This is a genomic window from Marinifilum caeruleilacunae, assembly GCF_013141825.1.
Taxonomy (GTDB): domain Bacteria; phylum Bacteroidota; class Bacteroidia; order Bacteroidales; family Marinifilaceae; genus Marinifilum; species Marinifilum caeruleilacunae.
In genome coordinates this window covers 1-57,671 of the sequence record NZ_RZNH01000027.1, presented here as the reverse complement: position 1 = coordinate 57,671, position 57,671 = coordinate 1, and the positions used below count along the sequence as shown (strand labels likewise).

The window sequence follows — 57,671 nt, the reverse complement described above, 5'->3', positions numbered from 1 at the left end:
GTTTACCATCTTTTTTCGTGGCAATTTCCATTCCCATATCATTGATATGCTGAGAGAAAAATGCCTCATCAACCTCTTTCCAATCTGTCTTTTTCTCAAGAACGGTATCAGGTTTTTGAATCAATACCTGGTATTGATGCCTGTAGTCACTTCCCGATTCATTGGCATCCATATCGAATAAAATAATCGAGAAATTCTGCTCTCCATTTAGTTCTTTGATCAATTCATCAACCGGAGATTTTTTCCATGTTTTTGCAACCTGAGAGCTCGATGTTTGTTGACGTGAGGTAGAAGAATCGCAGCTTCCACAAGTTTTCACAATAAAAAACATCACTAAAATCCCAAGTACAACTTTTGCTGTGCTATTCATAAAATCTAATTTTGAATTATCAATTATGAGTTATGAATTAAACGACCGATTTGATCATTTTTAATTCATAACCCACAATTCCTTTTTCTATTTTGGTAAGATATTAGAGATTTCGAATTCTTTGATTCGTTTTCCTGCAGAGGCTTCAAACTCCTGTTCGTCCCATTGCTCGATACACACAATATACTCGCCCGATTCATCTTCGTAATCCCATGAAATGAACTCAACCCATTCATCTCCCTTGGCTACATCGTTATAAAAGCCTGGCGATTCTTTGTCCATAAAGTATTTTCTACCATCGTATTCGAAAGATGCAGGAGCTTTTTGTTTATCAAGCAAAGATTCATGAACTTCCTGACCCAATTGACGGGTTTTTATTTTTTCCGAAACAGATAAATACAGCTCATCATCATCTTCTACAGACAGAAACCTGGTTTTTGTTCCGTTAAAAATTTTAAACTCCTGTGTGAAAAAATTATCTCCCCAGTCGTACTCAAAACAAGCCTGAACTTCCCAGGATTCAAGGTCGTATTCAAAAACAAAACCAACATCCAGGTCGGTTACCCGGATATTGGTGCTGTCATACGTGGGCTGTTTTTTCTTTCTAAAAAAATCGGCTAATCCCATTTTTAATTTCGTTCAATTTGTAAAACAGCTATTCCTTATTCTTCATCTTTGCCTTTAATTCTTCCAAGGCATTCGAAGCTTTCACATTTGTTTCGTTTAGTGTTGCATCAATCTCATCATCTAAACTTTTGTTCTCAACAGAAATTTCCCCGTAAGCTTCGGCCATTGCTTCTTGCTGTGCTACCTTATCTTTCATTTTTTCTAACATCGAAACGGTTCCCGAACTATCGATACCAGAAAGTTGCTTGTTAATTTTTTGTGTTGCCGAGCTTACGCGAGCACGAGCTTTTAAGGTACGCAATTCGTTTTCATAACGCGAAATTGTTGATTTCAACTTCTTCACGTTGGCATCAAGCTGACTGATATTCTGATCGAATCGATTTACTTCTTCCTGTGCACGAGCTGCATTGGCAATCGCTTCTTCTTTTCTGGCCAGTGCTTCTGTTGCCAAACGTTCTGCTTCAGCAACATCTAAATCACCTTTTTCGGCCTTTTGCAATAGGAGAATGGCTTTTTGCTCATAATTCTGTCCCATCGACTTTTGCTCGTTCAATTCTCTTTTACTTCTAATGGCTAAAGCTTTTACTTCAGCCAAAGCTTGTAAGCTTTTATCCAGGTCTTTTTTAAGATCTCTGATGCCTTGTTCGGTCATCTTAATAGGATCTTCCAATTTATCTATAGCTGCGTGAGCTTCTGCTTTACCCACATTAAATAATCTGCTAAAAATTCCCATATCTTTTTTAATCTTTTAGTCGTTTACAATTTTGAAAATGAAATAATTTCCTCGGAGTACTCGCTAAGTAGCAATTCTAACGAATTTAAAGTAGCTTCCAATTCATTCTGATCAAGGTTCTCAAGTTGAAGAGTATCGCGGAACAATACTTTTGTTCCCGTTTCGTCAAGAGTAAAAGCACCATGTACTATTTCCCTGTTTTTCATTAATAGCGATTTAAATATATCATCCTTATCACCACTAATTTCGAATAACAATCCTTCAATAATCAGAATCGGATCTTCACAATCAACAACCAGGTTTGCAATTCCTCCATCAGGATTTTCAACTACAAATAGTTCTTCTGCTAAATCTTCCTGTACAATGTTGTATTCTAAGTTCAATAGGTAATCTTTTACCTTGCTAAAATATGCGCTCATTTTTTTATCAGTTTTAAAATTGAATTAATTAAAATTAGAACAATTTATTGGCTCTGAGAAATAATCCAGAATGGTATTTAAGGCTTCTGGATTAAAAATTATCATCTATGGCCACTAAATGATAATGTTTGGTTCTCGTTTTCTTCGTTTGAGTTTGAAATTACAAAATACAAAGCGTTCAACAGACATTTAATCGGGAGAATCTTCAAAAAAATCGATAAATGGGAGTTTTTACATGTTTTCCTTGTTTTTGATCTATAATGCTGGTAAAAAAAGAAAAGTTCACCCGATGAGTGAACTTTTCTAAACTGTATTTATTAGGATTTAGTCGGTATGACTTTTACTTGCAGCTGTTCTTTTTTACGGGCTTTTAAGCCAAAAACAATTCGCATACAATTAAATGGCCTTATCAGGAATACATAAATACCTATGCTTGCAACCAAAGATAAAGAGGTAAGGTAAAAGGCCTTAAGTGCAATGCTCATTTCTAAATCTTTCATATAAAAACCTATTAAAAGAATAATGGGCTGATGCAAAAGGTAGAATGGATAAATTGCTTCGTTGGCATATTTTCTGAATTTAGAGTTGAAGTTTAGGTATTTGAAACTAAAACCCAGAGCTGCCAGTCCAACAAACCAGGCCACCAAAATGGATGTTAGCAGGTATGAGTAGTTTTGCCACATATCATTTTCACTGATATAATTTCTGCTAAAAAGAAGAACAGTTGCCACAATGGCTGCAATTAGATTGATATATCGTTGTTTGATCAGATTCTGCGCAAACATCTTACTTTTTGCAAAAATAAATCCATAAATAAAGAAGATGAAATAAAGCGCCATATATGCCCAATCGTCAACAAAACCATGTGTACTATTGGGGAAATGTGGTCTTAGTATCAGTTGTGAAATTAGGATAGGAATGACCAAAAGTAATAAGCCACCTTTTTTACTAACCAGTTTATCAACAAAAGTGAAAAAAGATGCAGCATTGGTACTTCTTAGCCAACTGATTACAGGAATGGCCACCATAGAAATAAAAAACAGGTATAAAATAAACCATAAATGGTGCCAGCTCATATTCCCTTCAGGATAGGTTCCTTCAAACATGTGGGTGTAAAAATCAAGTAATGAAGAGTATTGATCCACCTTTTCGAGATACACTTGTATGGGAACCAAGGTAAAAATTCCAAACAAGAATGGAATCATAAGTCTTCTGTTGCGTTCCGAAGCATATCTCCCAAGCGATTTATTGCCCAAAGCAAAACAGGTTCCTGCACCTGAGATAAAAAATAGGAGTGGCATTCTCCAAATATGCAGGAAAGACATTAATGCATTTAAATCTGTTGTCTGCACATTGTTTTTTACATGCCAGCCAAATGTATTAAAGAACATTCCGATGTGAAAAATAAATACACTTAATATTAGTAAGATTCGTAACCAATCTACCTCGTATCTTCTATCTGTTCGTTCCATGATTCTATTTATTTAGTTTGCGACTTTTATTTGAATCAAAGTACGTTCAGATTCAGGAAAATTGTAAACTCTCCCTATTGGCGCACCGTGTTTGTTTATAGGCGGGCACACCACACACTTTTTCTACATTCTGATTTACTGGCAGTTAAGTGTTATTGCGGAATTGACTTGGTGTAAGGCCAGTTTGTTTTTTAAATGCCTTATTAAATGACGATTTTGAATTGTATCCAACCACCTCGGCCAATTCTTCGATGGTAATTTTTGCCGTTTCCGGATTAGATAAGATACTTTTCGATTTTTCGATTCTTTGTTCGGCAAGCCACTCAAAAAAACTTTTGTGTAAGCGTTCGTTAATTACCTGCGATACATGGTGCGGAACCGATGAGACTTTTTTAGACAACTCAGGTAAAGAAGCCATATTACTGGCAAAATATTCTTCTTCATTCATTACCTGTTTTAGTTTTTGAAGAATTTCATCTTTTTGCTCTTCGCTAAGGGATGATTTGGAATATTTTCCGGCAATTTCAGAACTTGCCGATTTTCTAAAGAATTGAGATTCGCGAAATACTTGTATACTAATATGGTACATGATAATCGCAGTATAGGCACCTATGAGGTGATCGCCCAAATCGCGGCCAAAGAAAGATTTGGCAAATATAAAAATGACAATGATTGCAGAAAAATGCAAAACCAAATTTCTCAACCAACTCAATTGTGCATCTTTCAGCTTCCAAAATTGTAAATTCCTCTTTTTTATCTCTTTAATCACCAATCTTAAAGACAGGCCGGTATACACCAGAAAACTTAGCAGAGTCAAATCGTTCACAATGCTTCGCAATCCAAGAATATCCGATTTAAAAATTTCTTCAGCCTCAATTCTAGGTAGTTCTGGATGATTGACCCAAAGGAAAGAGTTGAATTTGAATTCGTTGGTCTGTAAAAAATATCCGAAAGAGTAAATCAAATAAAAAGCAAAAAATGCCAGGTGCCATAAATCTCGCCTATTAAATTCTGAACGAATGCATACCTTCACATAGATGAAGGCCATAGGAGCAATAAAAAAATTAAGCGGCTCAGAAAAGTTATCAATCTCTATTACTTTTGGCAGATAACCGGTATAGTTTAACCAATGCTCCAATATCATTAATGAGAGTGCGGCAATAAAAAATCCGTATAGCTTATTCGCCAATATTTTCCGGTTCTCTTTACTAAAAAAGAAGAAAGTGAGGAAGAATCCCTGGCAGATTCCTAACAAAATTAATAAGGAAAAGATATTTAAGCGTAATTCTATCGGATACATAAAATCATATTTTGCTATGAAGTTAAGTCTTTCTGATGAAATATTCTCATATCCGTAGTGAGTGAACTGATTGTCGAAATCTATCAAGGCATCGAAAAAGAATAACAGCACACCTACACGGTGCAAATCAATCACTTACATCTATCAGTCAATTAAAGATGCGAAAATCCTTAAATTTCATTGGAATCATCTTTTTATTCCATGCAGATATTTATATATTTAAGTTCATCTAAAAATTAACATTTGTATCATTATTAATCGACTTGCCTAAATCTGTTCAAAATCAAGTAAAAACAATACCAGCAGAACTTTTGCAGGTCATTCCAAGCCTAACAAAAATTTTTATAGAATGAAGATTCACGAATATCAAGCAAAGGAAATTTTACGCTCGTTTGGCGTTCCTGTGCCAGAAAGCAAAATTGCCTTTTCGGTAAAGGAAGCTGAAGAAGCTGCAGCCGAACTTGGCCTACCCGTAGTAGTAAAAGCCCAAATTCACGCTGGTGGACGAGGAAAAGGTGGTGGTGTTAAATTTGCACCTACTGCTCAAGATGTTACCCAATATGCGAACGACATTTTGGGAATGACACTGGTTACTCATCAAACTGGCCCAGAAGGAAAATTAGTAAAGAAAGTTTTAATTGAAGCCGCTTCGAATATCGATCGCGAATTGTACGCAGGTATTGTGATGGACCGTGCAACTTCTGCTGTGACCTTTATGGTATCGACAGAAGGAGGTATGGAAATTGAGAAAGTAGCTGAAGAAACTCCTGAGAAAATTGTTAAAGTTGTAGTAGACACAGCTGTTGGCCTTCAGCCATTTCAGGCCAGACAGATGGCTTTTGCCCTAAATCTAACTGGCGATGCTTTTAAAAATGGCGTGAAGTTTCTTATGGCACTATATAAAGCTTATATGGGAACCGATGCTTCTATTTTCGAAATCAATCCATTGGTAGTTACCAAAGAGGGTGATGTAATTGCTCTTGATGCCAAAGCAAATTTCGATGAGAATGCATTGTATCGTCATAAGGATATTGTTGCGCTTCGTGATTTGGATGAAGAAGAGCCACTGGAAATCGAAGCCGGACGCTCAGGTTTGAACTACATTAAACTAGAAGGTAATATTGGCTGTATGGTAAACGGAGCCGGTTTGGCAATGGGAACCATGGATATCATTAAACTTACAGGTGGCGAGCCTGCCAACTTCCTTGATGTTGGTGGTGGAGCATCTGCCGAAACCGTTGAAAAAGGCTTTAGAATCATTCTTTCGGATGAAAATGTAAAAGCAGTTTTGATTAATATTTTTGGAGGTATTGTACGTTGCGATCGTGTAGCCAAAGGGGTGATCGAGGCAATTAAAAATATCGATACTAAAGTACCAATTGTGGTTCGATTACAAGGAACCAATGCCGAAGAAGGGAAGAAACTTCTGGAAGCATCAGGAATGAATATTATTGCAGCTACTGAATTGAAAGATGCAGCTGAAAAAGTAGTAGGAACTCTTAAAACAATTGAAGCGTAATGAGTGTATTAGTAGATAAAAATACAAAACTAGTGGTTCAGGGAATCACTGGTTCCGAAGGGGCTTTCCATACCCAGCAAATGATTGAATATGGAACAAATGTAGTTGCCGGTGTTACCCCAGGTAAAGGTGGTCAACTATTCATGGATAAAATTCCAATTTACAATACCATGAAAGGTGCTGTAGAAAAAACCGGGGCTAATGCTTCCGTAATTTTTGTTCCACCTCCATTTGCAGGCGATGCCATTATGGAAGCTGCCGAAGCAGGTGTTGAACTGGTAATTTGTATTACTGAGGGAATTCCAACTTTTGATATGCTTAAGGTTCATGAATTCTTGAAGAAATATCCGAAAACCACCTTAGTTGGTCCTAACTGTCCGGGTGTAATTACGCCGGGAGAAGCCAAAATTGGTATCATGCCAGGCTTTATTCATAAGCCAGGAACCATTGGTATTGTTTCTCGATCGGGTACTTTAACTTACGAGGCGGTTCACCAATTGGGCGAAGCAGGTTTTGGACAATCAACAGCAATTGGAATTGGTGGTGATCCAATTATTGGAACCAAACATATCGATGCAGTGAAATTACTAAGCGAAGATCCTAAAACAGAAGCCATTGTATTAATTGGTGAAATTGGAGGTTCTGATGAAGAAACAGCTGCAGAATACATTGCCAATAATGTTGACAAACCTGTAGTTGCATTTATTGCTGGTCAGACCGCTCCTCCTGGAAAACGTATGGGACATGCCGGTGCGATTATTGCAGGTGGAAAAGGAACTGCCGAGGAAAAAATGAAAGCTCTTGCGGCAGCTGGAATTCACGTTGTAAAATCGCCAGCTGATATTGGAAAGAAAATGAAAGAAGTTTTGGGTTAGAAACCTAATAAATAATGAAAAAGCCGATTCTAAATGAATCGGCTTTTTTTATTTATAGTTCAAATAATTGCAAATATTCCCAAAGGTAAAATATCCTGTTTCGTCTGGCTCCAACCAACTCTTTAACCAAGCCAACATTTTCGAATTCCTTAATCAATTGATTGGCCGATTGGAAACTTAAGCCCAATTTCTCTTTCACTTCGTTCACAGATAAAAATGGCTTGGAGTAAAACTCAGTAACCAATTGTTTGGCTGATTGGTGTCTCTTTTTCCCCATTTTATCCTCGATCAACTTTTCGTTACGATCCGATAATAACTTAATCTGCCCTAAGATTTCTTTGCTATACCTTGCCGATTCCTTGATCCCGGTAAGGAAAAAACGAATCCACTGTTCAATGTCGTTCTTCGATCGAATTAAATTCAAGCGATGATAATATTCCAACCTGTTACGCTCAAAAAATACAGACAGACAAAAAACAGGTTTGTGCACAAAATTCAGCTCCATCATTTCAAATAAAATAAGGGTTCGGGCCGTTCTTCCATTACCATCCAAAAAAGGAAGAATATTTTCGAACTGATATAGTGAAATGGCCATTTTGATCAATAAAGGCAACTCCAGGTTATCATTTCTCCAGAATTTCTTGGCGTCGTTAATTAAGATCTTAAGCTCATGCTTATTGGGTGGAGTATATTCAAAACTCGAATCGAATTTGTTGTCTTTTGAATTGAAGAAAGGGCGAATTTTACCTCCAAAGTCTTCCATTTGAGGCAAGTCCGAACAAATAATTTTATGGGCTTCTTTCACCAAACGTATGGATAAAGGAAAACGTTTCAGTTCTTTTACTCCCCATTTAATTGCATCAATATGGTTGGTAATTTCCTTTTGTTCGTAGATTCTCTTAAAACTTCTTGAGTTTTCGGGAACAAATGCCTGGGGTAAGCTACATTTACTTCCCTCTATCATATTAGAGGCTACAGCTTCCTGGGCAACAAAAAGAGGAATGTACCTGCTTATGTTTGGAAAGAATTTCGAAAATGCGTTCAACTCTCCAAGTTCAAGCATGGCCTGTTCCAGCAGGATATTTATTTGTTTATCCTTCCACTCAAAGGAGCGGTTAATTAAAGATGGCGTAACACTTTTGTATCCCTCTTTAAAACTTTGATAGGTGTAATTTCCTGAGATTTTATTATTCAAGTTTGTAATCTTTTAGTTGAATAAAGATATCTTATTCAAGATAAAAGTATTAAAATTTAATAAAACACTGCTTATAAAATGACTTGCTTTTTCTTATCGACAAATCTAAATACTTGCATTATTTTGATTTTCTGAGACTTAACAGAAGCGTTCTTCTTAACCTAATGGTTTATAACTTGCTTGACAAAGATTTTGCTTTATATTCAGACCGAATTTTAAAACATCAACTTATGATTAAAAGAATTTGTTTAGCCATAGCCATTATTGCAATGGCATACAATGTAAAAGCTGAAGGTTATGCAGTTAATCTTCAAGGTGTCAAACAAACCGGTATGGGACACGTAGGTACTGCATTGAATTTTGACGCAAGTAGTATGCAATGGAATCCAGGTGCACTTGCGACCTTAGACAGCAAATATAGTTTCTCTTTAGGAGGATTTGCAACTTTAACAAAAGCTGAATACACAGGTATTGGAGGTGAATTCGAAACAGATAATGATGTAAGACCTCCATTTTATTTTTATGGAGCAATGAAAGTTAACGACAAGTTAGCAATTGGTTTAGGAGCTTACACACCATTCGGAAATACCATGAAATGGGGAGATGATTGGTCAGGAAGATATCTAATTCAAGATATCAGTGTTAAAGCGATTTACTTCCAACCAACAGTATCTTATAAATTTAATGATTGGTTAAGCGTTGGTGCTGGTTTAAACATTGTTTATGGTGATGTTGATTTAAACAGAGCTGTTCCTTTGAGAAACCCAGCTGATGGATCACTTCTTCCTGACGGAAAAGTAAATATTAGCGGAAGTAAAATTCAATACGGTTACAACCTTGGTGTATTTTTACAACCAACTGAAAAATTAAATATTGGTCTTTCCTACAGATCTCAAGTAGATGTAGAATTAGATTATAGCGATGCAGATGTAGATTTTACTGTACCTGCTGCTTTCGATTCATTTTTACCTGATGGCAATGTAGCTGCTGCTTTACCTCTTCCAGCAAGTTTTAATTTAGGTGTTGCATACCAGATTAATGAAAAGTGGTTGGTTTCTGCCGATGTTAACTTTATCCAATGGAGTGAATACGAATCATTAAATTTTGATTTTGAAACAAACACTCCTGCTTTAGATGATTCTAATAGCACCAGAGACTGGGACAATACAATGACCTGGAGATTTGGTACAAGATATACAGCTAACGAAAAATTAGATTTGTATGCTGGTTTATATTTTGACAAAACACCAACAAATAAAATGTACTATTCTCCGGAAACTCCTGGAGCAGATAAGGTAGGTATTTCCTTAGGTTTCTCATATAAACTTACTGATAAGCTTAGCCTGGATGCAACTGTTCTTTACAATGAAGGAGAAAAAGTTACTGCAACTGAATCGAATCCAACTTCACAAGCAATTTATGGTCCTGCAGGATTTGCGGGAGAATACAAATACAGAGCCTGGTTACCAGGTGTTGGAATTACTTACAACTTCTAATTTCAACTGAAAATACCTAAAAAAGCCTGGTCTTGTACCGGGCTTTTTTTTATTAGCATAAATTTATTTTTTGGTCAATAGGGCTTTATTTTCATCGAATATTCATATTTTGCAATGATTTTCTAATAACACTTGCCCAATATGAAATACTTCGCTTTACTCGTTCTAATCGTATCCATTTCAATCGGTACAAATGCAGGAATCTTACTAAACGACACCCCTAAAAATCAGGCGGAAGCACAAATTGATGAGCTTTTAAAAAAAGCCAAACTTTTAAGAGATTCTTCTTACGATGCAAGTGCAGAAGTTGGAAGAAGAGCCATTGAGCTGGCCGGTAAAACAGAAAAAGCAGATGTAATCGCATTTGCACACAAGTCGCAAGGAATCACTTTTTTCTACCAGGGATTATTTGATTCGTCTTACCAACATTACATCAAAGCAAGAGAAGAATTTGAATCGATAAATGATAGCTTAAATGTTGCCATTTTGGATTCGAATATTGGTATTGTTTACCGAAGAACCAATCAATACGATAAAGCACTTCAACAATACCTTAAGGCGCTTGATATTTACGAAGAATTAGAAAATCAGAAAGGAATAGCAGGAGCCTACACCAATATTGGCGGCCTGTATCAAACCTTAAACGATATTGACAAAGCCTTGAAATTCTACATTAAGGCAAAAAACATTTATGCAAAAATTGGAGAAACCCAAAGGTATTCAAGAGTGCTGACCAATATTGGTGTGATTAAGTTTGAAAAAGAATTGTACAACGAATCGTTGGAGTATCAGCTTGAAGCTTTAAGATTAAATAAAATGGATGGAATGTTGCAACACAAAGCGATTATTCAATTGAATATCGGGGAGTGTTACCAGGCATTGGAAAAACCATTAAAAGCTCTTGAATACTTTAACAAATGTGAAGATATCAGGCTACAGCTAAATGACATCTGGGGACTAGGGAAGCTGTACATTAAAAAAGCCATTGTATTGCAGAAGCTCGAGCAGTATAAAAATGCGGAAGCTTACTTTCAAAAAGCTGAAATTTTCTGCCAGGAACAAGGTCTTTCCGAGGATTTGGCTACCACATATCATCATTATTCCAAACTGCTCGAATCGATTGACAAGCCAAAGGAATCTATTGCCTATTTCAAAAAGTTCTACATTCTGAAAGATTCATTAAATGCAATTATCAATGAAAATTTACTTGCCGAGGTAACTGCGAAATTTGAAACGGAGCAGAAAAAGAAAGAATTTGAATTGCTGCAACAACGCACTCAAATTCAAAATCTTGAACTGGGACAAAAGAATGCCTGGATCATCGTATTAGTGGTTGTAATGATTCTTGGTATTGTAGCTGTGATGGTTTCTCTCAGAATTAATCGCCTAAGGGCAGATCATAAAATTATGGACTTGCGACAGAAAGTTTTGCTCACCCAAATGAACCCTCATTTCCTGTTCAATTCACTAACTGCCATTCAAAGTTTTATTCTGGACGAAAAAAACGATGATGCCAATAATTATCTGTCCAGGTTAGCAAGTCTTGTGCGAGGAATTCTGGAAAATTCGAGGGAAGAGTTTGTTTCTTTGCGTACCGAATTGCGAACTCTTGAAGACTATATCGGGCTGCAGAAATTAAGATTTGAGAATGATATTGCATACCAATTTGAAGTGGATGCAAGTCTGGATCAGGATGAAATCATGGTGCCACCTATGTTGGCTCAACCTTTCGTAGAAAATGCGCTGATTCATGGTAAACTTAGGAGTAACCCCAATGCTTGTATCAATATCAAAGTGACTAAAACTGAGGATGAAAAGTCGATAAAATTTAGTATTATTGATAATGGAATTGGGATTGATAAAGCCAAAAGTCAGCCTAACCAAAAACAGCATAAATCATTGGCTACATCCATTGCTTTGGATAGAGTGAAGATTTATAATTTTAAATCATCCAAAAAGATGAATTTTGAAATTATCGATTTATTTAAGCTGGATCAGAAACTAAAAGGTACAAAAGTAAGTTATTCTATACCAATTATTACTTAAGGGGGCGTAATACATGATTAGAACATTATATACCATTTCTTTTTTGTTGGTTTTTTGCAATGCCATTGCTCAATCGAATAAAAAAGTAAGCAGTTCCGAGCTGCAGAAACAAGTTACAGCTTACCTCGATTCTTCATCGGTTTTATTAAGGAATAATTCGCTTATTAAAAGTATTGAGATCTGCCAAAAGGCAATTTATTTGGCTGAAGAAACCGAAGATCCGGTATATTTGTCAAAAGCCTACAAAAGACAAGGAATCAATTATTTCTATTCGGGCAATGTTGATTCTTCCTTCCTGTATTATAACAAAGCCATTCCTCAGTTTGAAGCACTGGGTTCAAAAATCGACGTTGGTAAGGTAATAGGTAATATCGGACTGTTATATAAAAGTCAGGCACAGTATGACAAAGCCTTGGAATTTTACCTCGAAAATTTAGAGATCTACGAAGAAGCCAACTACGTTAAAGGTTTGGGCAGTGTTTATAACAACCTGGGGAATCTGCATCAGATTATAAACAACCTTGAATACGCTAAAAAATATTACATGCTTGCTTTGCAAAATTTCCAGAAGCACGAAAATTCGTTGGAAACGGCGAAAGCCTATTGCAATTTGGGAGCCGTTTGCGAAAAGCAAAAGGAATTTTCGAAAGGTATGGAGTATTACGAACTTGCCTTAGAGGAAAATTCTAAAATTGGCAGCAAACTTCTTGATTCCAAGTTGTTTTTTAATATTGGATATTTATACCAGTCGAACAAACAGTTTGATTCGGCTATTGTTTACCTTAACAAGGCCGAAAAGCTTAGAATTGAATTAGAGAACCATCACGGACTGATCAATGTAAAATTACGTCTTGGGACAACCTATTTAGAGTTAAAAAATTACGGACAAAGTGAAAAATACTTACTAGAGGCATTAGAACTTGCTAAACAATTGGAGCATGATCTTGTTCTGCCTGATATTTTATTTGGCCTGGCCTCCTTGTATGATGATCAGAAGCAATTTGAAAAGGCATACAAATATCAATCTGGTGGAATACAGGTTAAAGATTCGCTGAACACGATCAGCATAGAAAATAAGTTTGCAGAAATGGCTGCGACTTACGAAAATGAAAAAAAGAAACAGGAGTTTGAACTTTTACAGCAAAGAACCCAAATTCAAAATCTTGAAATCGGTCAAAAAAATGCATGGATTATTGTTCTCCTGGTAGTTATTATTTTGGGCGTGGTGGCTGTATTGGTTTCGCTTAGAATTAACCGATTAAGGGCCGATCATAAAATTATGGACCTGCGCCAGAAAGTTTTGCTCACCCAAATGAATCCTCATTTCCTTTTCAACTCATTAACTGCCATTCAAAGTTTTATACTTGATGAAAAAAACAGTGAAGCCAATAATTACTTATCGAGACTGGCGAGTTTGGTAAGAGGGATTTTAGAGAATTCGAGGGAAGAGTTTGTGTCACTCGAAACCGAATTAAGAACTTTAGAAGATTATATCGGACTTCAAAAACTCCGATTCGATAATGACATTTCCTACCAGTTTGAAGTAGATGCAAGTTTGGATCAAACCGAAGTACTGGTTCCCCCGATGCTGGCCCAACCTTTTATCGAAAATGCTTTGATTCATGGGAAGTTGAGAAATAATCCAGAGGCACATATCGAGCTAAAGATTTCAAAATCGGAAAATGGTGACCTGCTTCGTTTTAGTATTCGGGATAATGGCATTGGAATTGATGAAGCCAAAAAACAAGCAAGTAAAAAGCAGCATAAATCATTGGCCACTAAAATTGCACTTGACCGAGTAAAAATCTACAATTTTAAATCATCAAAAAAAATGTACTTTGAAATTGTGGATATGAAAACCATCGACCAGAATAAGAGTGGAACCATGGTTACTTATACCATCCCCATCTTGAATTCTAAAAATTAAGAGCAAGTCTTTGGTGTGAATATCCCATTTTACTGAGAAACAATTCCGTTTCTGAGGCGTTTCTGGTGAAACACAATAAAAAGCCTCCACCTCCAGATCCACAAAGTTTTAAATGAAATTGTTGGGAATCGATACCGGTTTTCCATAACTCTTTAAAACCAATTGGAATTTTGTCGGCAAAATGATTGTACTGAAATCCTGATAAGGCTTGAATCGACTGAAAGAACAAGTCTGAATCATGATTACAAAAACTGCTGATGCATTTATTGGTAATCGGGATCAGTTCATTTCTTATCAACTTGTTGTATTTTTCATTATTACAACGATTAAGAAAACTTGTTACCAAAGGAGCTGTATCCCCTTTTTGTTGGGTATCTATTAAAATCAGGGCATTTTCGCCAGCCATTTCATCCACCTGAATATCAACAATATTGATTTGATTTTTGGAAGAAAGAATGACAGCTTGGTTTAAGTAAGATATTAAAGGGTCCAAACCAGAACTTTTGCCATGAAATCCTCCCTCCATCATAGCCAATATTTCTTTTAAGGATGATAAATCATGATTATCTACCTGTTGGGAATTTCCATATCGTTGATAAAGGGCTGCACACAATGCTCCAGAACTTCCCACTCCATAACTAATCGGAATGCTCGAATCGAAGTACATTCCAGAACGTATGTCTCTTTCCAGATTTGATAAATCGAGAATGGATTGAAAAGAATCCGAATGTGACAGCAAATACTTCAAATAAATCTGCAATTGATCGTTTGAGTTTCTGCTAATCTCACTCTCTTTATAGGGCTCAAAACGAAGTCGTGCCTTAAACTGATGACAAGGAATGCTAAGTGCCATTGAGTCCATAAGCACAGAATATTCCCCAAAAAGGAGAAGTTTTCCATATACCCAATTGTCTGCCTTATTTACCATTAGCAATCGTTAATAATTTGGGTCCCGAACCTGTTTCGTCTTTCAGGTATCTGCCTCCCTCTAACAAGGATTTCAGTTCCGCCTCAACAAAGTTTGTTACTTGTTCTTTTTCATTTTTTGGGAACATTAAATGAATGTTTGGGCCAGCATCAAGTGTGAATCCCAGTGGTATTTTTGTTGATTCCCTGAAATCTCTGATCAATTCGATTGCTTGCAAAGTATTTGGACGTAAAAGCGTAAATGATGGATTTGAATTCATCATTAAGCCGTGTAAGCTTAAAGCTTCGTTTTCCAGAACTTCAATAAAACTCTCCAGATCACCACTACGCAAAATCCCTAACATTCTTTCAAAGTTTGCATTGGCCTGCTCATATCTTGCCTGTGCAAACGGATGGTCGTTCATTAATGCGTGCCCTGCAGTACTTGACACCTTTTTCTTTTCGCCACTTACAATAAGGATAAAATCCTGGTAATCTTTAAATATGGGATGGATGTATTTTGAAAAGGGTGTTGCATAATCGTTAGATGCTTTTGAAAAAGCCACACTTTCGCCCCAGGTTGCATAAGAATTGTAAATTGATCGAGAAGCACTACCCGAACCCAAACGGGCAATATAACTGGCTTTTCGCATGAATTCATTTGCTTCCAGCTTTTTGCCGGTAACTTGTTCCTCCATACTGCACAAGCACATGGCCAGCGCACTCATTGCCGAAGCCGAACTTGCAATTCCTGTAGAATGTGGAAATGTATTTTCCGACTTTATATGAAATGTATAGTCATTGATAAAAGGAAGATCTTCACTTATTCCTTCCAGAAATTTTTCAATTCTTTTGGCAAATGCCGGAACATTTTTGCCTTCAAATTCGAAAGTGAGCCATTCTTTATTTCTTTCCGAGTATGACAGCCAGGTTTTGCTAACAGCATTTTTTAAGGTCATACTCACCGAAGGATTGCGAGGAATTTGTCTTCCTTTTTTTCCCCAGTATTTAATCAAAGCAATATTTGAAGGGCTTTCCCAAGCCACAGTTCCTTTATTCATTAACTTGTTTTTTAACTTAAAATGATTTCGTCCCAGGAGAATATTGTGCTTAATCCTTTTTCGTAAAAATAGCGATGAACTTCTCGCTTACCATCATCAGATCGTACCAGGATAAAATCGCCACCCCAGGCACCTAATGATTTTATAGAACCCTTAAAATCGGAGAACCTTTCAGACTTAATTGGATCACAATTCAAAACCTCTGAAATAAATCTTTCATGTTCCGAAATGAGTGCATCAAATTCAAATGCATTTTCCGATTGCAAGAGTTTTTTACTCAAAAGTGATATGCTTTCAACCTGTGTTTTGGTAACAGGATTGCCATTCAAAAACTTTGCAACACTCTCTTCGCTATTTTGCTTATTTCCCAGGTAAACAAAGTAAAGTTGCTCAGAAAATTTAGGTTGAAATTTAATTGGATAGATCATGGGATGTGATCCATTTCTTCGAAATAAAATAGGCAAACAGTAGTTTGCACAGGCAATATCATAACCAGATCCCTTAGAAACCATTGCATGCAACTCGTAAGGGTTTACATCTGCCCATTGAGCAACATTATTAATCAGACTCGAACTAGATCCCAATCCCCATTTTCTATCGAAGTTAATTTCCGATTTTACCCTCCACGAAAAATTCTTCAAAAATTCAGGATTCAATTGTTTTGCCTGCTTCAGAAGAAAACAAACAAAATCTTTCTCAGTTTTTCCTTTCTGATCTGCTTGTAAAACCTCATCCTCCGATATTGAAAAATGCAACCATTCCTGGGCTCGATCCAAAGCAATCCACTCCAAATCTTTCGAATCAGATTCATAAATTTCCATGAATTGACCAAATCTTAGCGGAATAGCTAATGATAATGAGCCATGCAAAACCAAATACTCTCCAGTGATTAGGAATTTGGCATTCGAGTAATATTTCTTAACAGGTAACAATTTAGCGTAACTTGGTTCTAATGGATTTAATAAATGATTCTACCTCGCTATAAGATACAGTTTTGTGAGCAAAGTACTCTAAGGCCTGTTTCTTTTCTTCGTAATCGGCTTTTAAGGCATTCAACAAATTAGATAGGTGCATTTTCATATGACCATATTGAATTCCGGTAGTCACCAATGATCTTAAAGCTCCAAAATTATTGGCCAAACCCGCTGTAGCAGTAATCATCATTAATTCTTTAGCCGATGGTTTCCCTAAGAGTTCAAGGCCAAATTTTGCCAAAGGGTGAAGGCTTGTTAATCCACCAACAGTTCCTAATGAAAGAGGAATTGTAAGTTTATATTTAAAGCGATTACGAGAAATCGAGGCTTGTGTAAGACTCTTATATTTACCACTTTTCGACGCCCAAACATGACCATTTGCTTCGATTGCTCTAAAGTCGTTTCCGGTGGCAAGTGCCACGGCATCTATTCCATTAAAGATTCCCTTATTGTGAGTTGCCGCTCTAAATACATCAATCTCTGCAATTTTTGAAGCCTTGGAAAATTTCTCAGCAAATTCTTTTCCACTCATGCCTGGCTCAATATTATCCAATTCTGCAATATCGCACTCCACCCAACATTCTACCAAACAATCTGGTGTGTAATTCGATAGAATTGACATGATGATCTCGCAATCGCGTTCAATCTCTTTCAATTCTTTGTAATACCTAAAGAACTTCTTCATGGTTTGCGCCATCTGCTCAAGACAGGAATTGATAAAGTTGGCACCCATAGAATCTACTGTATCAAAATCGACATGAAGCTGATAGTAGTGATCCATTTCATTCGAGAGGTCGACCAAACGAATATTCTGGATACCGCCTCCGCGTTGTCGCATGTTCCTGGTCAGCTCTTTGGTTGCTCTATACAGTTCATATTTAAGCTCAGGCAATAAATCGATCAGTCGATCTTTCTCCCCTTTCCATAAAAAATGAACTTGTCCTGATTTTACCACAGAAACCACTCTTGCCTGAAATCCGCCATGATTTGCCCAAAACTTTGCCGAACGCGATGCAGCAGCAATCACAGAGCTTTCTTCAATTACCATTGGAATATGGTACAATTGCTTGTTGATCACAAAATTTGGTGCAACACCAAATGGCAAGTAAAAATTTGAAAGGGTATTCTCACTGATCTCATCGAGCAAGTCTTGTTGCTCTTTATCCTGCAGTCGGAAACTATCCAGCTGCGACTTTATTTTATCGGCACTGCCAGTAAGTGCGGCAAGCTTTTCTTCTCGAGATAATTTGGAAAAACCTGATATTATCGATTTTCGCTTCATAAATCAAAATTTAATTCCCGTGTTAGAGAAAAATCCGTAAATAATAAAATACTTACAGGTCCTAAATTACATTTTTTATTCAGCGAACCCAAATCAGGAAAGGATTTTTAACAATTCCGGTCTACTTCACTTTTAAATAAGTTTTCGATATTTTCAGTCCTTCTACCTGAGTGTGAAGATATTTTTGCAGATCTTCGTAGGATTCCCTGGCATATTTTAACAGTTGTGAAGCTTGCCCATAAATCGCCGGAAGTTTACTCTTTTCGGTCAAATAGTAGCCATCAATAAAACTGTGGATTCCGCCAGAAATAATAATTTCCTTGCATTTGATATGTTTATTGCTCTCAACAATTTCGTTGGTCCAATTCAACATCTGCTCTGCCGAATGACCAATTTTAGCCAAAGGCTCAAAGAGCTGGACCTGGGCATCAGGATTTCTAAGCATCTCAATTTTTGCGAAGTTGGTACCTCCAAAAGCGGCAAATTCTATCGCCTGTAGGGGCAATCTCAACAATTGTTTTAAACTTTCGGGTCCGAAACCTTGCCCAACCTCTTTCACAATAATCGGAAAATCGACGCTTCTAAGAAGTTCTTTAATCGATTCTATTGGCGAGCGCAATATGCGGTCTCCTTCGGGCTGAAGCCATTCCTGCATTGGATTTACGTGAATAATTAAACCATCGGCCTCAAGTTTACCTACCATATCGATAAGCTTTTGCAATTCCTTGCTTGCAATCAATTCCTCTAACTGGCAAATTCCCAGGTTGGCATATAAAGGAAGGTCAGCTCCAATTATGTGCCTCACATCGAAATCCTTCAGGTGCTCATCGCTATCCAATAAAGATCGGCACGAACCTAATCCCATACCCATACCAAATTCGGCACAAGCCTTAGCCAGATTTTTATTGATCTTGCCAGCAAGTTGTGTTCCTCCTGTCATGCTGGAAACCCAAATTGGTGTTCTCAATTCTTTCCCTAAAAAAGTGAATGGCTTCAATTCATCTTGAGGATGAGAGTCAATAAATGGCTCATAATAAAACCTATCATCTAATAAAGTTTGCTCTATTTGAGAACGAAAAGCCAGGTCGATATGATCTTTTTTTCTATCGGTCATTCTGATATGGATATTTAATTTTTGACAGCAACTTATTTTTTGCCAAACCAGTCAAAATAAATTTTCTAGTGTTTACTAAGATAACACAATAATCGAAACGCAAATCTAAGCAATCTTAAGTTGAACTCTAAATTTATTTTGAACGATTCTTAATAAGGATGGAGTTTAAAAACTTCTTACTTGCTGATAATGTGTCTATTTAGATAGATTTCATGAACTTGACATTTTTGACACTAGGATCAAGAACAAACTTGCCATAATTTTACTTTTCGATGCAAAACAAATTGTAATTATGGAGCTGGAAATTTGGCATTTATGGATGTTACTATCGATCGGATTATTTATTGTTGAGATCATTACATCAACATTCTCTTCCTTGTGCTTTGGAGTGGGAGCTTTAAGTGCAGGTATTCTTTCTTATGCCAATTATTCAATCTCTGTCCAGCTCGTTGTATTCATTACAATAGCATTACTGGGAATATTTTTACTCAAACCATATTTACAGCAAAAGTTAGTGAGTAAAACCGGAGTAAAAGTAAGTATCGGAACCAATTTTATCGGACGGGAAGCTTATGTAATGGAAGAAATCAATCCGCAAAAAAGACGCGGAAAAGTAATTATTGGTGGCACCGGAAAGAAAGCAATTGCAATTTCGGGAGAAATTATACCCAAAGGAGCATTTGTCGAAATTGTTGATTCGAACGAGATAGAATTAACCGTTAAAGAAATCTAAATATTTTAACCCTAAAACCAAAGGTTTGATCAGTTCAAACCTTTTTCTTTTACCTCTCCATTTACATACATTCTGTCAGTTCAATGATTACATGTCGGTTCAATTTATGCGATTGGCCGAATCGTATGGGAGAGGTAAATTTTTTCTGCAAGTGTTCCGATAAAGTTGAAACAGGAAACTTTTGTAAAATTTACCTGTATCGCTGCACTTTCGGATCAACCTCAACCGACCAACGATCGATTCCACCTTTTAGATTGTAGACACGCGAGAATCCATTTCTTCGAAGATAATTCATTACCTGTTTGCTTCGAACGCCCATATGGCAGAACACTACCAGGTCTTTATCTCGCGGCAATTCTTCTATCTTAGATGGAATCTCACCCATAGGGATATGTTTGGCATTTTCGATGTGGCAAATCTGAACTTCTACCGGTTCACGAACATCCAACATCATCATATCTTTTCTCTTCTCCATTTCCTGAATAATTTCAAGTGGAGTTAAATCGCTTTTACCAGAAGCATCATTTTTTATACTAAAACCCACAGCTTTACCTTTATTGATTTAGAGTAAAGATAAACAGAACAAGAAAAATATTCCATTATTTGTAACCTTTCTTACCCATTTCTTGTCTGATAATTTACATAGATCGAGTGAAGAGCTTCGTTTATCGAATAATAAACACTGTGTATTTAAAAATTTAGCATAAATTGTAAATTTGGTAAGCGATCTCAATTCATTATGCATACAGAATACACCAACCAACAATTATAACTAATTGAACGCTACGAATGCAGATCAAAATAGACTCTTTGAGTAAGGTATATCCCAATGGTAAGAAAGCACTTGACAATGTTAGCCTGGAAATTGGCAACGGCATGTTTGGATTGCTAGGCCCAAATGGTGCGGGCAAGTCAAGCTTAATGCGGATATTGGTTACCCTGATGGAACCCAGCCAGGGAAATGTAAAATTCGATTCTTTTGATTTAAAGACAGATCGAAAGGAAATCAGAAACATTCTTGGCTATTTGCCTCAGGATTTTCGATTTTTCACCAAACTAAAAACCTGGGAATTCCTGGATTATGCCGCATCACTCGCCGGCATTAGAAGTAAAAAAATCAGGCACAAAAAAGTGGATGAATGGCTCGAAAAAGTTGGGCTCTTTGATGTAAGGGAGCGAGATGCCAACAAACTTTCGGGCGGTATGAAAAGAAGACTTGGAATTGCACAAACCCTAATTGGAGATCCGAAGGTAATTATTGTGGATGAGCCTACAACAGGATTAGATCCCGAAGAGAGAATCCGTTTCAGGAACATTCTTTCCGAAATAAGTCAGCAGGAAGTTACCATTATTCTATCGACTCATATTGTTGGCGACATTTCGAGTGTTTGTAACAGTTTGGCCTTGCTAAACACCGGACAACTGGCTTTTAGTGGTTCGCCACAAGAACTTATCGAGCAAGCCAGGGGACATGTTTGGCAAGTAAATACTTCGGGTTACGAATACGACCTTATTAAAGAACAGCATGCGGTAGTTTCTACCATTCCAACCAAAGATGGTTGGGAAGTTCAATTGATTGGCGATGGAAGCAAATTTCAGAATGCCATCGAACTGGAACCCAATCTGGAACATGCCTATGTTTATTTCATGGAAAAATCAACAAGTTTAATCTAGAACATTCATGATTTCGATACACACCATACGCTCCGTTGCCAAATTCGAAACCAAGACCCTACTGCGGTCCTGGTTTTTCAGGATATTTGCATTGCTGGCCATCTTTTCCATTGGTGGCTTTAATATTGCTGCCTTTGTTGAAGGAAGTGGTGCACCATGGATTTACAGGGCATTGCCAGCAGCCATTCCTTATGCCAACCTGATTATTTTAAATTTGGGTCAGGCCATTGTTGCCGTTTTCCTGGCCTCCGAATTCTTAAAACAGGACAGTAAAAACGATACTGTAGAGGTAATTTATGCCCGTTCGATGACCAATAGCGAATACATTCTGGGTAAATCCATCGGAATTATCATGGTGTTCGTCATTTTAAACATCATTATGCTGGCCATGGGCATTGGCTTTTCTTTCCTGAGTAACGAATCATCGCAAAGCATTTGGGTATTACTTTATTATCCTTTACTGATATCCATTCCTACCCTGGTTTTTATTCTGGGATTGGCCTTTTTCATGATGATTTTACTGAAAAATCAGGCCATTACATTCATTGTTTTACTGGGGTACATTGCACTCAGTATTTTTTATCTGAATACGAAATTCTACCATTTGTTCGATTATATCGCCTACCAAATTCCTATGATGAATTCTACCATTGGTGGATTTGGAAACATTCAGGAAGTGGTGATCCATAGAGGCATTTATTTTTTCCTTGGTATTGGCTTAATCCTCTTTACCATTTGGAAACTGCCACGCTTGCCACAGTCGAAAAAACTGGTTTCGCTGCCCATATATCTTGCATTTATCAGTTTTGCAGTTGCTGGCGGACTTGTATATCAGTACCTCGATTTAAAAATTGGTGGCGAAAACTATCGCGAAAAGCTGATATCCATTAACGACAAATATGTAGATCATGCCAAATTGGAAGTTACCAGCTGTAAAATTGATTTGGAACATAGAGGTGAAAACATAGCTGCCACAGCACAGCTAAAAGCTGTAAATTCAAACGAAAAAACCATAGACACCTTACTATTCAGCCTAAACCCGCAATTAAAAATCAATTCCATTTACATTGATAAAAAAGAGGTAGCATTTCAGCGCAACGAACAGGTAGTCAAAATTCTTCCCAAAGAAAAGCTTTCTCCTGGAGAAGAATTGCAAATTGAAATTGCCTATGAAGGAACAATTGATGAAAGAGTGCATTTTCTTGATTCAGATCCCGAACTGGTGGCCGATAACTTTACGGCAGAAATGTTCCGAATCAGGAAAAGATTTTCCTATTTGAACGACAATTTCGTATGCCTTACCCACGACGCTTTGTGGTATCCAATTTCTGGTGTTGGCTACTCTTCTTTGTACCCGGGACTTTATTCTCCCAATTTTGCAAACTATCAGCTACACGTAAAAACCAAAGAAGATTTAGTGGCTGTATCGCAGGGTAAACTTACAAAAGAGGAGAATGGGGTATTTTCCTTTGCTCCCGAATATGCTCTTCCAAAAATTAGCCTGCTAATTGGAGATTATCAAAAGCACAGCATTAAAGTTGATTCGGTTGATTATTCCATCTATTCCATTCAGGGCAATCAGTTTTTCCTGAAACATTTTGATGTAATTCAGGATAGTTTACCTGCCTTAATTCGTGAACTCAAAAATGAATACGAAAGTGCACATGGATACAGCTATCCTTTCAAAAGATTATCATTGGCAGAAGTGCCAATACAGTTTGCCTTAGACAAGCACAATTGGTCGATTGCCAGCGATGCCATTCAACCGGAAATTGTCTTTTATCCCGAAAAGGGAGTGGTAATGGAAGAGACAGATTTCAAGAAGCGAAAAAAACGCTTCGAGAAAAGAATGAAACGAGACAATGAAGAAGTTTCGGAAGAAGAACTTCAGGCACGTATTTTTAAGCGATTCGTTCATGGGAATTTTAATCCGCCGGCTACAGAGTGGTACCAATTCGATCATGTCGATCGCAATACATTTTCGCTTTTCCCAAATTATTTCACTCACGCTTCGGCTTTGTATTCGAAGGAGTTCCCCGTGCTGAATATGGCACTGGGTGTTTACATGAAAGAAAACCAGGAAGTGTCACAAACCTTTTCCCGCTGGAGGTGGGAAGGCATCAGCAAAGCGGAAAGAATCAACCTCTTATTGAAAAATACTTCCCTACAAAATATTGCAGAAACAAAACTGCCGAAGGAAAAAGATTGGGATGATCAAATCATTCTGAATGATATCATGAGAGTAAAGGGAAATCACTTGTTCTCTTTGTTTAAAGCGCGATATGGCGAAGAGGAATTTAATAAGGTTCTTCAAAAATTTATTGCAGAAAATCGATATCAAAAGTTCGATTTCAGTCAGTTTGATAGCTTGATAATTGCAAATTTCGACACATCGGTACAATCGGAAATAGAAACCTGGTTTACCACTACCAAACTGCCAGGATTCTTGTTGAAAGATCTTCAAACCTACAAGGTAAAAGATGGCGATCACATCAAGTATCAGATTCGATTTAAGATTTCCAATCCCGAATCGGTAGATGGCATTGTGAGTATCAATATCGAAACGGGAGGACAAAACCGCCGTCGCAACAGGCGATTTGGAGGCAATAATAAGCCCGATTTTACCAAAGCAGTTTTTGTTCCGGCGCATTCGGCAAAAGAGGTGGGCTTTGTATTTCCAGCTGAACCTGGCAGGATGAATATCTTTACTCATGTATCTGAAAACCTGCCAAACAGTTTGATATACGATTTTAGCTCATTTGCAGAAACCAAGCGAAGCAAATTCTTTAATGAAACCAAAGAGTGCGAACTGTTCGAAGGGGTTTTAGATGCCAACGAATTTGTGGTAGATAATGAGGACAAAGGCTTCGAATACGTTCAGGTTTCGAATAAAAGTCAGCTAAAACAATGGGTCGACAGCAAAAGAGAAGTGACCGAAGAATATTCGAGATTGAGAACCTGGAACCCACCAAACGAATGGAAGAATGTACTTCGATCGGGATTTTTCGGAAAGTATGTTCGCTCGGCATTTTTTACAAAATCGGGTGTGGGCGATCGCACGGCAAGCTGGAATGCCGAATTGAAAAATGATGGCTACTACGACGTTTATTGCCATGTCGAAAAAATTGAGCAACGCTGGGGCCGCAGAAAAAAAACCAAAACAGATTACAATTTTAAAATCTATCATGAAGATGGATTTGAAGAAGTAAATAAATCGGATCAGGAACTTGAAAACGGTTGGAATTACCTGGGTAGTTACTACATCACTCCTGAAACTGCAAAAGTTGAACTGAACAACAAATCGGTTGGCGCATATCTGTTCGCCGACGCAATTAAATGGGTAGAAAACAAATAGTCTAACAACATTATAGCATGATTCTTAACAAGCTTACATTAAAAACATTTGCCTTAACGGGGATTTTACTCCTGGCTTCCTTTTGTGCTTCGGCTCAAAAGCAGCTTACCCTGGAGGAAGCATTATTAATCGCCTTCGACAACAGTCCCGACATTAAAAAGTCGAAGATTAACATGGAACAGAACAAGGAACGATTGAATGCCCAGCTGGCATCATTGCGTTCGCGTTTCTCGTTTGATGTTACGCCGCTTTCCTACGAAAAAACCGAATCGTACAACGAGTATTTTTCAACCTGGAACACATCTGAAAACAAAGGTGCCAGTGGTACTTTTACCGTTTCTCAGCCCATTAAACTAACCGATGGTAGGTTATCTCTAAGAAATGAATTCGGTTACCAGGATAACTCTTCGGAATCCAGTAATTCTTCCTATTCGGGATACAATAACTCCTTGTACATGCAGTACGATCAGCCTATTTTCACCTTCAACAAAACCAAAATGGATCTTACCCGAAACGAGTTGAACCTTGAAAATGCAACGCTTTCCTACTCCATTCAGATGCTCAATATCGAGCGACAGGTAAACCAGGCTTTCTACACCATTTACCAAAAGCAAATGGCACTGCAAATTTCGGAAGAAGAGTACGAAAACCAGAAAACCAGCAAGGAGATTATTGCCAGCAAGGTAGAAGGCGGACTTTCGGCTAAGGAAGAATTGTACCAGGCCGAACTGAACCTGGCAACCAGTAAATCGACACTTGATAACAATCGTGTAGAGCTTGAAAATGCCAAAGATGAATTCAAACTTTTATTGGGAATTTCATTGTATGAAGACATTTCGGTTTCGACAAACATACAGTACATTCCTGTGGTGGTTGATCTTGAAAAAGCAATTGAGAACGGATTGACCCAACGATTGGAATTGACCCAAAGAGAAATTGATTTGAACAATGCAAAGTTCGACCTGATCGAAACCTCAGCCATTAATGAGTTTAAGGGAAATATCAGCCTCTCGATGGGGATTATGGGCAACAATAAAAATCTTGCCGATGTGTACGACAAACCAACCAAAAGTCCGAGAGTTGGGGTAACCTTCTCCATTCCAATTTTTGATTGGGGTGAAAGAAGAGCACGAATCAGGGCTGCAGAATTAGAGGTAGAAAGCAGGGAAATCGATAAAAACAGTTTGAAGGATGATATTACCATCAACATTCGAAAGATCTATCGCAACCTTCAAAACCTGATTCAGCAAATTGATATTGCCAAACAGAATGAGAAGAATGCCCAGTTGACCTACGATATCAACCTTGAAAGATACCGAAATGGTGACCTTACAAGTATCGACCTGGAGCGATTCCAGAACCAGTTATCAGAGAAAAAAATGAATCTTGCTAATTCGCTGATCAACTACAAGCTGGAGCTTTTGAACCTGAAAATTCAATCCTTATGGGATTTCGAGAAGAACCAATCATTCGTTCCTCTTGAGCTTCAGGAAAATTTAAGAATGGAATAGTTAATAAATCAATGATAAAATAAAATAGAATGGCCTTTACAATGAAACGATTTGCATTTTTACTTCTGGGTGCTGCCCTTTTCGCTTCGTGCGACGATAACAAAGCTGATTTGAATAAAGATATCGCAGTACAGGTATCGGTACAGGAAATTGTACCCAAAAGCATCGAAAAATACATTAGTACCACCGGAACGGTTGAACCGATTAAAACAGTTGATTTAAAATCGGAAGTAGCCGGAAAATACCGCTTGCTTAATAATCCGCGCACCGGCAGAAAATTTCAGTTGGGCGATTACGTTCAGGAAGGAACCCAGGTAATTCTATTGGAAGACAAAGAATATGAGAACAATATCAAGATTAAATCTTTGGAATTGAGATTGGAAATTTCGCAGCAAACTTTCGAAAAACAGCAATCGCTTTACAAAAAAGGTGGTGTAACCCTGTCGGAGCTTAAGAATGCTGAAATTGAACTGATCAATGCCAAATATTCTTACGAAGATGCATTGTTCCGATTGGAGAAACTAAAGGTAAAAGCGCCATTCTCGGGCATCATTACCAACCTGAATTATTATACCGAGAATACCAGAATTGAAGCGGCTTCGCCAGTGCTTAGCATGATGGATTACAGCAAGCTGCACATGGAAATTAACCTGGCAGAGAAAAACATTGCCATGATTAAAACAGGACAGTCTGTAAACATTGTAAACTATACCATTCCTGGTGATACGCTAAATGGCGTTCTTGCACAGCTTTCTCCTGCCATTGATGCCGAAACCCGTTCGTTTAAAGCGGTGGTAAATGTCGATAATTCGAAACTATTGCTTCGTCCGGGTATGTTTGCCAAAGGCGAGATTGTAGTGGCTCATAGCGATTCGGCATTGGTGATCCCAAAAAATGTAATTCTAAACAAGCAGAAAGGAAATGTTGTTTTTGTTGTTCACAAAGGATTGGCAGAGGAAAGAGTCATTGAATTTGGTCTTGAAAATCCTGACGAGGTACAAATCATTTCAGGTTTAGAGAAGAAAGATCGATTGGTTGTAAAAGGTTTTGAAACCCTTCGAAACAGATCAAAAATTAAGATTGTAAAGTAATTCCACATGAAGAAAATAACTCAATTTTCAGTCAATTACCCGGTAACTGTGTCCATGATTGTATTGGCCATTTTACTGCTTGGCTATGTTTCGCTGGGTAAACTGAGTGTAGATCTGTTTCCTGAAATGAATGCTCCGCGCATTTTTGTGGAAATAAAGGCAGGTGAAAGGCCGCCTGAAGAGATCGAGAAGCAATTCATTGAAAGTATAGAATCACAGGCCATCAGGCAAAAAGGTGTGAGCCAGGTATCGTCGATTTGCATGGTTGGTGCAGCACGTGTTACAGTTGAATACAGCTGGGGAAGCGATATGGACGAAGCTTTTCTCGATCTGCAGAAAGCACTTACCACCTACTCTCAGAATGCCGATATCGATGAATTTACCATTACCCAGCACGACCCGAATGCATCGCCTATTCTGATTATGGGAATGCTACATCCGCAAATTAAGGATATGGATGAGCTGAGAAAAATTGGTGAAAATTACATTCGAAATGAGCTCATCCGGTTGGAAGGAATTGCAGAAGTTGAACTTACGGGTGCACTCGAAAAAGAAATTCGCATCGAAACCAATCAGTATCTGCTGGATGCTCACGGCTTAACGGTTGATCAGATTGTACAGAAGATTCAGAGCCTGAACCAGAATGTATCGGGCGGTAGCATTGTTGAAATGGGTACCAAATACATTATTAAAGGTGCTGGTTTAATTCGTGATATACAGGAAATCGAAAATGTAATTGTTGGTACAAAAAACCTTCAGTCAAATGTTCCAACCCAGGCGAATGCATCTCAAAGCAGCCAGGTTCCTGTAAAAAACAAAGTGCCTATCTTACTCAGAGATGTAGCGCAGGTGAAATTTGTACCCAAAGAGGCTCAAAATATTGTTCGAATCAATGGTGAACGTTGCGTTGGCCTGTCCATATACAAAGAGACCGGATCGAATACGGTGAAGGCCGTTGAAGATTTCGATGAAGCCATGCAATCCATCAGGAAAGCATTGCCGGGCTATCAATTCATTATCGTGCAAAACCAGGGGCAGTTTATTCAAAAAGCCATAGACGAAGTAGAGGAAACAGCCCTCATTGGTGTGCTGATCGCTATTTTTGTTCTCTTCATTTTCTTGCGAAGGTTTAAGGTAACGGCCATAGTAAGTTTTGCCATTCCGGTATCCATTATCGCAACATTTAACCTGATGTATTTCAACGGACTCAGCCTGAACATTATGACTTTGGGCGGACTGGCATTGGGTGCAGGTATGTTGGTGGATAATGCCATTGTGGTAATCGAGAACATTTTCAGAAAAATGGAACTGGGCCTATCGGTGAAAGATGCTGCCATTGAAGGAACTTCGGAAGTTGGTGGAGCCATTGTTGCCTCTACCCTAACCACCATTGTGGTGTTCCTACCAATTGTGTATTTGCATGGCGCTTCGGGTGCTTTGTTCAAAGACCAGGCATGGACCGTTGCATTTTCGCTGATTGCTTCACTTTTTGTGGCCATCCTCTTTATTCCAATGCTTTTTAACTATGCATACAAAGGCAGTAAAAAAGAGATCAAATTTAAATCGGTAAAGATTGGCTGGTACGGCGATTTGCTTGGCAAACTTCTAAAAAAGAGAGCTTTTGTAATTGTTGGAGCCTGCGTTTTACTGGTTGCAACCGGATTAATCCTGCCAATGGTAGGAAACGAATACCTGCCCAAAAGTGGTGTTGGAGAATTCAGCCTTGACATTGAACTGCAGGAAGGAACACAGCTCGATCGCACTTCAAAAACAGTTGAAGCCATTGAATCGATGCTATGGCAAGCCATGGGCGATCAGATTGAAACCGTGTACAGCAAAATTGGTCCCGATACCGGGAGTGCATCCGATAAGGCAGTTTTCCAGAATGAGAATACGGCCAATATCAAAATTAAACTGAAGAAAGAATTCATTGCCCAATCGGAAGACATTCTGAACAATGTGGGTGAATTGGTTGGCGATATTCCCAATGCCGAAATTTCTATTGTAAGAGACGAAACTGCTTTGCAATCGACCATTGGAACCGAAGATGCTCCAATCGAAGTGGAAGTGAAGGGAAAGGATATGGAAATCCTGGAACGTTTGTCGAATGAAATAAAGCAAAACCTGTTGGAAATTCCTGAATTGGCCAATGTACAGACCAATATCGAAGAAGGTGCTCCTGAGGTAAATGTGGTGGTAGATCGCTACAAAGCCGGAATTTTTAATATGACTACCGAAGGCATTGCCGGTCAGTTGCAGGATATCCTCATGGGAAAACAAGCCGGTAAATACGAACATGGTGGCGAAATGAGCGATATCACCGTTCAGTTGCCTGAGATTGGTATTTCGGAATTGAATTCCCTCATGCTTCAGTCGGGCAATTCAGAAATTCCTTTGTACGAGGTGGCAAACATTGAGAAATCCTCATCGCCAAAGCAAATGCTTCGAAGAAATCAGAACCGTATTGGAAAAATTAGTGCTGATATTCGAGGCGATCTGGCCTTTGACCAGGTAGTAGGTAAAATCAATGCCAAACTGGCCAATGTGGAACTGCCAACAGGTTATAATATTGGCCTGATTGGAGAAGAACAGAAAAGACAGGAAGCCATGTCGAACCTGAGCTTTGCACTCATGCTATCGGTAATTTTGGTTTATATGGTGATGGCTTCTCAGTTCGAATCACTCATTCATCCATTTACCATTCTTCTGACCATTCCATTGGCGGGAGTTGGTGCTGTCTGGGCATTCTTTATGCTGGGCATTCCAATGAACATTATGGCTTACATCGGAATCATCATGCTGGGTGGGATTGCAGTAAACGACTCCATCATATTGGTCGATGCCATCAACCAGTTCAAGCAGCAAGGTCACTCCTTGCGCGAATCGGTGATTATGGCTGGAGAAAACAGAATCAGGCCAATTATCATGACCAGTGTAACCACAATTTTGGCGCTGCTGCCATTGACCATTGGTTTTGGTGAAAGTGCCGCTCTTCGCGCTCCTATGGCAATTGCCGTAATTTCCGGACTTGTAACTTCTACCTTACTGAGTTTGGTGGTGATTCCTTGTGTGTACTATGCATTTGATAGAATACAGAGCTTTATCACAAGTTCGCGGGAAGAGAGAATGAAATATGTGAAAGAGTAAATACAAGCTAAAAGCTGATTAATATATGAACTTCATTATCAAAAGAAAGGTTTTAATTGCGATGCTCTTCGCAGGATTAAGCATGCTGGGATATTTCTCCTACAAGCAGCTTCCTGTGGAGCTGATTCCCAATGCGAACCTTCCTATGCTTTTTGTTCAGGTTGGAACCGGTATCGAGGTAGATCCAAGATATATGGAAAGCCAGGCAATTATTCCTTTGGAAGGAGTTGCCGGTGGACTTGAAGGTGTGGAAAAAATCGAATCTACCGCCGGTCAGCAGCGTGGAAGCATACAGATTTCCTTTGAACAGGGCACAAACATTAAATATGCTTACCTGAAACTGGCCGAAAAGGTGGAGGAGGTGAAAAAAGACCTTCCTCCCGAATTCCAGGTTCAGGTTTTAAAATTCGACATGGAACAACTCAACAACATGTTCATGAATATACAGGTTCGTGGAAGTGGTGGAGTTGACCGTGTGAGACAAATTGCCGAAAACGAAATTCTGAACAAGATTCAGAACATCGACGGCATTGCCAATGCTGCCATTTTTGGCGGGCGGGAAAAGTCTGTAGAAATCCTCTTGCGCGATGATGTTTGCAAGAGCTACGGCATCAGTCCATCAGATGTTCGATCGGTTTTGAACCGAAATGGAAACATTCGCAGCTTTGCAGGAAAGGTGGTCGATAAAGATCAGCTCAACTTTGTAAATGTGGTTTCCCAGTTTTCCGATATCAATCAACTACACGAACTGGTGGTAAAAGAGGATGGAAACATTCGCCTGAAAGATATTTCCTACATTCATTATGGCGTGAAAACGCAAACCTCCTACAGCCGTGTAAATGGCAAGGAGGCAGTTACCTTGCAGTTAACCCGCGATGCGCAGTCCAACATCATCGAACTATCGGATGTTACCCTTGCCAAAATCGATGAGCTGAACAAAGAGCTGGAAAGCAAAGATGTTGAAATGGTGGTACAGCTTAACATGGCTGAAACCATGGAAACCAATATCGATTTAATTATCGAACTGGCTTTGGTTGGAGGGATACTGGCCATTTTTATCCTGTGGATTTTCCTGAAAAATTTGCGTTTGGTTACTGCCATTGCCTTAGCCATACCCATATCGGTTTATACCGCTTTTAACTTCTTTTATGCCTACGGAATTAGTATCAATACCTTAACCCTGCTGGGAATGGCACTGGCCATTGGTATGTTGCTCGACAACAGCATTGTCGTCCTCGAGAACATCTACCGGCTTGCAGCACAAAAAAAGGATGCAAACACTGCCGTGATACAGGGAACCAAGGAAGTATGGCGCTCCATTTTTGCCGCCACCCTAACTACCATTACCGTATTTCTGCCTTTTGTATTCTCATCTAATTTCCTTGTGGGATTAATGGGAAAACACATCGGGGTATCCATTATTTCAACCCTTTTGGTTTCATTGGTGGTGGCCTTGCTGCTTATACCAATGATTACCCACACTTTTCTGCGACGAAGAGGCAAGTTCCAGGAGGTAAACTTCGAAAATATCTCCTATCACAACCGATTGGTGCAAGTCTACCTGGTGCTTTTAAAATCATGTATGCGTCATCCGGGCCGAACCGTTTTAGGCGCTTTGGGCTTGTTTTTTGTCACCTTGCTCATCAGTTTAGGCTTAAGCTTTATCTCGGCCGAAGAGACCGAAACCAAGGACCTAAACCTGTACGTAAATCTTCCGGGAGGAACCACACTGGAAAATACCGATTTGTTTGTTCAGCAGGTAGAAGAAAAGCTGGCAGCCCTGGAAGAGAAAAAAGACATTACCAGCCAGATTTACGAAGAGGAAGCAATGCTTACCATTACGCTGGTTGATGATTATCGCGAAAAGCAAAACTTAAGCATTCCGGGCATTAAGAAGAACATTATGGAACGCCTTGATGGTTTGCCACGCTCTTCCTTTAGCTGGGAACCACCGGCACAAGGAAGACGATTTGGCGGCGGAGGCGGTGGTGGCTTCGGCGGAGGCGACGATCCCTTCATGGAAATGCTGGGCATTGGTACACAACGCGAAAAACTGATTATTAAAGGTCAGGATTTCGATAAAATGCTGGACCTTTCGGAAGACCTGGATTACTACCTGAATCAGCTGACTTCCATTAAAAGTGTTGACATACAGATTCCTTCCAAGCGACCGGAATTACTGCTTGAATTCGACAAGCAGGTAATGGCACTTTACGATATTCCTGTGAATTCTGTACTGTCGGAGCTCAACTCCTTCCAAAAGGAATTTTCGAGTAATGTGGTTTTTAAAGATGGTACCGAAGAGTACGATATCGTGATTAAAACCATTGGCGAAAACCCGGAAGTGACGAGAGATGCAAAAGATCTGCGCAAGCTAACCGTTCGCGGTACGCAGGGAGCCGAATTTGAATTGGAAAATATCAGCAAATTCAATTTCACCGATGGATTGTCGAGCATCAAAAGAACCAACCAGGAAAAGCAGTTGGTGGTGTCCTACCAGTTTATCGATGAAGTAAACGACGAAAAAGATTTGCTTACCGCTTCGCGTGTTGAAATTGATGAATTGGTGGCCCGCATGAGTTTGCCTTCGGGAATTGCCGTTGAAATTGTTCACGAAGAAAATAGCCTGGGCGAGTTCAGCTTCCTATTCTTAATGGCATTTATTCTCATTTTCATGATATTGGCCTCGGTATTCGAATCGTTTAACATGCCAATTGTAATGATGTTTTCCATTCCTATGGCAGCGATTGGTTCGCTCATTGCCCTCATCCTTACGGGAACATCGCTTATGAATGCCAATGTATTCACAGGCTTAATTATCCTGCTGGGAATTGTGGTGAACAACGGAATTATCATGATCGATTATTCCAATGTGCTCCAAAAGAGAGGCTACCGTCAGTCGAGAGCATTAATGATGGCCGGACTGGCACGTATTCGTCCAATTCTGATTACGGCCATTACTACAATTATCGCACTAATGCCCCTGGCTTTGGGAAGAGCTGAATATGTCACTCAAATTGGAGTTCCTTTTGCCATTACCGTAATTGGAGGTTTGAGTTTAAGCACCATATTAACCCTGGTATTTATTCCAACCCTTTACACGGGTTTGCAAACCAGTTTACAGTGGATGCGCGAGCAGCAGCTGTGGGTAAAAATCATACAGTTTGGCATCTGGATCAGCGGCTCATGGTTTATTTATACCGAGGTAGACAGTACCATATGGCAAATCATCGACTTCCTGGTACTTCTGCTTGCTGTACCGGCTTGTATCTACTTTATACAGGCCAGCCTGCGAAAAGCCAACGAAGAGCTCATTGCTGCCGATGCCGATCTGCATATCCAAATCAGGAACCTGGTAAAAATTTACGATTGGGATGGCCGATTTATGCGCGAATGGAAATCAGGCTTGCGCATTCGAGAGCGCCTGGGATTAAAACATTCTTACACTCGCTTGCGCGATTTTCTTACGCTGATATGGCAGCTGCCACTCATAGCCTTTATGGTATTTTTCGTGTACTATCACCTACAAAATAAGTATTGGTTGCTATTGCTGTCGATTATGTTCCAGATCATGCTGCTGTATTTTATGGCGCCAATCATGGAATATCGAAAACACCTGATCGAAAATGGCAAAAGCAAGCTGGGCAGATTCGTAATTATCGCATTCCATAAATTCATTTACTGGATATTCCCATTGCTTGTATTGGCCTATTTCAACAACAAATACGATTTAATCGGATTGGCCATTCCGGTGGCGGTGCTTTGGTATTTTGCCTTGCTGATTAAGAAAACATCAGACAAGATTTATCGCGAAAAGATCAACATCAATCGCATTGGCGGCAGATTTAAGGGAATTCGAAAATTCTTCTACCGCTTTGTTCTGATTATCCCGATTATCGGGAAACAGAAAGTGCCTTTTAAAGCCGTGAAAAGCGTTTCTTTCGACATTGGAAATGGCATGTTCGGATTGCTTGGACCGAATGGTGCAGGAAAATCGACCTTAATGCGTATTGTTTGTGGAATTCTGGAACAGAGCTACGGACAAATTACCATTAATGGAATTGATGTTCGCGAAAAGCGTGAAGAACTGCAGGGATTAATTGGATACCTCCCACAGGAATTTGGCATGTACGAGAATATGTCGGCCTGGGATTTCCTGAATTATATGGCCATTTTAAAGAAGATTCATAAAGCCGATGAGCGCAGCGAACGTGTGAAATATGTACTGGATGCAGTGCACATGCTCGATCAGAAAGATGAGAAAATTGGCTCTTTTTCGGGCGGGATGAAACAGCGAATCGGGATTGCTCAAATCCTCCTTCATTTGCCAAGAATACTGGTGGTTGATGAGCCTACAGCCGGTCTCGATCCTCGCGAAAGAATCCGTTTCAGAAACCTATTGGTGGAATTGAGTAAGAAGAGAATCGTGATCTTTTCAACCCATATTATCGAGGATGTGGCAAGTTCGTGTAACCGCGTAGCCGTAATGAAAAAAGGTGAACTGAAATACCTGGGCGAACCTGTGCATATGGCCGGCATTGCCGACGAAAAAGTCTGGATGCTGAAAATATCGCCAGAAGAATTCGAACAGTTTAAAAAGGAGCATGTGATTATTCACCATATGCGCGACAATGATCACATTCGTGTTCGTTGCCTTGCCGATGAAAATCCGGGTTACGGGGCAGTAAACACCAAGGCCAATCTCGAAGATGCCTATTTGTGCTTATTGAATGATACGAGTGAAAATAAAATTACCATGATGAATGTTTAAGTTGAACCACAAAGAGAATCCTTAGTGGTTAAAAATTAAAAACGAAAGCAACAGAACGTTTAAGTTGAGCACAAAGTAAAAGAAAGGACATCACGAAGTCTCACAAAGAAAAAATGTAATTCCCTATCTAAGGAAATATAATTTGTTGAGACTACACAAAGCTTAAAAATTGCTGAGCACTGATCAGAAACTTTGTGTGCCTTTGTGAAAATACTTTGAGAATCCTTCGTGGTTAAATCATAAAAACATGAAAGCAATAGAATGTTTAATTTGAAACACAAAGTAGAACAAAGGACATCACGAAGTCTCACAAAGAAAAAATGTAATTCCCTATCTAAGGAAATATAATTTGTTGAGACTACACAAAGCTTAAAAATTGCTGAGCAATGATCAGAAACTTTGTGTGCCTTTGTGAAAATACTTTGAGAATCCTTCGTGGTTAAATCATAAAAACATGAAAGCAATAGAACAAATACAACTCATTACAAACTTTATTCGCTACAATGTGAAAATCATATTTGCGAACAAGTTCATCTATTTCCTGATTGCAGCTTTTGCATTCTTTTTAATGGTAATGGGCATCATGCTTTTTAGCGATGCCAGTCCCGATGAGTCGGATATCTACGCAAGTATTATTTTTCCGGGCATATTAATTTTGTTTTACCCCGTAATTTTTTTGATACAGAGCGATAAGGATACCCGAATGCTTGAAATTCTGTTTGGAATTCCCAACTACCGCTATAAGGTATATCTGGTGCGCTTTGCCCTGAGCATACTTTTGCTGGTATGTACCCTCTTTGTAATGGCATGGTTGAGCGTAATTTTGGTGATTAACATTCCGGTGCTCAACATGGTTTACGAGCTCATGTACTGCCTTTTGTTTTTGGCAAGTTTGGGATTCCTGTTCACCACCTTAATTAAAAATGCCAACGGGGCTGCAGTGCTTATGGTGGTTTTGGGTTTGGTCTTCTTAATTCTGGCCGAACCATTGGAGTACAGCAAGTGGAACATTTTCCTGAATCCTTTTAACGTACCCAGTGATATGAGCCACAGCATTTGGCAGAATGTTTTGTACCAAAACCGTTTGATGCTAATTATCGGTTCGGTAATTTCGGTACTCTGGAGTTTAATTAACCTACAACGAAGAGAGAAGTTTGTGTAAGATATAGATACAGATCAAAAAAGGCTCAATAAGTAAGATTATTGAGCCTTTGTATTTTTAGAAAGACATGCTTTTCATTCTTCTCAACTGGCGATTCCAGCTAAACAAACCGCCTTTAAGGTGGGCCGCCTTGTGGAAACCAATTTTACGAAGGTAGTTTCTTACCTGCTTGCTTCTGAAGCCCAAGTGACAGAAAATAATAATGTCCTTGTCTTTGGGCAGGGTGGGAATTCTGTTTTGGATATCTCCCATTGGAATATGCATTGAATTCGCAATTCCATCCTTAGCCAGTTCGTGTGGCTCGCGGATATCGATCAGCAGGATGTCGTCTCGCTTCTCCATCTCCTCCATCAATTCCAAAGCGGTAAAACTTGTTTTAGGGCCATTATCCTTGTTCGTAAAAACATTCATATTCAATAGTTTAATAAAATAGGGGTTTACAACTCTTAAAAGGCAGTAAATACCGACCTTCCGTACAAGTATCAAATTTAAAAAAATTAGGATGCCAAGCTACTTTCAGCAGCAAAAGTTCGCCCCGAAAGTGCTTATACAGATCTATTCAAAAAAAGAGAAAGGAAACTAAAATTCAGCCTTTAAAATTTCGTCGACACAGTGCAGCAAGGTCATTTTGCCCTTGTGGGTATCGCAATTGGTTTGAAAGGCTGCCGCAATTTTATGATCGGGGAAATAGACAAAAATAGAGCGGAATCCCGGAACAAATCCTGAATGACCATAGGCTTTTCCGTGGCTGGTTTTAAAGATAAAACTGCCCATGCCATAGGAGTCGTATTCGCTCAATACCCCGTTCGGATTTGGGGTGATGATCATTTCAAGGGTTTCATCGGAAAATGGCAAAGCTTCGTAGTATAACTTCGCCCATTTGGCCAAATCGGAGGTGGTTGAAGCAAAACCTCCACCTGTCCATTCCATTTGCGGATTAAAGGCATACTTGCCATCTGCCACCATCTGTTTGGGCATGTGGAAGAAATCATCCAAACCCGAATATCCGTTAGGTAGTCTTGGGATATCGCGACGCAAGGAAGCATAGGTTTCCTCAAAATCCAATGGAGCCAGAATCCTGGCATTGGCTACTTCGTAAAAATCCATCTTGGTCACCTTCTCAATCAACATTCCAATTAGCAGGTAGTTGGTATCGGAGTAGGCCCAGCCTTCGCCGGCTTTGTGCACGGCATCCATTTCGAATGCATGCGACAAGCGGTCCTTGTAGCTCCATACCTTATCGGGATTTTTACTCATGCTGATCCACACCTGCTCATTCTCGATGTATCGAGGCAATCCGCTGGTATGCTGCAAGAGCATTTCAACGGTAATATCGCCAATGTTGGGTAGCTTCGAGAGCCAACACTCATCTTTACAGTAATTGAAAAACTTCTCTTTTAAATCCACTTTTCCCTCCTCTACCAACTGAAACAGAACCGCCGCAGCATAGGTTTTGCCAATGCTTCCCGAAAACATCACGTGTTGCAGGTTCATTCTTTCCTTACGGATAGAGTCGGCATAACCGCTTGCATAGTTCTCCTGTCGGCCATCCTGGAAAATGATGGAAAATTTTGCTCCTGGCAGATCCAGCAATTCTACCACACTATCGAGTTTGTGCTGATAGGTGCACTGCGAAAAAGCCGTAAAACAAATCGAAACAGAAAGGGCAAAAAATATGGATAGAGAGATGTAAAATTTTTTCATAGAGTGGTGGTATGGGTTAACTGCTTGTAAGATAACACTTTTTGCAGGAATTAAACAAAAGTTGAAGGCAGAATGTAAATGCCTGCATGCCCCGGTATCCGTACAAAGAGACCTGAAATATCCGAATAAAACATTCTTTAAGACTGATAATCAGCATTTTTTAAGCAAAGCAGAAGGAAATGATTTGCCTTTTTTATTTCCCAATTGCCTGAATCTTTGTAAATTAACATATAAATCCAAACAAGAAATAAAATCATGAAAACAGCCATTCAATATTTTCTTTGCCTAAGCTGCCTTGGCCTTTTGCTTTCTGCTTGCGACATCAACAACGAAGAAGAACTGGCAAAATCGGTACCCATAGAGAGCGAATTGGAAGAAATTGATTTCTTAAAATTCTCTGATTTTGGATGTGAAAACGCGGAATGGTATGCCAATCCCGAATTATCGGATACTTTTCGCATTGTAAACTCAATTGAAGAACTGGATCGATACATTAGAATCAACTGCATTCCTCAAATTGATTATTCCAGGTACTCCCTTATTATTGGCAATCAATTCTATCCGCACGGCATGGAATTTATCGATGAAAAAGTAGAAGAGAGTAACAGCAGGATTGTGTATACATTAACTTATCGGAAGTATGAAAGTTTAATTTTTGAAGTTTCTAATATCAATTATCATTTTGTTGTAAAGACTCCCCCTCAACAAAAAAAGCTTGAAGTTGTTTTCGATATCAAATAAAAACTGCTGAAAGTACATGTTTATGCAAACTGCTAAGTCGATTGAGCACATGCGTTTGTCGATGCTCAGCTATTGTTTGTCGATATCGCTTTTAACAAACATTTCATTTTTCTAATTTCCTCATAATCTATTCATTTCACTTACTCACCAGTGTTTAAGACTACTAGTTTTGTATAAAAAAACGGATAAATCCCAATGAGAACAAGAATCATGAAAACAGCATTTCAATATTTTCTGTGCTTTAGCTGCCTTGCTCTATTTCTTTCTGCTTGCAGTAGCAGTAGTGATGAAGAACTGGAAGAAATCAATTTCCTGAAATTCACCGATTTTGAATGTGAAGACCCAATATGGGATGCCAAATCTGAATTATCGGATACTTATCGCGTAGTGAACTCAAATGAAGAACTAGATGAATACATCACAATAAATTGCATTCCCCAAATTGATTATTCGAAGTATATGCTCATAATAGGAGAAAAAAGTTATAGCTATGGCAATACACTATACTCCCAGAAAGTTGAAGAAAACAATAACAGCATTGTTTATACCGTAATTGTTTTGCGATCCTTTACCACAGTGGCCACAAGTGTGCAGTACCATGCGATTATTGAAAGACCCAGGAAACAGAAAGAAATTGAGGTGGTGCTGAGTTATTTTGAACAGTAAAAAAGCTCATCTCCCATATGACGAAAGTTGAAGCTGTTTGCACAGGACAAAAGAAACAAACTTCCCTCAGCGGGGATTTTTTGTAGTATTGCTATATCAGAATAAATCTAAATATTCACTGAATGCATAGATCTTTTTTCTTTTGCCTCCGGTTATTTCTTTTAGGATCCCAAGCTGAACCATAGATTTTACCAAACTGTATCCTGTAGCATCCGATGTCTCTGTAATTTCAGCTACCTTAGAAGCTGCAACCAATGGCTTTCTATATAATGTATCCATTAATTTAAATGCATTTTTTGAGCGATTTCCTAACGATTGTATTTTACTATCTACTTCATTTTTCAATTTCAGAATCCTATCAAAAGTTTCAATCCCATTCTGTGTTGTTTCAATCATCCCCACCAGGAAGAATTTAAACCATTGAGTGATATCATCTTTTTCTCTTACTCTTGAAAGGTTGTCGTAGTATAAGGTTCTATTTCTTTCAAAGAAATCAGACAAATATAAAATTGGTCTTTTAAGAATGCCTTTTTCAACAAGATATAGTGTTATTAACAAGCGTCCAACTCTTCCATTGCCATCAAGAAATGGATGGATTGTTTCAAATTGGTAATGTATTAATGCAATTTTAAGCAAATCCGGAAAATAGAAATCAGTATTGTGTGCAAAATTTTCCAGATCTCCCATTAAATCATTGATAGATGTATGAACCGGAGGAACAAATATTGCATCATTTATAGAAGCTCCTCCAATCCAGTTTTGGCTGGTTCTAAAAGATCCGGGAAGTTTGTGTTTGCCTCTAACACCTTTTAATAGTGTTTTGTGAGTTTCCTTGATCAATCTTGATGAAAATGGCAATGTATGAAGTGAACTAACCGCTTCATTTAAAGCTGAAATATAGTTTTGAACTTCTTCCCAATCATCTCGTTTCTCAATATTAACATCTTCTTTGTCTAATAAAGCTTCCTCAATATTGGTCTGTGTTCCTTCAATTTTACTTGATTGAGTAGCTTCTTTTAAGACGTGCATACTAATAAACAAATCTATATTTGGAATGTATTCAGAAAACATATCCAACCTACCTAGATGCCTATTAGCCTTGTCAAGCAAGCTTACAATCTCCATATCATCCACATGCCATTCTCTATTGATTAGTTCGGGCTCAAAACTTTTATAAGTTCCTTGATTGATGATATGTCCTGCTTTAAAATCTTTCATGATATTAAAATTGAAAAGTTTTAATTTTAGATTTTAGTATAAATTTAAACTAAAAAGGTCAGTAATTTTAAAAAAATGAAATAAATTAAAATAAGAGGAGTTTTTATTTTAGAATAAACACATTGAAAATCCGTCAGGCATAAAACCCAAAAGCCTGGTTGGCGCGAGTTTATATAAACTGCTGGTGCGAGCATCTCCTTCCTTTCTATTTTAAAAAATTAAGAATCCCAAGCCACTTGCTCTAAGATGTGAGTGGCTTTTTATTTTGGGGCAATAGAAGTGCTGTTTGTAATTAAGTTTTTCTGTATGCACAGGGCACGAGCTGAAAGCTCGCGCCATCGTGGGTGTATCAATAAGAATAACTATGACGTATCAATCTTTCTTATATATAAAAGTTACTTAGAGGCTGTGCTTGAAAGTTTAAAAATTAGCTAATGCTAGTTTACCCTTCTGATTGTTCAATTGGATTCTTACTGTATTTGAATTAAATAGTGAGTAACATTTCTAGAAAGTGAACTACCTCATATTTATTTTCTGTACCATCAAAAAGTTTTGCATGTGCTGCTATTTAATGAGTATTTCAGAAATTCTTTTCCATTCCATCCCACTTAAAGATGAGTTTACTGGTTTTAAACCATCCCAATCAGAATTTGATAAATTATTAATTCTTTTTCTTAATGAACGATATGAATACTGATTTAAATTTCCCTCAATTATATTCTGCAATGTAAAAGATAGTGTCCTAGGAACTCCGATCATTCTAAAAGCTAAAGATTTTTCATTATCTACACCAAAGTATACCAAAGATGGAATATGTGAATCTTTTATCTCTTCATTTCCTCTTACTATTCCTTCAAGAGCACTTAATCCCCAAGATGCCTTGAACCTTATATCATTCATTTTCTTGACAAAATCCGTAATTCGTTTTTCTTTCAAAACTTCATCAACATCTTGGGTATTGAAACTAGGGTGTTGATCTGCAATGTTAGACAATTTCTTACCTTGTACCCAACCAATTATAATCTTTGCATAAAGTTCTGGGTTAAAAGGAGTACTACTTGAATCAATTCCTAACTGAGTTTCTCTTAGAGCCGCAATAACTCTAATCTTTTCTGTCAAATTGTCCAGATTATGACTATTAAACATTTGCTCTTTTGACCAACCATCTATATTTCTAATTTCCCAATTTTTAGATGCTTCATTCATAACAGTTAAAACAGATGGAACCGAAAAACCTGTTTTATCAGCAAAAGTTAACACTCCTTTATCTTGAAATCTAGATTGAAGATTTAAATATATTGATTTGCATATTGAAATGAATCGCTCTTTTTTAACAGCAGTGTCCAAAAGGTAATACTCCAAAGAATCTTTAAAAAGATCTTCAATTTCAGATACATAATACTCTTTTTCTCCAACAGTCAGTAAATGAACAAAATATTGAATAAGAGGTGATAACGAATCTGAATAATTACGAAATAATTCTGATAACCCATTTGATTCTTCTAATTTCTGCTCAATATAGTCTGCATTTTCAAAAAGGTCAGCGAGCACACTTGATAAAACATTTGCACTATCCTTGATCAATCCTCTTCCACTATCAATATTTGTATCGCTATTAAATGGAAGAATAATTTTACCATAATTATCTACAAGTGTACGACCAGCCCTCCCCGCTATGTTCCAGAAATCATTAGAATCAAGCTTATTATACCTTCCTCTCCTATAATCATCAAAAAAAACAGTAGATACTGGAAAATTTACACCCTCGGCAATTGTAGTTGTAGCACATACAAATTGTATTTGCTTTTGTCTTACCAAATGTTCAACTAGTAATTTTGTCTCATCAGACATTCCTGAATGATGAGTGACTATTCCTTTCTCTATTACCTTAGAAAGAGTAGTTTGTCTTCCAACTTCATCTTCTATAAATTTTTTGACAAGTCTTACATCATCATTAGGAGTATAATTTTCAACTTTGTCATATATAAAATTCGCTCTACTATTAGCTGTACCTTTACCGTAGCATAATACTAACATTGTTTTTTCAGGCTCAGCAAATTGTTTAATTGAAAATTCTAGTATCCTATTTTTGATCCCTGTACTAACTAATGAATGAGGGTTTTCAATTACCGTCTTCTCAATAGGTTTTATTGAATCATAAGGGGAAGGAAGAACCTCAATATGAATTTCATCCTTTCGTTTTGTTTTCTTTGTATTAACGCCTAATATCAATTTTTCCGAAGGTTTCCAATCTACAGAAATCGAATTACCCCCACCAAGCCAATCAGTTATTTTTTCATTAGCATTTTTAATGAAAGGAGATAATAACATATATTTAGCATTGGGTCTTTCTCTTCGCAAAATTGCCATTAATAACTCCAACTTAGCCCCTCTCTCTCCATTCTGAATTGTATGAGCTTCATCCAAAATAAACATTGAAACATCTTCAACGGATGGATGTCTCCTTCTTATCAATAAATCTAGTTTTTCAGGTGTTGAAATGAGAATGTCAATTTTTTCATCACTACTTAAAAAAGTATCTTCTGTAGGATCAATTTCTATCGCTGAAGATGTTTTCTCAATGGAAAAATCTAATTCTGATAAATCTGATTTTAAATCATAATAAACCTGATTTACTAAAGCTCTAGAAGGAACAATATACACTATTTTTGCCTCGGACATTAATGCCTTGGTTACAATAATATTGAATTCAGCAAGAAGAGTTTTTCCTGCACTTGTAGGCATTTGTAAAACAGTAACATTGGCAGCTACATCTAGTAGTTTTTCAGACAATGCCTCTCTCTGAGAAGGTAATAGCTCAATCATACCAAGATTAGCTTTTTTCCTACAGAGCTGTTTAATTTTGTCATTAAATCTAGTATTTGTCCATATTGCATTTTTATACATCTCGTTTAATCCAAACTCAATTAGATTAAAGACACTAGTTAACCTAGGTTCAGTTTTAACTAACTTCTTTGCAATATCGATATGTTGTCTAATGACTGCATCTAATCGACCTTTATAATCGTAGCCTTTTATTAAGTAACTAGCTGTTTCAATTACCGCTTTAGATAAGTGATATAATGATAGTAAATCATATGCCTCATTTACTTCATTAGCTATATTGAATTTTTTAAGATACTTCTCTTCAAAATCCTTTTGATCCTTTTTTAAACCTTCAATAATCGATAATGCATCTTCAATATCTTTATAACCGTTTTGTTTACGAACTAAAAGAATATATGCTTCTATCGCTTTGTTCAATAATCGATACTTCCAATTTGAAATTTCTTCAACCGAAATTCTAAATTCTTTTAGATCTATTCGGATACTTATTTGTTTTTCCGCTTTTAATGCAAGATTTGCTAAATAAAGATAGTATAGAGTTTTTGAATCAATTCCTTGTATTCCGAATACCTCCCCAAACTGATACAACTCTTCCTTAGTATCTATATCAATTAATTTTAATAGCTTATATACAATTTTGCTTGTATTCTTATTAGATTCACTCTCTTCATTGTAAATAGAGTTAATTAGAAAAAAAGTAAATCTTAATAATTCACCATTGTCAACATCAGCACTATAAGGTAGTTTTAACTGATTAAAAACATACCCTCTTTCACTTTCATTGAGAAGTGAAATAATTGCATCCTTTTCTAATATGGAATTGATAAAGTTGCTCATGCTATTAGGAAATCAACTCTTGTACTTTCTTATAAAATAATTCAACAGTTTCTTTTATACTTTTATCACTAAAAGATAATATGGAGAAATTTATTTTATCTGGATCAAATTTCTCTTCATTGGTTTTCATTTTGCCATAATCCAAACTCTCATTTACACATGTGTAATCTCTAATTAATGTACATCCATATGTAATTTCAATCTTATCAGATAATCCTTGATCCAAACAAACTATCGCAAATCCTAAAATCGCTGCATCTTTCACATTTAACCTCCGCGCATAATCAGACAACCTTCGAATAACAATCGGAGTATCATTTTTATGTTTCAATTGAGTATTAAAAATGGAATCTTTATTTGAATCTACTACCGGAGGAGGAGATTTTTTATCTTCTGACACTTTTGCCTCTCCTAAAAGTATTTCTACCCTCTCTATAGAGTTTTGCTTGTAGCCAATTGCATCCAATCCTCTTCCAGGTAAATCTTCTCTTTCTCTAAATGTAATATTTTTGAGTGGAATTATAAATCGTTCACCTTCCGGTAACTTTTCCTCAAAATAATAAGTCATTAACAACTCACCTAAATCGCTACGATATATATCATTTAGAATCTTGGGCTCCAATCCATCTTCTCTTTTTTTATCAATGGCAACAGCACTTTTCTCAATGATTTTCTTTAATGTATCCGTACTAAACCCTAGATTATTAAACAATGTTTGCTCCCCAATGGCAGATAAGTCATCTTGACATTGAGAACGTTGCTCTAAATACTTTTGTGCAAACTTATCAATAAAAGAAGCTTTAACTGGTATATCAATTTTCTTAAATTTATGCATAGGTTTAGATCTTCAACAAAGGTAACTAAAATAAATACTTCTTATCCATTTTTCATCCGACGTATACTTATAGAATAGTCTTGAATTCTATAACCAAATTATCATTCCTATTTGTTCAATCTTAATATCAGAAAGCATTTCGCTTTTCATTAACAAATGAATTTACTATTGATTCAACTTGCTCTTCATTTATGCTAAAAAAGTCAAACAAAACGAATAATTCATTAGAAAGCTGATATACTAAGTCTGTTAAATTATTTTCAATATCCCCAAGAGTTGTCGTTAATTTACAATAACTTTCATTCTCTTTTGATTTGTAACTTCTCATAACGAATCCCTCTGATCCATAACTTATTTCATTGTCCTTAATTCCACAAAATCTGACTTCAATCTCTATTTTATTAGATGGGGATAAACCACATTTATAATAGTACTTTAATATGTACATCAACAATTCTGTTGACCGTTTTATTCGAATAGGTACAATAATGCAATTTTTAAAATGATGTTCTTCAAAAATACTTTTCGCAATAAAAATTTTTCCACTTTTTAGATAATAAGTATAGTCAAAACTTAACACTCCTTCATTTCTAATTATTTCTGAGTAGAGACCATCTACCTTAGGCTTTGGACTATAAATCGGTAAATGAGGGATTACAGGAGCAATTGGCCAACCTAAAATATCCATTTGACACTCATTTGCAATTTCTAATAGTTGAGTTTGAGAAAGCGAAATATGATCTTCAGTTGAAACAAGAACTTCCATTTGCCTTCCTATTTCTAATGCATCCATTTTTTTTTGAGCATACTCCCTCTTATCTTTTAACCAATTCTGATCCCATTTTTTTTTGACAACACCCTTTTGCTGAGGTTTCACCGTAGTTAATCTTCTACTAATTTTATTGGTTAATGAATTTTTAAATTTATTGAGTTCATTTTTATCCCAAGATAAAATTTCATAACCACTCACATCAAAATGTATTTTAGGCCCTCCTTTCTGAAAGTTTTTACTCTCTGGAAAATGATCTTCTCTAACCGTGAAAATTAAATTCTGAAACTTATCCAACCCCATTGCATATCCAATTTCTAGATAACAATTTGGTCTTTCATTAGTCAAATCAGCTATTATGATTTCCGCATCTTCTATAAATGAAATAATCTCCTTTTTTAAAAGATAACCAGAGTTGTCTTGATCTATTCGTTTTGGTATCAAATTAGCTTTTTCAATAGCAGGAACATAAATTTCATCGTATAATTTGTCCAGTTCTGGATTCCCAATTTGCATTATAACAAATGCAATTCCTTTATCTCTCATACTTACAGGATATTATTTTGATTACCTTAGCAAGGATATTATCTAAATACACAAACTTATTATTGTCAGGTCAAAATGAAGTATACGCTGGCCATTATTAATAATTAAAGTTCATATCTCTAGCCGCCTCAACCTTTGCATTCCTAATAAGTTCAGTAAATTCCATAATTCTGTTCCAATTTATTGTGTTCAACCTGTTTTGTTTAGGGATTCTTACAGTTAATGTTGCGTTGTCATAATTTACATGTTCTGCAATATCTCTTAACCAAATCCAGTAGGATTGATTCTCATTAGAAACAAATAAAATAATCATCACCAATTCAACACGATTCATTAGATACCTTATTGTTGGCGTTCTCATTCTAACTGAAACATAATCTTGGTTCTCAAACACATTATCAGTAGCTTTTAGCTGTATTGAGAAAACATTACCATTTACTTCTTGATTTTGTACAATTTCCACGAAATTGTCAACACCATAATCATTTGGAATTTGCTGTATAACCCATTCATTAGGAATATTTTCATGCAGATTGTTTATTGATTCTCTTTCTAAAACATGAGCACGTGGTCTTATTGGTAGTGTCATTTTATCCAATCCTCCCTTTTAAAGGATGATCTTTTTTCCACCCAGCTACACTTCTTGATGTTACAAAGCAAATCAATAAATCTGCAACTGAACGAGAATCCACAAAGCAAACTTTTGAATCTGCAATTGATGATGAATCAATAAAACACCAAAGGTGATCATTTCCACGTGCAGGACTTCTAGAGTCAACTTTACATACTAATAAATCTGCGATCGACCTTGAAGTTACCTCACACACCTTGAAGTCGGCTGCGCTTCTTGATTCTTTTATTTTTATTAAAGCCATAAATTTTAAACTTATTTAAGTAGTAATATTTTCATTAAACACTAATGTTTTACTAAAATTAAAATATTGATTATTAATTATAATAGGATCATAATATAATTACTGAAATATAGATTAATTCCAAATAACATGATTTGCAGCTTAGTAGCAATCAACGTTTAACCATACGTGTAGTAGTTTAACCAGGTCTTTTAAGCACTCAAAAAACCAAGCACAAACAAAGCAGCCACTCCAAATTGTGGCTGCTTTTAACTCATTTGTATTCGTATCCTGTGGAGTTACTTTGGCTATTAGGAAATTTCATTACTGATCTAATCTCCTTAATTTGAATACTTTCATAATTACCCAAAACAACAAAACAATTGTAAATACTTTATTAATTGTAAAAACTTGATCTGAAATATATTTTGAAAAAAATAGAAATATTAAAGAAGCTATAAAAAGTATATGTGGTAGATATTTTTTCATTTTTATAATTAAAGTAAGCCTATTTTTTAGAACATAATTCCAACTTTCAAAGCAAGAGAGCCGGTATAAAGTTCTTTCACCCATTTCTTACGACCATCATGTCTGATAAAATCACTGTTGAGGTAAGTGAACTGATAATTAACACTTATATTGAGTGAAGATTTTTTGCTCAATGTAAAACTTCGTCCACCTCCTATTTCGCCCAGCCAGGTTTTAAAATTGGAATAGCCATGAAAGGCTTTTCCAAAATTTAAAGAGAGATAGTTTCGGTTTTCTCCTTTCCCAAAGTAGTTTCTTAGATCGATAACAACTGGAAATTCAGTAACTGGAGCCATTTCCAGTCCGATTCCAAACCCGACAGAAAAATTTTCATTAATAAAAAATGCATTGGTAATGCGCATAGCAAAAAAATGATCGGCCTTATTAATTACCTTAAACTCTTTACCAGAATTGTCCAAGGCATATTGATGCAATTTAAATGTAAAATCGGGTTCAATAATGATTTTATGAAAGTCATATTCTTCGCTTTGTGAATAAACCCAACTGCTAAGGCAAAGCAGAAGAAGTATCAGCGTAGTTCTGTTCTTAATTTTATTTTTCATACAAATGGATTTTATGAAGTTATTAAAGTGAATTGATTTACCTGAGCATCATTCTATTAACTAATAATAAATCAACCATTCCCCTTGACCAAGCGATATCGACAAACAGGTATTGAGCATCGACAAACGTGTACTGGAAATCGATTTATGAAAAATAGTATGGAGAGATATAGGAATAAGTGGGAGTATTTCAGTCTGTTAGAAAAGGGGTTCTTTCGTATGTCGGTGCATCCGTGCGAGTACTCCCCCAGATAGTGGGAGCTTCCCGCACGTAATAATTTTTATAGAAAACAATGTTATCCCAGCCACATGCAGTAAGATTTATGTGGCTTTTTGTTAGCATTTGCAGTAAAAAGCACACACAACACCCACCAAATTAAGCAGATAAATAACTGATAAGTCGATTGAGCGTATGCGTTTGTCGATGCTCAGCTATTGTTTGTCGATATCGCTTTTAACAAGCATTTCATTTTCCTAATTTCCTCATAATCTAAGCATTTTCAACTACCTACCTGTGCTTGAGACTTCGAACTATGTTGAACGAAAAGGGTGAGCTGCGACATCTCTGCATTTCTTTGAAAACTATACATATGGGTTATTATTGGACTAACCATCCAACGTCGAGTTTGTGAAAGTGAAAAGCGACATTAAATAAGAGAATAGCCGAAATAATGTGTTGAAAATCGAGAGAGTAAACAAATTTTACTTAACCAACAAAAGCATAACTTCTATATGCTTTACTAAAATTTCAAAATTATGAAAAAATTTATTTATAGTTTAATAAGTATAGCAATCATTGGCATCACAATTATTTCTTGTAATAAGTCAGATGAACTTGAGTTTAAGAATGAAAAATTAAAAGTTTCAGATTTTGAATATATTGGAAAATTGCACAATCAAGGCTTGGAATTGTCTTTAGAAGAGTTAAAAAGTATGGACTTTAATCTAAAAGGTTCAAAATTATCTAAAAAGGAAAGTCTTATTGAATTACAAAAAAATATTTCAATCAAATTTGTTAATGAACAAATTGGTTCTGACGAACTCAAAGCTATTGCAATTTCGCAAATTCAAGATGGAATAAATGATTATAATTCTTTTGATCTCAAATTAAAATCTACCCAAAATAACTTTATACCAGATAGTTTGTTGTCAAAAATATCAGTTGATGCTAAAAATCAACTTCATAATCTCTTCGATATTATGAATGATTCGGATATGAACCTATCCTCATTAAAGTCAAGGATTTCAGCCATTGAGGAGAAAGCTATTCAAACATTAAATACTGAGGAGCAGTTCTTGATATTATCAACTTCATCTGTAGCAAAAAGCACTTTAGATTATTGGAGTGCTAACTATAAGGAATGGTTAAAATTAAATGATCAAAGCCTTAAAAGCTTAGACTGGAAAGCTGCTGGTCAAGCTGATGTTGGTGGTGCTGCTTTAGCAGGTTTAGGATTAGCTGTATCAGGAACAGGAGCTGCTATGGCTGCTGCAGGTCCTGCAGGTTGGGCTGGTATAGGTTTGGTTGTAGTTGGGAGAGGTTTACAGGCCTCTGCAGCACGTATGATATTGGGTTTGTGGTAGATAGTTATGAGAAAAATTGTATTTTATTATATTCTTCCACTAATATCGATTGTTTTATTAACAAGCTTATTTCAGTGGGCCAGTTCAGAAGAATTATACAAATCAATTATCATTTCTGTAATAATCACAGCTATAATGTTTTTTTTACCAAAAATTCCCTTTATCAACAACAAGAAATAACAAATCCCCAACTTTTTGCGATAAGCATAATTTAAACGCTGCCTGCTTAGGCGGCATTTTTGCGTTCGTTATGGGGTGGTTTTTGGGTAGGGAGTGTGAAATTGGCTTGTTATGGAACAAATAGAGTTAGCATAAATAGCTCGATTTGTACCAACAAAATTATAGAAGTTATTCGGAACAATACGAATTTAAACAGTCAAAAAGAAACTTCCATTAAAAAAAACGCACACTGTCAACTTATTGATAAGCATATTATTATAATATGTTTAGACAAAACAGCAATTTAAACCATATTCTACAACACATAATAATATTTAAAAGGCAGGGTTACCTTTCTCTTAAAGGTAGAATTAAGGGGTGATATTAATTAACTAAACAAATTTATTATGAAGAAAATTTTTCTATTCCTTTTAGGTGGAACATTCTTAGGTTGTAGTTTATTGTCTTGTGACAGCAACGACAATATCATTGAAGAGAAAGTTGACACAACAACTAAATTTCAACCAACTAACACATTTAAACTAAGCAATGAGAGCATCTTAGGAAGTTTAAAACAAAAAGCTGCATCAGAAATACAACTTCTATATTTGGAAGATGAAGTCAGCACAAAATCTATTGAAGATATAGTATATTTTGACTTTGAGAATACCTTGGTTTGCGAATATTCAAATACCGATGCAAAGGCATTATTAACTGAGGGATCTGGAAACTCCGATCTTAAATACACTTTAGTTCACTATGTAAAAGAAGATGAAGTTTCTGAAGAAAGTTTATTGATTACTCAAGATTTCATTACCGATACAGAAGTAATCACATCAATTTACAGCAATTCAAAACTTTTATTTAAATTGCATGTAAAAGGAGAAGATGTTATATCTTTTACAACTTATGAAGAATTAAGCAATCAAAGCCAAACTAAAGGATTTTGGAGCGGATGGGGCGATTGCGTTGGTGTTGCTATGGATCGCATGTCTAGTGGAACTGTTTACGGAAGTATTGAAGCCATGGTGTGTGTTGCATTCGGCCCATCTTGTGCTGTTGGAACCTCAATTGGCTGCGCCATAAAAGCTTCCTTATAACTAAAAAATAAATCATTATGAATAAAGTAGTTTTTATAATTTTAACCGTTTTACCATTTATTTTTATCAACGTATTTGCTGATATTATTCCTGTGTCAAATATGTTATATTTTATCGTACCTTATCTACTTATTGTTTTGACAATTAGAATGATTCATCTAAAAATGAGTATTGCGGATTATTTTAAAATTTTTATTCCATTTTACGGAATCAAATACTTGAAAAATCTTTATTTAGATTAGCACTAATAAAACCTCTCATATTGAGAGGTTTTTTTTATCATTTACGTTTTTTAAGTGTTTACTCAATACATTGAACAATTCAAACCTTTAACAACTGCATCGTCTTCATAATACTCTTTAAATAACGATTATAAAGACTGTGGGCATATTGCTAAGGAAATACATAGGTACTTAACAAATATTTCTAGAATGCCTCTCTAGGTTTAAAACTACTCCCTCATTAAACCCAATTTTAATACCCCCTGTAGAAAATTCATTTTTAGAATCAAAAATTTATATCAGGAAGTTTACAAATTTCCCCAGATAGCGCGAACTTATACACTCCGCTGGTGCGAGTGTCCCGCGCCTATCTATTTTCAACGAAAATACTCGAATCCCAAGCCACCTGCTATATTTTGCAAGTGGCTTTTTGTTAGCATTTGCAGTAAAAAGTACACAACACCCACCAAATTAAGCAGATAAATAACTGATAAGTCGATTGAGCACATGCGTTTGTCGATGCTCAGCTATTGTTTGTCGATATCGCTTTTAACAGGCAATTGAATTCCCTAATTTCCTCATAGTCTTAACATTCCTCCTAACAAAATTAAACGATAGAATGAATACAGAAACGGAAATTATTGCATTCAGAATAAAACAATTCTATCGCATTCTAAAGACCATAGGCTGGATAAAACTATTGATTCTAAGCCCGCTGGCATTCGCATTCATTCTTGTAGTAGTTGATAAAATCAAAAATGCGCATAGTCCTTACCTTGCTTTGCTTTATGCATTTGTGATCCTACTATGTCATGCTCAAAGAAAGGACAAGCTATTCTTACAAAAATTAGAAGTATCAAGCTTGAAGGTATACCTATTGGAGTACAGCTTATTGGCTTTTCCTTTATCTCTTTTATTTCTTCTGAATGCCTACTGGCAAATTGCTTTAACGGGACATATGATGATCGTCCTTTTATGCTTTGTATTTGTAAAGTATCGTGTAACAAGTTCATTCAAACCTAAAAATTGGCATATTCCCTTTATACCCGACAGCCTTTTTGAATGGAAAAAGTCGATACGGCTTTACAATTACAAATTATTTATATTGTGGGCATTAGGAGCATTTTCTGCTGTACATGAGTATGCTTATTTCTTTTTTGTGTTTTTGTTTGTCACAATTCTATCAGCAACATTCAAATCCTCAGAAGGCAAAGAATTACGTCCTAATAATGCAAAACAATTGCTTTCAAAAATAAGGGATAATACTTCTTTCCTGGCCATAATTCTAACGCCTCATATTGCAGTGTTTTTGTTCTTCAATCCTTCCTATTGGCATGTGATTTTAGGAGTTTTCTTGTATTTCATTCTCTATCAGATCTACTGTATTGTGTATAAATATAGTATCTGGTCACAGTACAAAGATTCTCCAAATCATGTTCCAACCGCAATATTTATGATCCTTTGCCCGATTTTACCCATTTCAATTCCCTATTTGATATATACCTATCAAAAAGCAAAAAACAGAATACAGCATGCTTGAATTAACAGATGTAAGAGTTTCCTATAAAAAAGATAAACCCATATTGAATGGTGTGAACCTTAGTATTCCTAAAGGCAGCATATTTGGCATTTTAGGCATGAATGGTGCCGGGAAAACCACCTTGTTTAAGGCCATTTATGGATGGATAGCTTTAGAAAAGGGACAAATAAAATTGAATGGTGATTGTACAAAACATACCAACATTTCTTTCCTGGAAACTCAAAACTACTTCTACCCTTACATGAAGGGTATTGAATATATCAGGCTGGTAACAAAGGGAACCTTTGATATCAAACTCAACCAAATATTTGAACTCCCTCTCGACGAGTTAATTGATAATTATTCGACAGGAATGAAAAAGAAACTTGCTTTTTGGGCTGTTTTTGAGCTGAACAAGGATATCGTAATCTTAGATGAGCCCTTTAATGGAATTGATATTGAAAGTGTCGAGTGCTTTTACAGTTTAATCATAGAGATGCGTAAACAGGGAAAAATAGTCATCATCTCTTCTCATATCATTGAGACTTTAACAAGAATATGCGATGAAATTGGCTACTTAAGCAAGGGTAAAATCGACCAAATCTATTCGAAAGAGAACTATTCCAAATTGCAAACTGAGGTTCGAAAGATGATTCAGGCTAAAGTACAAAATGCATTCTTATCAAAGGGAGGAAAGCCTGGCGAGAACAATGGATAAGCCTCAATAACCCCATTTAGTAGATTGCAATTGATCATTTATGTATGCACAGGGCAAGAGCTACAAGGCCGCAACAAGGAGATAACAAAAAACCCCATCTGCATCAGCAAATGAGGTTTTGAATTGAGGTCTCTGGCGGACACAAACAAACCTAAATACACCCATTATATAAATATCAATATTTTAAGTAAATCACCCCACACCTTTAATATTTACGGACACTATAGATCGATTTAGAATTAAGACTAGATTAGGTCAATTTAAATAAGGTTAAGAAAATACGGCAACAAAAGCGGCAACATTCAAATTTTAACCTACCTTTGGTAAGTAGAATTAAATGCACCTTGATATGTCAAATGTTCGCTTCACGTTACGCTCTCCAAAGCAAGAAAATGAAACCCCAATACATTTAGTTTACCGACTTAAGGGAGCAAAGTTGGTTTACCCTCTAAAAGTAAAAGTTGTTCCTATTCATTGGGACAAAGCAAGACAAAGAGTTCGAAATGTCGCAGCGGCTAAAAACAAACAAAGCATTAACAGCCTACTCAATGATCTCGAAAACAAAGTTACAAGCTTTATAGATAATTGCATTGTAAAGTCTACACCTCTTTCAAAAGGTTCAATAAAACAGTTTTTAGATGATTACTTCAACCCTATTAGCGAGGAAGAAAAAAGCTTTTTCAGTTTTATCGATAACTTAATAGAAAAAGAATCTACACGAGTAAATCCGACAACCGGAACACTAATTACTAGCGGTACAATTCGAAGTTTAAAAGGCACGAAAGAAGCTTTAAAGAAATTCGAAAGTGTTAATTACACTCTATCCTTTGAAACAATAACACAGGAGTTTTACAATGATTTTGTGAATTGGTGCAACTCCAAAAACTACACTTTGAATAATACAGGAAAACACATTAAAAATCTAAAAAAATTCATGGGTGAAGCCGTTGAATTAGGCCTAACTAACAATATGGCTTTCCGAGGTAAATATTTCATTGTTCTAAAGGAAGATGTAGACAACATTTATTTAAACATGGAAGAGCTTATCAGTATGTTTAAATTGGATTTAACTGAAAATCCGAAACAAGAAAGAGCTAGAGATTTATTTCTAATTGGCGCTTTTACAGGGCTTAGAGTTTCCGACTTTAAACAATTAACACCTGACAATATCATTAAGAGAGTTGGATCAGATGTTATGTTTCAGGTAGAAACCCAAAAAACAGGACAAAAAGTAATAATCCCTCTCCACCCTATTGTATCCTCTATTTTACAAAGATACGACGGCAAACCTCCTAAAAGCATGCCAGAACAGCACATTAACGATGAAATAAAGAAAATAGGTAAGCTCGCTGAAATAAATGAGAAAATTAGAGTAGCTAAAACTAAAGGAGGAATGAAAGTTAGTAAAATGATTCCTAAACATGATCTTATTGTTACTCACACCGCAAGGCGTAGTTTCTGCACCAATGCATACCTCGCTGGTGTGGATAAACTAGATATAATGGCTATCAGTACTCATAAAACAGAAAGTTCATTTATGAAGTATATCAAAGTAACCAAACAGCAGCATGCAGACAGATTAGCGGCTCATCCTTTTTTTAAATATGAAACTATTTAATACGATATGCTGATTTATTTATAAAAAGTTCACATTTTTGTGAACTTTTTAGTATGTTTGTAGTATAAATCTAATAGTATGAAGATTTAAAGTTCTAATCACACATTATTTTGCAAACCCCAAAATGAATATATATTTCAGTAAAAGATACCTTGAAGATATATATCAAGGCAAAACAAATAAACATAAAGAGTTCAAATCTAACCCACAACTAGTTAAGCAATACATCAAAACAATTGATAAGTTAAGAGGTATCACAAAAATTGAACAACTTTATCAATTAAAAAGCTTGCACTATGAAAAGAAAGTTGGAAATCTAGATGGAATTAGTGCCGTTTGGGTCAACAAACAATACAGAATATTATTTAGAGAATGTTCGACTGACCCTAACAGCTTAACCATTGATTTACTTGAAATTGAAGACTTAAGCAAGCACTATGAATAATAACAATCTCTCATTACTGTTCCAAGAACAGATATCGTAACATAGCCCTAAGAAATCAGATTAAATAAAACAGATCTATACGACAGATATGAACCCATTAAGCTCACTAACACCAAAATATGCAACTCATCCAGGAGAAGTTTTACTTGATGAACTTGAAGCAAACGAAATCTCTCAAGCTGAATTTGCTAAAATTATCGGTTTTAAGAAAAGTCAATTAAATGAAATTATTAAAGGGAAAAGAAATATTAATGCAGATCTTGCAATTCTATTAGAAAAATCGCTAGGCATTGATGCTGAATATTGGCTTGAGCTACAAAAAAACTATTCCCTTGACAAAGCAAAGATCGAAGCCAAAAACCAAAATCGTCTTGAAGCAATAGAAAATTGGAATCTAATAAAATCACACATTGCAACTTCTTTTCTTAAAAAGGAAAAAATAATCACAGGTGATCCAGTAGAAGATATTCCAATTATTAAATCTATATATAACATCAAGTGTTTTGAAGGATTGGCAAAACTATCTGTACAACCAAATTACATTAGATTCAGACAGCACAAAAGTAAATTTATTGACAATAAGAATGTTATAGCTTGGGTTAAACTTGTACAATATAATGCAAAACAGGTAATAGTAGACAAGTTTGATAATGACTTAAGAAATGAACTATTAAATAATCTTAGAATTATACTTTTTCAAAATAACCAAGTCTTAAAAAGAACTGAAAAGACTCTTGCAGAATTTGGTATTAAATTAATTATTCAAAATAAAGGATCTAAAACCCCAATAGATGGTGTATCATTTTGGAGTGAAGGAAAACCAGCAATTGGAATGTCACTAAGATATAAAAGATTAGATTATTTTGCTTTCACCTTATTTCATGAACTAGGTCATATTTATGAACATTTATTAAATAACAATCAAGCAGAATATATAGATATCGATCCTTCTCTTGAAGATGAAAAGTACAAGAAATCTGAAGAAGAAATAGAAGCAAACTTATTTGCGGAAAATAATCTTATTCCTCCAAATAAATGGGAAAATTTTATAAGTGAAGAAGAGTCTATTTATAACTTTAACGATTATATTATAAATAAATTCTCACACACTCAAGAAGTAAATCCAGCAATAGTTAAAGGTAGACTTTGCAGACATTTTGATAATTATAAATTAAAATCAAACATTGTGAATGAAGTCTTATAGATTTATACATTCTTTGAACAAAAGGCAATACTGGAAATAGCTACGCCAGAGACCTCTAGAAAAAAGCTTAACTTGTTAAAAGTTAAGGACACTGTCCCACAAAGTGTGTAAATGAAATTTTAGAGGGTTAGGCGTTGAGCCTGACCCTTTCTTCAAATATAGTTAAAAACTGATTTAAGATCACTCCCCAGTTTCTGATTGGCATCGTCCATTTCTTTGTAGCTTCCCTTGTAGC

At 36.7% G+C, this 57,671-nt stretch carries 45 protein-coding genes (1 of these 45 running past the window's edge); 23 read left to right on the top strand and 22 right to left on the bottom strand.

The window, feature by feature from the left end:
- From ELS83_RS14950 to ELS83_RS14925, 6 genes are all read right to left on the bottom strand, one after another.
- Window positions 1-370, bottom strand: the 5' end (the start) of a protein-coding gene (locus ELS83_RS14950) for a hypothetical protein (RefSeq protein WP_171596365.1). Its footprint begins 473 nt before the window's first position; only the first 370 of its 843 coding nucleotides appear in the window; the start codon lies at window positions 368-370; the stop codon falls past the left edge of the window.
- Window positions 371-457: 87 nt separating this feature from the next.
- Window positions 458-997 (bottom strand): DUF4178 domain-containing protein, encoded by a 540-nt coding sequence (locus ELS83_RS14945; protein ID WP_171596364.1) that lies wholly within the window; start codon window positions 995-997, stop codon window positions 458-460.
- Between the two features lie 28 nt (window positions 998-1,025).
- A complete protein-coding gene (locus tag ELS83_RS14940) occupies window positions 1,026-1,730 on the bottom strand; it encodes a PspA/IM30 family protein (RefSeq protein WP_171596363.1) in 705 nt (234 codons plus the stop codon).
- Window positions 1,731-1,753: 23 nt separating this feature from the next.
- The gene (locus ELS83_RS14935) at window positions 1,754-2,149 is read right to left on the bottom strand and encodes a CesT family type III secretion system chaperone (protein WP_171596362.1); all 396 of its coding nucleotides are present in this window, start codon (window positions 2,147-2,149) and stop codon (window positions 1,754-1,756) included.
- 317 nt (window positions 2,150-2,466) lie between these two features.
- Complete coding sequence (locus ELS83_RS14930) at window positions 2,467-3,621, bottom strand: acyltransferase family protein (protein WP_171596361.1); 1,155 nt, start codon at window positions 3,619-3,621, stop codon at window positions 2,467-2,469.
- 145 nt (window positions 3,622-3,766) lie between these two features.
- Window positions 3,767-5,056: a helix-turn-helix domain-containing protein gene (locus ELS83_RS14925; RefSeq protein WP_171596360.1), complete on the bottom strand. Its 1,290-nt coding sequence runs from the start codon at window positions 5,054-5,056 to the stop codon at window positions 3,767-3,769.
- 214 nt (window positions 5,057-5,270) lie between these two features.
- On the opposite strand from ELS83_RS14925, the gene sucC reads away from it, so the two are divergent.
- Both sucC and sucD read left to right on the top strand, forming a co-directional pair.
- A complete protein-coding gene (gene sucC, locus ELS83_RS14920) occupies window positions 5,271-6,440 on the top strand; it encodes an ADP-forming succinate--CoA ligase subunit beta (protein ID WP_171596359.1) in 1,170 nt (389 codons plus the stop codon).
- Window positions 6,440-7,315 (top strand): succinate--CoA ligase subunit alpha, encoded by an 876-nt coding sequence (gene sucD, locus ELS83_RS14915; protein WP_171596358.1) that lies wholly within the window; start codon window positions 6,440-6,442, stop codon window positions 7,313-7,315. The genes sucC and sucD overlap by 1 nt, the downstream gene beginning before the upstream one ends.
- Window positions 7,316-7,367: 52 nt before the next feature.
- Here the strand turns inward: sucD and ELS83_RS14910 are convergent, their stop codons facing one another.
- Window positions 7,368-8,510 (bottom strand): Fic family protein, encoded by a 1,143-nt coding sequence (locus tag ELS83_RS14910; protein ID WP_171596357.1) that lies wholly within the window; start codon window positions 8,508-8,510, stop codon window positions 7,368-7,370.
- 230 nt (window positions 8,511-8,740) lie between these two features.
- Here ELS83_RS14910 and ELS83_RS14905 point away from each other — a divergent pair, with 230 nt between their 5' ends.
- The 3 genes from ELS83_RS14905 (at window position 8,741) to ELS83_RS14895 (ending at window position 13,979) form a co-directional block, all read left to right on the top strand.
- On the top strand, window positions 8,741-10,006 hold the full coding sequence (locus tag ELS83_RS14905) for an OmpP1/FadL family transporter (protein WP_171596356.1): 1,266 nt from the start codon (window positions 8,741-8,743) through the stop codon (window positions 10,004-10,006).
- A 141-nt stretch (window positions 10,007-10,147) separates the two neighbouring features.
- Window positions 10,148-12,052, top strand: a complete 1,905-nt coding sequence (locus tag ELS83_RS14900; RefSeq protein WP_171596355.1) for a tetratricopeptide repeat protein — start codon at window positions 10,148-10,150, stop codon at window positions 12,050-12,052.
- A gap of 13 nt (window positions 12,053-12,065) precedes the next feature.
- Window positions 12,066-13,979 (top strand): tetratricopeptide repeat-containing sensor histidine kinase, encoded by a 1,914-nt coding sequence (locus ELS83_RS14895; protein ID WP_171596354.1) that lies wholly within the window; start codon window positions 12,066-12,068, stop codon window positions 13,977-13,979.
- On the opposite strand, the gene ELS83_RS14890 is transcribed toward ELS83_RS14895, so the two are convergent.
- The 5 genes from ELS83_RS14890 to ELS83_RS14870 form a co-directional block, all read right to left on the bottom strand.
- Window positions 13,969-14,907: a mevalonate kinase family protein gene (locus ELS83_RS14890; protein ID WP_171596353.1), complete on the bottom strand. Its 939-nt coding sequence runs from the start codon at window positions 14,905-14,907 to the stop codon at window positions 13,969-13,971. The genes ELS83_RS14895 and ELS83_RS14890 overlap by 11 nt on opposite strands.
- The gene (locus tag ELS83_RS14885; protein WP_171596352.1) at window positions 14,897-15,946 is read right to left on the bottom strand and encodes a diphosphomevalonate decarboxylase; all 1,050 of its coding nucleotides are present in this window, start codon (window positions 15,944-15,946) and stop codon (window positions 14,897-14,899) included. Before ELS83_RS14885 ends, ELS83_RS14890 begins: the two co-directional genes overlap by 11 nt.
- A gap of 11 nt (window positions 15,947-15,957) precedes the next feature.
- Entirely contained in the window at window positions 15,958-16,878 is a 921-nt protein-coding gene (locus tag ELS83_RS14880; protein ID WP_171596351.1) for a GYDIA family GHMP kinase, read from the bottom strand.
- 1 nt (window position 16,879) lies between these two features.
- On the bottom strand, window positions 16,880-18,202 hold the full coding sequence (locus ELS83_RS14875; protein WP_171596350.1) for a hydroxymethylglutaryl-CoA reductase, degradative: 1,323 nt from the start codon (window positions 18,200-18,202) through the stop codon (window positions 16,880-16,882).
- Window positions 18,203-18,323: 121 nt separating this feature from the next.
- Window positions 18,324-19,316, bottom strand: coding sequence for a beta/alpha barrel domain-containing protein (locus ELS83_RS14870; protein WP_171596349.1), 993 nt, complete (start codon window positions 19,314-19,316; stop codon window positions 18,324-18,326).
- 292 nt (window positions 19,317-19,608) lie between these two features.
- Here ELS83_RS14870 and ELS83_RS14865 point away from each other — a divergent pair, with 292 nt between their 5' ends.
- On the top strand, window positions 19,609-20,049 hold the full coding sequence (locus tag ELS83_RS14865) for an NfeD family protein (RefSeq protein ID WP_171596348.1): 441 nt from the start codon (window positions 19,609-19,611) through the stop codon (window positions 20,047-20,049).
- 190 nt (window positions 20,050-20,239) lie between these two features.
- Here ELS83_RS14865 and ELS83_RS14860 read toward each other — a convergent pair whose 3' ends face one another.
- Window positions 20,240-20,593 carry a rhodanese-like domain-containing protein gene (locus tag ELS83_RS14860; protein WP_216616589.1) on the bottom strand — a complete coding sequence of 118 codons (354 nt, stop codon included), beginning with the start codon at window positions 20,591-20,593 and terminating at the stop codon, window positions 20,240-20,242.
- A gap of 245 nt (window positions 20,594-20,838) precedes the next feature.
- Here ELS83_RS14860 and ELS83_RS14855 point away from each other — a divergent pair, with 245 nt between their 5' ends.
- The 7 genes from ELS83_RS14855 to ELS83_RS14825 all read left to right on the top strand — a co-directional run bounded on the left by ELS83_RS14855 (window position 20,839) and on the right by ELS83_RS14825 (window position 36,760).
- A complete protein-coding gene (locus tag ELS83_RS14855; protein WP_171596347.1) occupies window positions 20,839-21,723 on the top strand; it encodes an ABC transporter ATP-binding protein in 885 nt (294 codons plus the stop codon).
- A gap of 7 nt (window positions 21,724-21,730) precedes the next feature.
- The gene (locus ELS83_RS14850) at window positions 21,731-25,078 is read left to right on the top strand and encodes a golvesin C-terminal-like domain-containing protein (RefSeq protein ID WP_171596346.1); all 3,348 of its coding nucleotides are present in this window, start codon (window positions 21,731-21,733) and stop codon (window positions 25,076-25,078) included.
- Between the two features lie 17 nt (window positions 25,079-25,095).
- A complete protein-coding gene (locus tag ELS83_RS14845; protein ID WP_171596345.1) occupies window positions 25,096-26,589 on the top strand; it encodes a TolC family protein in 1,494 nt (497 codons plus the stop codon).
- Window positions 26,590-26,630: 41 nt separating this feature from the next.
- Complete coding sequence (locus ELS83_RS14840) at window positions 26,631-27,680, top strand: efflux RND transporter periplasmic adaptor subunit (protein WP_171596344.1); 1,050 nt, start codon at window positions 26,631-26,633, stop codon at window positions 27,678-27,680.
- 6 nt (window positions 27,681-27,686) lie between these two features.
- A complete protein-coding gene (locus tag ELS83_RS14835; RefSeq protein WP_171596343.1) occupies window positions 27,687-30,827 on the top strand; it encodes an efflux RND transporter permease subunit in 3,141 nt (1,046 codons plus the stop codon).
- A 25-nt stretch (window positions 30,828-30,852) separates the two neighbouring features.
- Complete coding sequence (locus ELS83_RS14830) at window positions 30,853-35,598, top strand: efflux RND transporter permease subunit (RefSeq protein WP_171596342.1); 4,746 nt, start codon at window positions 30,853-30,855, stop codon at window positions 35,596-35,598.
- Between the two features lie 454 nt (window positions 35,599-36,052).
- Complete coding sequence (locus tag ELS83_RS14825; RefSeq protein ID WP_171596341.1) at window positions 36,053-36,760, top strand: hypothetical protein; 708 nt, start codon at window positions 36,053-36,055, stop codon at window positions 36,758-36,760.
- 57 nt (window positions 36,761-36,817) lie between these two features.
- On the opposite strand, the gene ELS83_RS14820 is transcribed toward ELS83_RS14825, so the two are convergent.
- Both ELS83_RS14820 and ELS83_RS14815 read right to left on the bottom strand, forming a co-directional pair.
- A complete protein-coding gene (locus ELS83_RS14820; protein ID WP_171596340.1) occupies window positions 36,818-37,171 on the bottom strand; it encodes a rhodanese-like domain-containing protein in 354 nt (117 codons plus the stop codon).
- A gap of 168 nt (window positions 37,172-37,339) precedes the next feature.
- On the bottom strand, window positions 37,340-38,464 hold the full coding sequence (locus ELS83_RS14815) for a serine hydrolase domain-containing protein (protein WP_171596339.1): 1,125 nt from the start codon (window positions 38,462-38,464) through the stop codon (window positions 37,340-37,342).
- A gap of 255 nt (window positions 38,465-38,719) precedes the next feature.
- Between ELS83_RS14815 and ELS83_RS14810 the strand changes: the two genes are divergently transcribed.
- Window positions 38,720-39,205 carry a hypothetical protein gene (locus ELS83_RS14810; RefSeq protein ID WP_171596338.1) on the top strand — a complete coding sequence of 162 codons (486 nt, stop codon included), beginning with the start codon at window positions 38,720-38,722 and terminating at the stop codon, window positions 39,203-39,205.
- Between the two features lie 195 nt (window positions 39,206-39,400).
- Complete coding sequence (locus tag ELS83_RS14805) at window positions 39,401-39,871, top strand: hypothetical protein (RefSeq protein WP_171596337.1); 471 nt, start codon at window positions 39,401-39,403, stop codon at window positions 39,869-39,871.
- Between the two features lie 96 nt (window positions 39,872-39,967).
- On the opposite strand, the gene ELS83_RS14800 is transcribed toward ELS83_RS14805, so the two are convergent.
- From ELS83_RS14800 to ELS83_RS14770, 7 genes are all read right to left on the bottom strand, one after another.
- A complete protein-coding gene (locus tag ELS83_RS14800; RefSeq protein WP_171596336.1) occupies window positions 39,968-41,089 on the bottom strand; it encodes a Fic family protein in 1,122 nt (373 codons plus the stop codon).
- Window positions 41,090-41,653: 564 nt separating this feature from the next.
- Window positions 41,654-44,773, bottom strand: coding sequence for a DEAD/DEAH box helicase (locus tag ELS83_RS14795; RefSeq protein WP_171596335.1), 3,120 nt, complete (start codon window positions 44,771-44,773; stop codon window positions 41,654-41,656).
- A gap of 4 nt (window positions 44,774-44,777) precedes the next feature.
- Window positions 44,778-45,608 carry a Hachiman antiphage defense system protein HamA gene (locus ELS83_RS14790; RefSeq protein ID WP_171596334.1) on the bottom strand — a complete coding sequence of 277 codons (831 nt, stop codon included), beginning with the start codon at window positions 45,606-45,608 and terminating at the stop codon, window positions 44,778-44,780.
- A 127-nt stretch (window positions 45,609-45,735) separates the two neighbouring features.
- Window positions 45,736-46,923, bottom strand: coding sequence for a hypothetical protein (locus tag ELS83_RS14785; RefSeq protein WP_171596333.1), 1,188 nt, complete (start codon window positions 46,921-46,923; stop codon window positions 45,736-45,738).
- A 97-nt stretch (window positions 46,924-47,020) separates the two neighbouring features.
- Window positions 47,021-47,512: a DUF4365 domain-containing protein gene (locus ELS83_RS14780; protein WP_249414458.1), complete on the bottom strand. Its 492-nt coding sequence runs from the start codon at window positions 47,510-47,512 to the stop codon at window positions 47,021-47,023.
- 1 nt (window position 47,513) lies between these two features.
- Complete coding sequence (locus tag ELS83_RS14775; RefSeq protein WP_171596331.1) at window positions 47,514-47,798, bottom strand: 7(1) septoil knot domain-containing protein; 285 nt, start codon at window positions 47,796-47,798, stop codon at window positions 47,514-47,516.
- A gap of 494 nt (window positions 47,799-48,292) precedes the next feature.
- The gene (locus tag ELS83_RS14770) at window positions 48,293-48,868 is read right to left on the bottom strand and encodes a hypothetical protein (protein ID WP_171596330.1); all 576 of its coding nucleotides are present in this window, start codon (window positions 48,866-48,868) and stop codon (window positions 48,293-48,295) included.
- Between the two features lie 756 nt (window positions 48,869-49,624).
- On the opposite strand from ELS83_RS14770, the gene ELS83_RS14765 reads away from it, so the two are divergent.
- The 8 genes from ELS83_RS14765 (at window position 49,625) to ELS83_RS14730 (ending at window position 57,436) form a co-directional block, all read left to right on the top strand.
- Complete coding sequence (locus ELS83_RS14765; RefSeq protein WP_171596329.1) at window positions 49,625-50,452, top strand: hypothetical protein; 828 nt, start codon at window positions 49,625-49,627, stop codon at window positions 50,450-50,452.
- A 566-nt stretch (window positions 50,453-51,018) separates the two neighbouring features.
- Window positions 51,019-51,711 (top strand): hypothetical protein, encoded by a 693-nt coding sequence (locus ELS83_RS14760; protein WP_171596328.1) that lies wholly within the window; start codon window positions 51,019-51,021, stop codon window positions 51,709-51,711.
- A 17-nt stretch (window positions 51,712-51,728) separates the two neighbouring features.
- Complete coding sequence (locus tag ELS83_RS14755; protein ID WP_171596327.1) at window positions 51,729-51,953, top strand: hypothetical protein; 225 nt, start codon at window positions 51,729-51,731, stop codon at window positions 51,951-51,953.
- A gap of 598 nt (window positions 51,954-52,551) precedes the next feature.
- Window positions 52,552-53,472 carry a hypothetical protein gene (locus tag ELS83_RS14750; RefSeq protein ID WP_171596326.1) on the top strand — a complete coding sequence of 307 codons (921 nt, stop codon included), beginning with the start codon at window positions 52,552-52,554 and terminating at the stop codon, window positions 53,470-53,472.
- The gene (locus ELS83_RS14745; protein ID WP_171596325.1) at window positions 53,465-54,169 is read left to right on the top strand and encodes an ATP-binding cassette domain-containing protein; all 705 of its coding nucleotides are present in this window, start codon (window positions 53,465-53,467) and stop codon (window positions 54,167-54,169) included. The genes ELS83_RS14750 and ELS83_RS14745 overlap by 8 nt, the downstream gene beginning before the upstream one ends.
- A gap of 349 nt (window positions 54,170-54,518) precedes the next feature.
- Entirely contained in the window at window positions 54,519-55,787 is a 1,269-nt protein-coding gene (locus ELS83_RS14740) for a site-specific integrase (RefSeq protein ID WP_171596324.1), read from the top strand.
- 124 nt (window positions 55,788-55,911) lie between these two features.
- Window positions 55,912-56,232 carry a type II toxin-antitoxin system RelE/ParE family toxin gene (locus ELS83_RS14735; protein WP_171596323.1) on the top strand — a complete coding sequence of 107 codons (321 nt, stop codon included), beginning with the start codon at window positions 55,912-55,914 and terminating at the stop codon, window positions 56,230-56,232.
- 88 nt (window positions 56,233-56,320) lie between these two features.
- Complete coding sequence (locus tag ELS83_RS14730) at window positions 56,321-57,436, top strand: HigA family addiction module antitoxin (RefSeq protein WP_171596322.1); 1,116 nt, start codon at window positions 56,321-56,323, stop codon at window positions 57,434-57,436.
- The last annotated feature ends 235 nt before the right edge of the window (window positions 57,437-57,671 follow it).

Excerpts from the sequence above, each read along its gene's own strand:
- ELS83_RS14815 (WP_171596339.1), bottom strand. The coding sequence starts at position 38,464 with ATGAAAAAATTTTACATCTCTCTATCCATATTTTTTGCCCTTTCTGTT.
- ELS83_RS14940 (WP_171596363.1), bottom strand. The coding sequence starts at position 1,730 with ATGGGAATTTTTAGCAGATTATTTAATGTGGGTAAAGCAGAAGCTCAC.
- ELS83_RS14790 (WP_171596334.1), bottom strand. The coding sequence starts at position 45,608 with ATGCATAAATTTAAGAAAATTGATATACCAGTTAAAGCTTCTTTTATT.
- ELS83_RS14780 (WP_249414458.1), bottom strand. The coding sequence starts at position 47,512 with ATGACACTACCAATAAGACCACGTGCTCATGTTTTAGAAAGAGAATCA.
- ELS83_RS14810 (WP_171596338.1), top strand. The coding sequence starts at position 38,720 with ATGAAAACAGCCATTCAATATTTTCTTTGCCTAAGCTGCCTTGGCCTT.
- ELS83_RS14845 (WP_171596345.1), top strand. The coding sequence starts at position 25,096 with ATGATTCTTAACAAGCTTACATTAAAAACATTTGCCTTAACGGGGATT.
- ELS83_RS14775 (WP_171596331.1), bottom strand. The coding sequence starts at position 47,798 with ATGGCTTTAATAAAAATAAAAGAATCAAGAAGCGCAGCCGACTTCAAG.
- ELS83_RS14905 (WP_171596356.1), top strand. The coding sequence starts at position 8,741 with ATGATTAAAAGAATTTGTTTAGCCATAGCCATTATTGCAATGGCATAC.
- ELS83_RS14805 (WP_171596337.1), top strand. The coding sequence starts at position 39,401 with ATGAGAACAAGAATCATGAAAACAGCATTTCAATATTTTCTGTGCTTT.
- ELS83_RS14765 (WP_171596329.1), top strand. The coding sequence starts at position 49,625 with ATGAAAAAATTTATTTATAGTTTAATAAGTATAGCAATCATTGGCATC.
- ELS83_RS14850 (WP_171596346.1), top strand. The coding sequence starts at position 21,731 with ATGATTTCGATACACACCATACGCTCCGTTGCCAAATTCGAAACCAAG.
- ELS83_RS14945 (WP_171596364.1), bottom strand. The coding sequence starts at position 997 with ATGGGATTAGCCGATTTTTTTAGAAAGAAAAAACAGCCCACGTATGAC.
- ELS83_RS14770 (WP_171596330.1), bottom strand. The coding sequence starts at position 48,868 with ATGAAAAATAAAATTAAGAACAGAACTACGCTGATACTTCTTCTGCTT.
- ELS83_RS14785 (WP_171596333.1), bottom strand. The coding sequence starts at position 46,923 with ATGAGAGATAAAGGAATTGCATTTGTTATAATGCAAATTGGGAATCCA.
- ELS83_RS14800 (WP_171596336.1), bottom strand. The coding sequence starts at position 41,089 with ATGAAAGATTTTAAAGCAGGACATATCATCAATCAAGGAACTTATAAA.
- ELS83_RS14835 (WP_171596343.1), top strand. The coding sequence starts at position 27,687 with ATGAAGAAAATAACTCAATTTTCAGTCAATTACCCGGTAACTGTGTCC.
- ELS83_RS14895 (WP_171596354.1), top strand. The coding sequence starts at position 12,066 with ATGATTAGAACATTATATACCATTTCTTTTTTGTTGGTTTTTTGCAAT.
- ELS83_RS14745 (WP_171596325.1), top strand. The coding sequence starts at position 53,465 with ATGCTTGAATTAACAGATGTAAGAGTTTCCTATAAAAAAGATAAACCC.
- ELS83_RS14875 (WP_171596350.1), bottom strand. The coding sequence starts at position 18,202 with ATGAAGCGAAAATCGATAATATCAGGTTTTTCCAAATTATCTCGAGAA.
- sucD (WP_171596358.1), top strand. The coding sequence starts at position 6,440 with ATGAGTGTATTAGTAGATAAAAATACAAAACTAGTGGTTCAGGGAATC.
- ELS83_RS14735 (WP_171596323.1), top strand. The coding sequence starts at position 55,912 with ATGAATATATATTTCAGTAAAAGATACCTTGAAGATATATATCAAGGC.
- ELS83_RS14870 (WP_171596349.1), bottom strand. The coding sequence starts at position 19,316 with ATGACCGATAGAAAAAAAGATCATATCGACCTGGCTTTTCGTTCTCAA.
- ELS83_RS14795 (WP_171596335.1), bottom strand. The coding sequence starts at position 44,773 with ATGAGCAACTTTATCAATTCCATATTAGAAAAGGATGCAATTATTTCA.
- ELS83_RS14885 (WP_171596352.1), bottom strand. The coding sequence starts at position 15,946 with ATGAATAAAGGAACTGTGGCTTGGGAAAGCCCTTCAAATATTGCTTTG.
- ELS83_RS14825 (WP_171596341.1), top strand. The coding sequence starts at position 36,053 with ATGAAAGCAATAGAACAAATACAACTCATTACAAACTTTATTCGCTAC.
- ELS83_RS14750 (WP_171596326.1), top strand. The coding sequence starts at position 52,552 with ATGAATACAGAAACGGAAATTATTGCATTCAGAATAAAACAATTCTAT.
- ELS83_RS14830 (WP_171596342.1), top strand. The coding sequence starts at position 30,853 with ATGAACTTCATTATCAAAAGAAAGGTTTTAATTGCGATGCTCTTCGCA.
- ELS83_RS14855 (WP_171596347.1), top strand. The coding sequence starts at position 20,839 with ATGCAGATCAAAATAGACTCTTTGAGTAAGGTATATCCCAATGGTAAG.
- ELS83_RS14930 (WP_171596361.1), bottom strand. The coding sequence starts at position 3,621 with ATGGAACGAACAGATAGAAGATACGAGGTAGATTGGTTACGAATCTTA.
- ELS83_RS14820 (WP_171596340.1), bottom strand. The coding sequence starts at position 37,171 with ATGAATGTTTTTACGAACAAGGATAATGGCCCTAAAACAAGTTTTACC.
- ELS83_RS14900 (WP_171596355.1), top strand. The coding sequence starts at position 10,148 with ATGAAATACTTCGCTTTACTCGTTCTAATCGTATCCATTTCAATCGGT.
- ELS83_RS14865 (WP_171596348.1), top strand. The coding sequence starts at position 19,609 with ATGGAGCTGGAAATTTGGCATTTATGGATGTTACTATCGATCGGATTA.
- ELS83_RS14760 (WP_171596328.1), top strand. The coding sequence starts at position 51,019 with ATGAAGAAAATTTTTCTATTCCTTTTAGGTGGAACATTCTTAGGTTGT.
- ELS83_RS14740 (WP_171596324.1), top strand. The coding sequence starts at position 54,519 with ATGTCAAATGTTCGCTTCACGTTACGCTCTCCAAAGCAAGAAAATGAA.
- ELS83_RS14755 (WP_171596327.1), top strand. The coding sequence starts at position 51,729 with ATGAATAAAGTAGTTTTTATAATTTTAACCGTTTTACCATTTATTTTT.
- ELS83_RS14935 (WP_171596362.1), bottom strand. The coding sequence starts at position 2,149 with ATGAGCGCATATTTTAGCAAGGTAAAAGATTACCTATTGAACTTAGAA.
- sucC (WP_171596359.1), top strand. The coding sequence starts at position 5,271 with ATGAAGATTCACGAATATCAAGCAAAGGAAATTTTACGCTCGTTTGGC.
- ELS83_RS14730 (WP_171596322.1), top strand. The coding sequence starts at position 56,321 with ATGAACCCATTAAGCTCACTAACACCAAAATATGCAACTCATCCAGGA.
- ELS83_RS14890 (WP_171596353.1), bottom strand. The coding sequence starts at position 14,907 with ATGGTAAATAAGGCAGACAATTGGGTATATGGAAAACTTCTCCTTTTT.
- ELS83_RS14840 (WP_171596344.1), top strand. The coding sequence starts at position 26,631 with ATGAAACGATTTGCATTTTTACTTCTGGGTGCTGCCCTTTTCGCTTCG.